Origin of the sequence: Actinosynnema sp. NPDC002837, assembly GCF_040295345.1 — a bacterium.
Lineage (GTDB): Bacteria > Actinomycetota > Actinomycetes > Mycobacteriales > Pseudonocardiaceae > Actinosynnema.
Window position 1 is genome coordinate 57,672 of sequence record NZ_JBEOVG010000014.1, and the last position, 54,125, is coordinate 111,796.

Below are 54,125 nucleotides of genomic sequence, written 5' to 3' on the forward strand. Positions count from 1 at the left end.
TCCAGCGTGATCAGCACCCGTCGGCCGCGCAGCCGGGCCCGGTAGCCGGCGACCAGCTCCTCCTCGTCCACCGGGATGTGGTCGGCCCGCACGCCCATCGCCCGCAGGAACCGGGCCAGCACCGCGGACGTCGACAGCGGCGGCGACGTGGAGTGCCCGCGCAGGTTCACGTACAGCTGGCCGTCGGGGTACCGGTCGCGCACCGCGTGCCCCACCGAGATGGCGAACGCCGTCTTGCCGACGCCCGGCGGCCCGCACACCACCACGGTCGCCGAGCCGCGCGTCAGCAGACCGGTCACCCGGGCCAGCTCGGCGGCGCGGCCGACGAAGTTGCCCACCGGCGCGGGCAGCTGCGACACCGGCGCCCACGTGCTCGCGACCGGCTGGTGCAGCGCCGGGTCGCCGGTGAGGATCGCGTGGTGCACGGCGCGCAGCGAGTCGCTCGGGTCCACGCCCAGCTCCCGCGCCAACGTGGTGGACGCCTGCCGGTAGGCGTCCAGCGCGTCGGCCTGCCGGTCCACCCGGTACAGCGCCACCATCAGCTGCGACCAGAACCGCTCGCGCAACGGGTGCTGCGCGGTCAGCCGGCGCAGGTCCGCGACCACCTCGTCGGAGCGGCCCAGCCGCAGCTTCACGTCCACCAGCTCGGAGATCACCCGCAGCCGGTGCTCGGCGAGGGTCGGCGCCTCGGTCTCGTGCAGCGACTCCGACGGCACGTCGGCCAGCGGCGGCCCGTGCCAGCACGCCAGCGCCCGCTCGTAGGCGTCGGCGGCGGCGGTGAAGTCCTCGGCGGCGGCCAGCTTCGCGCCCTGCTCGGCCGCCGCCTCGAACCGGTGCAGGTCCAGCGCGTCGGGCGGCAGGTCGATCCGGTAGCCGGTCGGCGTGGTGCGGATCAGCGGCGGGTCGCCGAGCGCGCGCCGCAACCGCATCACGTACACCGGCAACGTCTGCGCGGCGCGGTCCGGCGGCGTCTCGCCCCACACCCGGCGGATGAGGTCGCTCGCGGGCACCGAGCGGTTCGCGTCCAGCAGCAGGGTCGCCAGGACGATGCGGTGCTTGGCGGCGGTGACGGCGACCGAGCGGCCGTTCCGGCGGACCACGAGAGACCCCAGCACGCCGAACTCGTCCTGCGACAGGGTCAACCGCCTCCGTTCTCTCCCGACGTTGACATGCTCGTACCCCGGTCCGCACCGCAGTACCACCGGATGGACTCCACGCGGGCTAGAGCCTGCCGACTTCGGTGATCCGCAGGGCCGCCGTGCCGGTTTCGTCGGACCCGGCCAGGTCGACCTCGGCGGTGAATCCCCAGTCGTGGTCCTTGGCCGGGTCGTCCAGGACCTGCCGCACCCGCCACAGCCCCGGCTCCTCGGTGATCAGCAGCAGCGCCGGGCCGCGGGCGTCCGGGCCCATGCCGATCTCGTCGTGCTCCTCGAAGTACGGCTCGAGGGCGTCCTGCCAGTCCTCGGCGGTCCAGCCCGCGTCGCCGTCCAGCCGGCCCAGCTCGTAGTAGTTGCGCCGCGCGGCCAGCTCCACGCGCCGGAACAGCGCGTTGCGCACCAGCACCCGGAACGCCCGCACGTTCCCGGTCACGGCGGGAGGCGTGTCGCTCAGCGACGTCTCGGCGGCTTCCTCGCCGGGGTTGCGCAGCTTCTCCCACTCGTCGAGCAGGCTGGAGTCGACCTGGCGGACCAGCTCGCCCAGCCACTCCTGCAGGTCGCTGAGCTCCTCGGTCTTGGCGTCCTCGGGCACGGTCTGGCGCAACGCCTTGTACGCGTCGGCCAGGTACCGCAGCACGAGGCCCTCCGAGCGCGCCAGCTGGTACTGGGAGACGTACTCGGCGAACGTCATCGCCCGCTCGAACATGTCCCGCACCACCGACTTCGGCGACAGGTGGTGGTCGGCGACCCACGGGTGCCCGCGCCGGTAGGTGGTGAACGCGGCCTCCAGCAGCTCGGCGAGCGGTTTCGGGTACGTCACCTCGTCCAGCAGCTCCATCCGCTGGTCGTACTCGATGCCCTCGGACTTCATCGCGCCGATGGCCTCGCCGCGCGCCTTGTGCTCCTGCGCGGACAGCACCTGGCGCGGGTCGTCCAGCGTGGACTCGATCACCGACAGCACGTCCAGCGCGTACGACGGCGACTCGCGGTCCAGCAGCTCGATCGCGGCCAGCGCGAACGGCGACAGCGGCTGGTTGAGCGCGAAGTTCACCTGGAGGTCCACGGTGAGCCGGATCTCGCCGCCCTGCCGCTCCACCACGCCCGCGGCCAGCAGGCCCCGGTACATCTGGATGGCGCGCAGGATGTGCCTGCGCTGCGCGGGCCGGTCCTCGTGGTTGTCCTCCAGCAGGTGCCGCATCGCGGCGAACGCGTCGCCCGGCCTGCCGATCACGTTGAGCAGCATCGCGTGGCTGACCTGGAAGCTCGACGTGAGCGGTTCCGGGTCGGCCTTCGTGAGCCGCTCGAAGGTCTGGTCGCTCCACGACACGAAGCCCTCGGGCGCCTTCTTGCGCACGACCTTGCGCCGCTTCTTCGGGTCGTCGCCCGCCTTGGCCAGGGCCTTCTCGTTCTCCACCACGTGGTCCGGCGCCTGGACGACGACCGTGCCGACGGTGTCGTAGCCCGCGCGGCCCGCCCGGCCCGCGATCTGGTGGAACTCGCGCGCCTTGAGGTGGCGGGTGCGCTGGCCGTCGTACTTCGACAGGGCGGTGAAGACCACCGTGCGGATGGGCACGTTGATGCCCACGCCGAGGGTGTCCGTGCCGCAGATGACCTTCAGCAGGCCGGCCTGCGCCAACTGCTCCACCAGCCGCCGGTACTTGGGCAGCATGCCCGCGTGGTGCACGCCGATGCCGTGCCGGACCAGGCGGGACAGCGTCTTGCCGAACCCCGAGGTGAACCGGAACCGGCCGATCATGGCCGCGATGGCGTCCTTCTCGGCGCGCGTGGCGACGTTCACGCTCATCAGGGACTGCGCGCGTTCCAGCGCCGAGGCCTGGGTGAAGTGCACCACGTAGACCGGCGACTCGCGGCCGTGCAGGAGCTCTTCGATCGTCTCGTGCAGCGGGGTGGTGACGTACTGGAAGTTCAGCGGCACCGGGCGTTCGGCGGAGCGGACCACGCTCGTCGTGCGGCCGGTGCGGCGGGTCAGGTCCTTCTCGAAGAACGTGACGTCGCCCAGGGTGGCCGACATGAGCAGGAACTGGGCCTGCGGCAGCTCGATCAGCGGCACCTGCCACGCCCAGCCCCGGTCGGGCTCGGAGTAGAAGTGGAACTCGTCCATGACGACCTGGCCGACGTCGGCGCCCGTGCCGTCGCGCAGGGCGATGTTGGCCAGGATCTCGGCGGTGCAGCAGATGATCGGCGCGGTCTCGTTGACGCTGGCGTCGCCGGTCACCATGCCGACGTTCTCCGCGCCGAACGTCTCGATCAGCGCGAAGAACTTCTCCGACACCAGCGCCTTGATGGGCGCGGTGTAGTAGGTCCTGCGGCCCTCGGCCATCGCGGCGAAGTGCGCGCCGATGGCCACCAGCGACTTGCCCGAGCCGGTCGGCGTGCTGAGGATGACGTTCGAGCCGGAGACTATCTCGATCAGCGCCTCCTGCTGCGCCGGGTACAAGGACAGCCCCCGCTCCTGCGCCCAGTCGGCGAAGGTGTCGTAGAGGACGTCGGGGTCGGGGGTGGCCGGCAGGCGGTCGGTGAGAGTCATCGCAGGCAGAGCATAGTGGCAACCGCGACCCCGACGACCGCCGCCGAGATCACCCGGCCGTCGACGGGCGTTCCCGCGATACCGCCCGGCGGGGCGGCGCATTTCCCCGATGCGCCGCTTTCCACCCTCCCGGTCGACGGAGTCGAACGCGCCGGGTGACGGCGGCGACAACCCGCGCTCGCACCCGGTGGGAAAAGCGGTGGCGAAAACTCCGCAACCTGGAAGATGTGCACGGAGAGTGACCAGTCGTACGCTTGCCGCACGAAAAGATCGCCGGTAGGCGGCTACCACCCCGCGCATTCAGCGGCGCTATCGCCACACCCCGGTGGCCGCATACCGGAAGGTGCTCGGCCACCAATTCTCCAGGGGTAATCAATGACGAAGCCGCAAGTGCTCCAGCGATCCGCGCTCGTGGACCGTGCCGCGGAGCTCGTGCCCCTCCTCCGGTCGCACGCGCTCTGGACGGAGGAGAACAGGCGCCTGCACGAGGAGTCGATCGGGGCGTTGGCCGACGCGGGGATCCTGCGGATGCGGGTGCCCACCCGGTACGGCGGTCACGAGAGCGACGCGCGGACGGTGGTCGACGTGCTGACCCAGGTCGGCCAGGGCGACGGCTCGACCGCGTGGAACGTGTCGGTCTGGTCGATGGCCGCGTGGCTGGCGTGCATGTTCCCCGACCACGTCCAGGACGAGGTGTTCGCCGACCCGGACTCGCTGGTGTGCGCCGTGCTGAGCCCGACCGCGCTGGCCGTCCCGGCCGACGGCGGCCTGGTCGTGAACGGCCAGTGGCACTTCATGAGCGGCGCGCTGCACAGCCGGTGGCAGGTGGTGATCGCCATGGCGCCCACCCCGGACGGCGCGGGCCAGTGGCCGATCATGGCGCTGGTGCCCCTGTCCGACCTGATGATCGTCGACGACTGGCGCACGTCGGGGCTCAGGGGCACCGGCAGCGTGACGACCGTCGCGGAGAACGTCTTCGTCCCCGGCGACCGGGTGCTCCCGATGCCCGCGGTGCTCCAGGAGCAGTACGCCTCCGAGCTGAACGCCGCCTCGCCCGTCTACCGGTCGCCCCTGATGCCGACCGGCTGCACGACGTTCACCGGCACGGCGGTCGGGATGGCGAAGGCCGCGTTCGACGGGTTCCTCCAGCGGCTGCCCGACCGGAAGATCACCTACACCGACTACGGCAGCCAGAGCACCGCGCCGATCACCCACTTCCAGGTCGCCGAGGCGTCGTTGCTGATCGACGAGGCCGAGTCGCACGCCTACCGGCTGGCCGACCTGGTGGACTCGAAGGCCGTCGACGGCGACCAGTGGACCGTGCGGGAGCGGGTCTACGCCCGTGCCGCCCTCGGCCGGGTCTTCCAGCTCTCCAAGCAGGCCGTGGACGTGCTGCAGACCGGCAGCGGCGGGTCGTCGGTCTACGAGACGGTCCCGATCCAGCGGATCGCGCGCGACCTGCAGACGCTCAACCTGCACGCGCTCATGCACCCGAACACGAACTTCGAGCTCTACGGCCGCGTCCTGTGCGACGTGGAACCGAACACGATGTACATCTAGCGGGCCAGGCGGCAGGAGGATTCGGGATGGACACCCTGTTGACCGATCGCGTGGTCGTCGTCACCGGAGCGGGTTCCGGTATCGGACTGGCCACCGCGCGCAAGTTCGCCGAGGAAGGCGCCCGCGTCGTCGGGGCCGACCTCGACCCCCGACCGTTGAAGGACGTCCCCGGAGCGGTCCTCCCCGTCACGGTCGACATGGGCGAGGAGTCCGCCGGGGACCGGGTGGTCGAAGCGGCCGTCGCCGAGTTCGGCGCGGTGGACGTCCTGGTCAACAACGTCGGCGTCTACCCGTACCGGGAGAACGGCTTCCTCTCGGTCGACGACGCCGAGTGGAACCGGGTACTCAACCTGAACTTCCTGTCCGCGGTGCGGATGACCAGGGCCGTGCTGCCGCACATGATCGCGGCGGGCCGCGGTGCCCTGGTGCACATCGCCAGCGAGGGCAGCCGCCAGCCGGTCCCGTTCTTCGTGGACTACTGCGTGAGCAAGGCGGCGGTCCTCAACCTCTCCAAGGCGCTGGCCAACGAGTTCGGCCCGCAGGGCGTCCGCAGCAACGTCGTCTCGCCCGGCGCGACCCGCACCCCCGCGTGGGACGCGCCGGGCGGGCTGGCCGACAGCCTGGCCGCCGAGTTCGAGATGGAGAAGGAGGCGGCGCTGACGCACTTCGTCCGCGAGGTGCGCAAGCTGCCCACCGGCCGGCTGGGCACCCCGGACGAGGTGGCCTCGGTGATCGTGTTCCTGGGGTCGGACCTGTCGGCCCAGGTGACCGGGGCCGAGTACACCATCAACGGCGGGAGCTACGCCGCCGCTTGACGGGGAGCCCGCGACGGGCGCCGCGGCTGCCGCCGGGGCGTCCGTCGCAACCACAGGGCGACCAGCGCGACGTTGATGATCCAGCCCAGCCAGAACGCCCCGATCTGGCCGATCAGCACCAGGTCCTCGAACTCGAGGCCGGGCACCAGCAGGACCGGGTAGAACAGCGCCCGCCCGGTGATCGGGGTCATGGCGAAGGCGAAGCTGTAGAGCATCCACCGGCGGTGGTCGGCGTACCGGCGCCTGCGGGCCATCAGGAAGCCCGTGATCGTGGTGACCAGGCCCAGGCCCGCCCAGGCCACCGCGCCCGCCTTGCCGATGAGCGTGAGCGAGGTGACCGGGGTGATCGCCAGCGCCAGCACGGCGGAGGGCCCCATCCCGGCGAAGACGTAGAGCCGTCCGCTCGTGCGGTGCACCGCGGGGTGGCGCTGCCGCAGCCACGGCCACAGCTGCAGGCACACGGTCACGATCGCCACCGTGCCGAACGCGATGTGCAGTTCCAGCATCGGGTAGTGCGGCGGGAACGCCGCGTCCAGCCGCGACCGCGACTGGGCCGGGTCGAGCGTCAGGTACGGCGGCAGCGCGTAGACGAGGAACGCCACGACGAGCACCGTGAGCGGGACGACCCAGGGACGACGCCACCACGATCGGGTGTCAGTGGCCATGGTCGGTCTCCGATCGGTCGGCGCCCGCTCAGGTCCGGAACGGGCGGAAGAAGTCCCGGACGTCCTCGACGAACAGGTCCGGCTGCTCCAGCGCGGCGAAGTGGCTGCCGCGGTCGAACTCGGTCCAGTGGGTGATCGTCGGGTAGGCGCGCTCGGCGATGCTCCGCACCGGGGGCGTGACGTCGGCCCCGAACACGGCCACCCCCATCGGTTTCCCGACCGGGGGCGGCGGGGCGCCGGTGAACAGCGCGCCCAGGTCGGCCGCCGCCTCGTAGTGCAGCTCGGCGGACGACCCGGCGGTCGCGGTCAACCAGTAGATCGTCACGTTGGTCAGCAGCACGTCGCGGTCGACCGCGTCCTCCGGCGAGTCCTTGGAGTCGGTCCACTCGAAGAACTTCTCGACGATCCAGGCGAGCTGTCCCACGGGCGAGTCGGTGAGGCCGTAGGACAGCGTCTGCGGGCGGGTGGACTGCAACCGCATGTAGCCGGACAGCTCGGCGTCGTAGCGGGCGAGCTTGCCCAGGCGGGCCTGGTCGGCCTCCGTCAGCGCGGCCAGTTCCGCCGGGTCGCCGGACGGCACCGTGAGCAGCAGGTTGACGTGCACCGCGACGACGTGCTCCGGGTCGACCCGGGCCAGCTCCAGCGAGACGAACGAGCCCCAGTCACCGCCCTGCGCGCCGTAGGAGCCGTAGCCCAGCCGGCTCATCAGCTCGGCCCACGCCCTGGCGATCCGGTCGAGGCCCCACCCGGTCTCGCCGGTGGGACCGGAGAACCCGAAGCCGGGCAGGCTGGGGATCACGAGGTGGAACGCGTCGGCCGGGTCGCCGCCGTGCGCGGCCGGGTCGGTGAGCGGCCCGATGACGTCGAGGAACTCGACGATCGACCCGGGCCAGCCGTGGGTGAGCAGCAGCGGCGTGGCGTCCGATTCCGGCGAGCGGACGTGCAGGAAGTGGACGTGCGCGCCGTCGATCTCGGTGGTGAAGTTCGGGTGCTGGTTCAGCCGCGCCTCGGCGGCCCGCCAGTCGTAGTCGGTCCGCCAGTACTCCACGAGCTCCCGGAGGTAGCCGAGCGGGACGCCGCGCGACCAGCCGACGTCGGGTAACTCCCGCGGCCAGCGGACGTTCGACAGCCGGCGGCGCAGGTCGTCGAGCTCGGCTTCGGGGACCCGCACGCGGAACGGCTTCATCGTCGACGCCCTTCAGACCGTGTCTCACCCGATCGTGGCGCAGTCGGGCGGCTGAGTTGTCGAGATCCTCACGCACAGTGTCCGGCATGTGGCCGGTCGAGGTCTTCTCCGTTCGTGCGGAGTAGGCGCGCTCTGTCGCCCCGAACCGCTCGCCCACCGGGTCCGCTCGCCGTGATCGAGTGGGGAAGGCCTCGGTTGTTGCACAGTGCTGGCCATTGCTCTCTTCTTGCAACTAGCGTGTGGTGCGTGTCCGAACCGGTAGCAATGCACATGAGCGACGGCCTGCTCAACGCGCCGACCTCACTGCTGTTCGTGGCGGTCGCGGTGGCGGGCGTCGGCGTGGCGCTGGCCAAGGCGCGCGGCGACCTCGACGACCGGACCGCGCCGCTGGCCGGTCTGGTGGCGGCGTTCGTGTTCGCCACCCAGATGCTGAACTTCCCGGTGCTGCCCGGCGTCAGCGGGCACCTGCTCGGCGGCGCGCTCGCCGCCATCCTGGTCGGACCGTGGGTCGGCGCGCTGTGCGTGACGATCGTGCTGGTGGTCCAGTCCCTCTTCTTCGCCGACGGCGGCGTCACCGCGCTCGGCGCGAACGTCACCAACATGGCCCTGATCGGCACGGCGGTCGGCTACCTGACCGCGGTGGCGCTGCGCCGGCTCGCCACCCGCGGCAAGGGTGGCCTGGCCGCGGTCGCGTTCGTGTCCGCCCTGGTCAACACGGTGCTGGCGTCGTTCGGCTTCGTGCTGGAGTACGCCATCGGCGGCCAGGGCGGTGTCGCGTTCGGCACGGTCGCCGCCGCGGTGCTCGGCGTGCACGTGCTGATCGGCATCGGCGAGGGCGTGATCACCGCGGTCACCGCGACCGCGGTCGCGGCCGCCCGGCCCGACCTGGTGTACCTGCTGCGCGGCGTGCCGCAGAAGCTGGAGTTGAGGGCGTGAAGCGCTTCTTCCTGGGGTTCGCCGTGGTCAGCCTGCTGCTGGCGGGCGTGGTGTCCTACTTCGCCGACTCCGACCCGGACGGGCTCGACCACGTGACCGAGCAGCACGGCATCGCCGAGCACGCGCAGGACCACCCGCTGGCCGGGTGGCCGCTGGCCGACTACGCGCTGGGCGGCGACGACCGGTTCACCGGCCTCGCGGGCGTCCTCGGCGTGGTGGTCACGCTGGCTCTCGCCGGTGGGCTGTTCTGGGTGCTGCGCAAGCGTTCCGGCGTCGACACCGACACGAAGTCAGGGTGAGCGCGGGCCACGGTTTCCTGCACCGGCCGGGCGACTCGCCGGTGCACCGCCTCGCGCCGCAGGTGAAGATCGCCGCCGCGGTGGTGGCGGTGCTGTGCGTGGTGGCCACGCCGCGTGAGGCGTTCTGGGCGTTCGGCGCCTACCTGCTCGCGCTCGCGGCGGTCTGGGCGGTGGCCGGCGTGCCGGTGCGGTGGTTCGCCGCGCGGTCGGTGATCGAGGTGCCGTTCGTGCTGCTGGCCGTGCTGCTGCCGTTCACCGGCGGTGGCGAGCGGGTGGACGTGCTGGGCCTGTCCGTGTCGGCGGAGGGCGCGTTGGCCGGGTGGAACATCCTGGCCAAGGGCACGCTCGGGCTGCTGACGTCGTTGACGCTCGCCGCCACGACCGCGCCGCAGGACCTGCTGCTCGGCCTGCAACGGCTGCGGATGCCGTCGGTGCTGATCACCATCGCGACGCTGATGCTGCGGTACGCCGAGGTGATCGTGGGCGAGGCCAAGCGGATGCGGGTGGCCCGGATCTCCCGCGGCGACGACCCGAGGTTCCTCTGGCAGCTCGGCGCGACCGCGCGCGGCATCGGCAGCCTGTTCATCCGGTCCTACGAACGCGGCGAGAGGGTGCACCTGGCGATGGTGTCGCGCGGCTGGACGGGCCGGATGCCCGATGGGGGCGGCGGAGAGGTGGTGGCGGCCGTCGAGCCGCGGCGGTCCGCGCCCGCGCTCGTGGTGGAGAAGCTGGCGTACGCCTACCCGGACGGCCACCAGGCGCTCTTCGGGGTGAACCTGCGGGTCGAACGCGGTGAGCGGGTGGCCGTGCTCGGCCCGAACGGCGCGGGCAAGACGACGTTCGTCCTGCACCTCAACGGCGTGCTGGGCGGTGGGTCCGGCCGGGTCGAGGTGGCCGGGCTGCCGGTGGAGAAGGCGAACCTCAAGGAGATCCGCCGCCGGGTCGGCGTGGTCTTCCAGGACCCCGACGACCAGCTGTTCCTGCCGACCGCGCGCCAGGACGTGGCGTTCGGCCCGGCGAACTTCGGGCTGCGCGGCGCGGAACTCGACGAACGGGTGGAGCGCGCGCTGGCCGCCGTCGGCATGGAGTCGTTCGCCGACCGGTCGCCGCTGCACCTGTCCGGTGGGCAGCGCCGCCGCGTCGCGCTGGCCACCGTGCTGGCCTGCGACCCCGAGCTCCTGGTGCTCGACGAGCCCTCGGCGAACCTGGAACCGGTGGCCCGCCGAGAGCTGGCCGAGGTGTTGCTGGGGTTGGACCGCACGATGCTCATGGTCACCCACGACCTGCCCTACGCCTTGCAGCTGTGCCCGCGCAGCGTGTTGATCGACGGCGGCGTCGTGGTGGCCGACGGACCGACGCGGGAGCTCCTGGCCGACACCGGGCTGCTCGCCCGGCACCGGCTGGAGCTCCCGTTCGGGTTCCGCCTGGAATGACCCCTGGTTCAGCCCGACCGGGGGATCAGGGGCTGGTGCAGGTCACCGTGGGCAGCGAGTTGGAACCGGAGTAGTTGGCGGTGAAGCCGAACTTCACCGACGCCTCCGGCGCCACCGTGCCGTTCCACGCCGCGTTCTTGACGATCACCTGCGAGCCGGAGCCGGACTTGACGCCGCTCCACAGGCTGTTGATGGCCTGGTTGCCGCCCCACGTCCAGGTGGCGGTCCAGCCGTTGTACGCGCTCTTGCTGTGGTTCATGACCTCGACCTCGGCCTGGAAGCCGCCGGACCACGCGCTGGTGATCTTGTAGATCGCCATGCAGTTCGGGTCGCCCGGGTTGTTCGGCGTCGTGGTGGTGGTCGACGTCGGGGTCGTCGTGGTGGTGCTGGTGCTGGTCGACGTGGTGGTGGTGGTCGTCGTCGTGGTGGTCGTGCCACCGCCGTTGCCGACACCGGTCTCCTGGCCGTTGCCGCCGTCGAACACGACGTCCGAGCAGTTGTAGAACGTCTCGGCGCTGTCCGAGCGGGTCCACACCGAGTAGACGATGTGGCGGCCGGACTTGCCCGAGGGCAGCTTCGCGTTCCAGTAGTACTTGCCGTCGACGGTGCCCACCGCGCCGCTGTCCGGCGGGTTCGTCACGCTGTCGAACGGCGTGCTCTCCAGGTCGCTCCACGCCAGCGGCCGGGTCGGGCTCCAGCTGTCCTTGGTGATGTACAGGTCGAACCTGCCGGGGTGCGCGGCCCACTTGTTGTAGGTGACGTTGAACGTCGCACCGGCGGTGAGGTGGGTCACCGGGTAGTCGTTGCGGGCGATGTCGAACCCGGAGAACGTCGGGTTGCCGCCGCTGCACAGCTTGCCGTCGGGGATGAAGCCGCTCATGCGGCCGGCGCCGTCGGACCGCAGCACGCCGAACCAGTTGTAGAGCGCGTTCGTGCCGCCGGCGGACACCGCCGCCGCGCAGGCCGGGTTCTGCGGCCGGATGTCGCCCTGCGGTGACAGGCCGTCCTTCCAGCACATGAAGGTCCGGCTGCCGGGCGTCATCATGGCGCCGTGCGCGGACGCCGCGGTCGGGCCGACCACGTTCACGAGCGTCGCGATCAGCAGGCCTGCCACACCGGCCGAGGCCAGAGCGATCCATCGTCGGGCCGTCACGTCGTTCACCTCCTCGTTGAGGTTCTGGGAGCGCTCCCAGGAACAGGACATGACTGTAACCGTGCGTACCTCATCTGTGAATGGGCGATCACGCAGTGCATCTCAGCGGCGCAGCGCGTGCCGCCCTACGGTCGTGTCGGGCTACACCCGGACGCCCGCACGCCGCCTCGGACGTTTCGCCGGGCGCACTGGGCCGTGCGGGTGACCCGGGTGGCCCGCGGGCGGCGCGGGGTGGTGCGGCCTGCGCAGCACGCGGTGCGCCAGCGCGGTCCGGCGGTGCGGCGGCGCGGCCAGCACGGAGGCCGCGAACACCGTGGCCATCAGGGTCAGCACGCCCGCGAGCACCAGGGTCTCCGGCGCGCCGATCCGTTCACACAACCAGCCGAGCAGCGGCGCGCCCACCGCGCCGGCCGCGGCGCCCACGGCCGAGTTGACCGCCAGCAGCCTGCCGCGCATCCCGTCCGCCGTGTCCAGCTGGATGCGGGTGCTCATGGTCGTGTCGATGACGACCGCGCCCGCCGCGATGGGCAGCAGCACGATCGCGAAGCCGAGCGTGCCCGGCACCAGCCCGCTGGTCACCTGGAGCAGGCTCGTCGCGCAGGCGACCACCAGCAGCAGCCGCACGGTCAGCGTCCGGCGCGCCGCCGCGGCCAGCCCGCCCACCACGGTGCCGATCGCGAACACCGTCGACAGCAGCCCGTAGACGGTCGCGTCCGTGCTCATCGCGGCCATCGTGACCTGGTAGTTGCGGCCGAGGCTGGACAGCGTGAACCCGAGCGCGAACAGCAGGAGCAGCCGGCCGCTGGCCGCGACGTACCGCAGGCCGGCGGCCACGCCGACGCCGTCGGGCGCACTGGCCGCCAGGGGGTGCAGCTCGGCGCGGCGGATGGTCAGCACCGCGCCCATGACGGCCAGGAAGCTCACCGAGTTGATCAGGAACAGGGCGGGCGAGCCGAGCGCGGCGGCCAGCACCGCGGCGCTGCTCATGCCCAGGATCCGGCCGGTGGAGCTGAGCACCGAGCCGAGCGCGACCGCGTTGCCCAGGTCTTCCCGGGGCACCACCTGCGCGCCGAACCGGCCGAGCGCGGGCAGGTCGAACACCGACACCAGGCCCGCGGCGAACGTCAGCGCGAAGACCACCGTGATCGGGGCGCCCTCCCACACCACGAGCGCGAGCACGGCGGCCAGCACGGCGTGCAGGGCCTGGCAGGCGAGGATGATCCGGCGCACCGGCAGCCGGTCCGCCAGGGAGCCGGCCCACGGGCCGAGCAGCACCGACGGCAGGGTGCCCAGCAGCACCGAGAGGCCGACCGAGGTGGCCGAGCCCGTGCGGTCGAGCACGACCCAGTTCAGACCGATCAACTGCATCCACGAGCCGGTCACCGAGATCAGGTCGGCGAACGCCCAACGACGGTAGTTGCGGCTCCGCAAAGCGCGGAACATCGAAGCTCCCTTGACTGTGATCCGGGGCCTCGACGTGCGGACGTGCCCAGGTGAACGGCGTTCACACTAGGTGTCGCTTTTCCGCGTTCAAACACGATGATCAGTGAAAACAGTCACGTAACGCTCTGTGTGGCAAGCGCTGCGAGCCGGCTCAGCGCCTGGACGAGGTGCTCGTCGGTGATCTCGTGGGCCTCGCCGCCGAGCGCCGCCTGGTGCTCGCCGCCGACGTCCAGGTGCAGCACCACGCGGCTGCGGCCCGGGCCCTCGTCGTCCACCTGGAGCCACCCCGAGTAGCCGCCGCCCTCCAGGTCGCCCCACTCCAGCCGGCGCTGCTCGGCGTCCGCGGCCAGGTAGCCCTCGGCCTCGTCGATCTCGTCGCCCATCGACACGTGCCCGGTGACCCGCTCCGGGCCGCTCGGCTCCACCTGCAGCCCGTCGGGCAGCCACGCCTCCATCGCGGACACGTCCCGGGCCAGGTCGAACACCACCCGCGCGTCGACCGGGATCGTCTGCTCGTGCTCGTACTCAGCCATGCCGGCAGCAGTACCCCCGACGCGCCGGGGCTACACCGACGCGGGCGCCATGCCCCCGATCGTGGCGAGCCGCACGTGGTGCGGGCGGACCGGGCGCATGCCCGCGTCCACGCAGCGGCGCACCACGGCGGGGTGCTCGCGCAGCAGGCGCAGGCCGCGGCGGGCCAGCAGCGGCACCGGCTTGCGCGCCTCGGCCACGTCGCGGGCGAACCGGCGGGCGAACGTCACCACGGCGTTCGGCGCGAGCACGATGGCGTCGGCCAGCACGCCGGCCTCGCGGCAGCCCGCCACCAGCCGGTCGGCGAACAGGCCCTCGGCGAGGAACAGGCCGGGTGCGGTCACCGTGCGGCAGCCGACGCGCCGGTCCTCGCCGAGCGCGTAGACGGGCGCCTCGACCGTGCCGGTGGTGGCGAGTTCGACGACGGCGGCCAGGGCGTCGGCGGTGTTCCAGGAGCCCTCGGCGTCCCAGTCCGCGCGGCCGGCCTCGTCCCGGGGCAGCAGCGGGTCGTCGCCCTCGCGGTAGTAGTCGTCGAGCCGCAGCACGGGGAGGCCGAGGTGGTCGGCGAGGGTGGACTTGCCCGAACCGGAGGGGCCGGCGAGCAACACGGCGCGCGCGTGAACGGCAGGTGACGGCACGGGGGACGATTTTCGCACACCCGAACCCGAATCCCGCACCGCCGGCGGAGTCGGATCGCACCGCCGCCGTGCCGGCTCGCGCACGGCGGCCGGAGATCGGCTCGGAGGTCGCCTTGCCCGACTGCGCAGGGCCGACTGTGCAGGCCCGACTGTGCGGGGTTGAGCGGTGATCGGCCGGCGAGGTCGCACTGTCGGATCGTGGAAGGCCTCTCCGTGACCGGTTCGCGGGGCGGCTTTGCCCGACCACGCGCGGTCGCGCGGTGACCGGTTCGCGGGCCGGCAGGCCGCCGCCGGCGGGCCCGGCTGACGTGGCGGGCTTGTCCGATCGTGCACCGCCGCTGCTCCCGCTGTGCACCCGCTCTGGTCACCCGCGCGCGGGCACACCACGATGTTGGCCATGGTGGTCAGGGTGCGCGGCGTCGAGGACGCCAGGCGGATGCGCGAAGAGCTGCGCGACGAGCAGCGCGGGTCGGGCGCGGTCGCGGTGCCGGTGGTGGCCGGGCCGAACGGCGCGGGCGCGGCGGGCGTGGTGGCCGAGGGCGGCGACGTCATCGAGCTGGACCTGGCCTCCTTCACCACGGCGGTGTCCGACCTGGAACGGCTGCACGGCGTGCTCACCGAGCTGCTGGCCCGCGCGGACCGCGAGATGGACCAGCCGCTCGGCGACGGCAAGGGCCCGGTCGCGCTGAACATGCGCCGGGCGTTCGGCCTGCGCGGCGGCGACGTCGGCGGCGGCGTGCGCACGGCGCTGCGGTCGTACGTGCGGGAGCTGACGCTGCTGCGCGAGGCGCTGGAACAGGTCGGCCAGACCCAGCGGGCGCAGGACGACCAGGTGCGGCAGGACTTGGAGCGGCTGCGGTGAACGAGCGCGAGCGCAAGGGCGGGTACTGGTCGGACTTCCACGACCACTCGGCGGCCACGCGCCGGCGGAACGGGAAGCGGGTGCGGCAGCGCCAGGCCAACCGGCAGCCGGAGAACTTCGGCAAGATCAACTGGCGGGCGTACACGCACCGGCAGCTCTGGGACATGGTGAAGTCGGCCGACGCCGCGCAGATGGCCACGCGCACCTACGAGTGGCAGCGGCTGGCGGCCGACATCGACCAGGCGACCGCGGACGTGCAGAAGATCGTGCAGGGCCTCGCGCTGTCGTGGCGCGGGCCCTCCGCGGTGGCGGCGGCGTCGTCGGTGTCGGAACTGACGAAGTGGGCCGCGCGGTCCTCGGAACGCGCGGCCCTGGTCGGCGAGGGTCTCGACGGCTACACCTCGGCGGTGCAGGAGGCGGCCCGCGCGATCCCCGAGCCGGTGCACCCCGACGCCGAGAAGTGGTTCCGCGCCGGGTACGACGTGACCACGCTCGACGGGCCGCAGGGCGCGTACATGCTCAAGCAGCTGCTGGACGACCACCTGCCGGACAAGCGCGAGCAGCAGGAGGCCATGGACCGGGCGGTCCGGGTGATGGAGCAGTACGAGGAGGCCAGCCACGGCATCGGGCGCGAGCTGCCGGTGTTCGACGAGGCGCCGGTGGTGACCCAGCCGACCGGGACGCAGCCGAGCCCGCCCCAGCCGCTGCCGGAGCACCGGCCGGCGCCGTCGCCGCCGCCGTGGATCGCGCCGCCCCCGGTCCAGGAGAGGCCCGCCGAGGACGCACCGCTACGGCCCGGCGAGGGCACGACGTCCGTCGCCGCCGCGGGTGCGCCGAGCGCGGCCACTGGTTACGGCGGCCCCGGTGGCTTCGGCTCGCAGTCCGGCTTCGGCCCGGGCGGCTCGTTCGGCACGGGCCACGGCCTCGGTCCCGGCGGCGGCGCGGGCGTCGCCGGCGGTCAGGGCGGCTTCGGTCAGGGCGGCGCGTCCGGCGTGCTCGGCGCGGTGCCGGGCGGTGCGGCGGCACGTGGCGGCGTCGGACCGGTCGTCGGCGCGGGCGGGCCGCAGGGCTTCGGCATGTACCCGCCGATGGCGCCGGGCAACCGCGAGGAGGACGGCGAGCACCGCAACCGCTACGACACCGGCCTCGACCTGCTCGACGACCTGCCGCCCGCGTTCCCGCCGGTGCTCGGCGAATGAGCGGCGGCTACCAGGTCGAGCCGGACGCGTTGGCCGCGTTCGCGGGCCGGTTGGACGAGGTGGCCGACGAGGTGCGGGCCGCCGCCGCCGCGCTGGAGCAGCCGTCGGGCGACCTCGGGCCGGAAGGCGTCACGGAGGCCGTCGACCGGCTGGCGGCCGAGTGGGCGGGCGTGCTGCGCGGCGTGGAGCTGGACGTCGTGGCGGACGCGTTGCGCGCGGCGGGTGAGACCTATCGGCAGGCCGACGAGCTGCGCCATGACTGACTACCGGGGTCTGGGTTTCGATCCCGCGCCGGGCCACGCGGGCGCGGTGGCGGCGGCGAGCGAGCGGTTGTCGGTTGCCCTTACAGTCCCCGGCGCGCCACCGGAACCGTGGACGGGCGCGGCGGCGGACGGGTTCAGGACGCGGTTGGAGGCGGTGGTGTCGGAGCTGACGGCGGTGCGGCGCGCGATGCGGGCGGCGGCCGAGGTGCTCGACGGCTGGGCCACCACGCTGCTGGGCAACCAGCGGCGGGCCGAGGAGCTGGACCGGCGCGCGCTCGGGTTGCGGCGCGCGCTCGCCGAGGCGTCCGACCAGCTCGACCGGACCGGCGCGATGGCGTCCTTCACCGCCGCCGACGGGCAGGCGCACGACCGGGCCGTGGCGCGGCACGACGAGCTGCGCCGTCAGCTGGACGACGTGCTGGAGGAGGCCCGGCTGCTGGAGCGCGACCACCGCGCGGAGGCCAGGCGGGTCGCCGAACGGCTGCGCGCCGAGGAGCCCTCGACGGTCATCTCGGACACGTTGACGAGCTTCTCGTCCCTGACCGCCGAGCTGGCGTCCGTGCTGCTCGGTCCACCTCGACCCGCGTCCACCAGGGGCGCGGCGGCGGCGTTCCGGGCGGGCCTGGGGTGAGACTCGCTCCCGTGCCGGGGGTGACCCCGGTGGCACTCGGCACCCCCGAACGCACCGCGGCGGAGCTGTTAGCCGTGCTGCGCAGGCTCAAAGGCAGTCGTGACCCCGGGCTGGAGGTGTCCGCCACGCAGGCCGCGGAGCTGGCGCACCAGCACGGCGCCGGCCTGCTGGCCGTGGTCGAGCACCGCGACGCGGACCCCGCGCTGCTGATGGCGGGCGTGGTGCCGGTCGACCGGCCGACCGATGCAGGCGGGCTCGGCTTCCACCTCGACGGCCCGTCGATCCGCGAGGTCACCCGCGGCGAGACGGCGACCGGCTACCCGGTGGTGATCGTCGAGCGCATCCCGGTGGCCGGGCCGGGCGCGCAGCTGCAGGTCGTCGTGAGCGACCCGGACCACCCGCGGATCGCGGTGTTCACGCTGCACTCGCCGACCGGGCGCGGCTGGCTGGAGGTCGCGGGCATCGCGGGCCGGTTCGTCTCGGGCGTGGAGTTCAGCGGTTACGGAACTCGCTCGGCGTCCGGCCGACCACCTGGCGGAACGTCCGGGAGAAGTGCGCGGCGCTGACGAACCCGCAGTCCTTGGCGATCTCGCCGATGCCGCGCGCCGCCTTCGCCGGATCGGCGAGCAACGCCTTGGCCCGGTCGATCCGCAGGCCGCGGATGCGCTCGGAGACGCCCTGCCCGTCGTCGAAGAGCTGGTAGAGGCGGCGGCGAGAGATGAACAGCGCCTCGGCCACCCGGTCCGCGCTCAGGGCCGGGTCCGACAGGTGTTCGCGCATGTACTCCAACGCTTCGCGCCGCCGTGCGACCAGGGAGTCCACGCGCTCCAGCTCGGCCCGAAGCGCGCTGCGCAGCACGAGTTCGGCCAGGCCGAGCAGGTGGTGGGACAGGCCGTGCGGGTCGAGGGCGTGGGCGGCGGCGAGCACCTGGGCCACCGCGCCGGAGAACACCGCGTGCAGCGCGGCGTCGACCGGGACCGGCTGGAACATCAGCGGTTTGAGCTCGCCGAAGCCGACGGTGAGCCGCGCCTCGGCCACGGTCAGCATCACCACGTCCGGCAGGACGTGCAACGCGCAATCGGGAAACCGAAGTGCGGCCCCGTTGCCGGGCACGCCCGCCGAGACCGTGCAGCCGACCAGCAGCTGGATGTGCTCCGGGGTGGCCGCACCCCCGCTGAGCGCGGCTTTGGCCGCCGCCGCGCCGGAAGCCCGCACAGTCAGGAACCCGCCGGCGACGTCCACGTCGAGCAGCGTAGCCACCGGTGTTGCCCAACCGGCCGCGAAAGCCGCCGCCGACCGCTACCTTCTGGCCCCATGGCGCGACGTTCGGCGACCGCGGTCGTCCTGTCCCACCTGGAGTTCGACCTCCTGTGGGAGGACCTGGGCACGGGTGAGCCGCCCTACCCGCTCGAGGTGCCGTCGCACGGCGAGACGATGGACGACCGGGACGCCCTCGGCGCCGAGGTCCTCCGCACGTTGACCGAGGCGGGGCTGGCCGACGGCGCGGACGTCTCACCGGAGCTGGAGGACCTGTTCACCCTGCTCGCGCACGGCGAGGTCTCGGTGGACGCGCTGGTGTTCCGCCCGTACCCGTGGCGGGTGCTGGCCACGGCCCGCGGCAGGCGCGGCGTGCTGGCCGTGCTGAACGACCGCGAGGTGGCGCTGGAGCCGATCACCGACCTGGCGTCCGCGATCACGCGCGTCATCGGCGACGCGCCGGCGGGACCCGGCGAGCAGCTGCGGATGCCGAGGTCCGTGTTCGCCGCCGCGATGGACGCCTACGCCAAGGCGGGCCACACCGCGCTGGAACGCACCCTGGCCCAGGCGGACATCACCGGCCGCGCCACCCGGTCGATCACCACGCTGGTCGACTCGCCGCGCAAGTCGACCGGTCAACTGGCCGCCACCGGCCCGCGCGGCCGTTCCCGCGTCCTGAGCTGGACCGACACCGCCGCCGGCCGCTACGCCCTGACCACCGAGGAGTCCCACCAGACCGAGTGGGTCCACCTCTCGCCCGCCGACACGCCGTGGCTGACCCGCCACCTGACCGCCCTGCTGGCCGCCACCTGAGCGTTCGCCACCCGCGCGTGTCGAACGCTCAGGTGCCCCGGAGTTCGACGCTCAGGACGTCAGCAGGTCCGGCGGCACGACGTCGGCGACGATCGCCATGCCCTCGGCGACGGCCGCCGCGGCGGCTTCGTCGGCCAGTCGACGGATCAAGCCGGCCAACTCGGCGGGGCGCAGGGCCAACGCCTCCCGTGCGAACGACAGGTCCACCGGCTTCCCGTGCAGGTCGACCACCACCGTCACGCCCGACGCCGAAGCCTCCCGCCGCACGGCGTCCAACCGCTCACCGAGCCCCATCACACCCGCCACGTCTCGGGAGTCGTGTCCTCGACCGACTCCACCAGCCTCGCCCGCACGTCCAGGCCCAACACCGACACCTCGTCGCCGACCACGTGCCGGGCCCGCGCGTTCGCCCGCGCCGTCGCCGTGTCGACCAGCGCCAGGATCGCCCGCGCCAACCCCGACTGCCCCAGCCGCAACGACCGCGGGTCCAGCGCCAGGTCGAGCAACCCGCCGCCGGGACCGACCTCCACCGCGATGCCCGTGTCCGGGTCGTGCGCGTTGCCCGTGATCACGGGTGCACCCCTCCGTAGAACGTCGCCGAGCTCAGCCGGTGGGTGTTGCGCCGCACGCTGTCGCCCGAGTTGCCCTCGATCAGCGTCACCGTCCCGCCCGAGACCTTCTCCACGATCCCGATGTGCTTGCTGGTCGCCGGGCTGCTCGGGCCCGTCCCGAACAGCAGCACGTCACCCGGCTTCACCGCGCTCAACGACGTGTACGCCTTGCCGTGCCGCTGACCCCACCGGAACACGTCGCCGGTGAACGGCAGGATCGGGATGTCCACCCCGGCCTTGCGCCACATCGCCGTGGTGAACGACGCGCACCACGGCGCCGTCGGCCCGTACGGGTTGCGGTTGCTGCCGGGCGGGTTCTCCCGCGTGCCCAGCTCACGCCGTGCGGCCGAGATGATCGTCCGCGAACGGCCGCGGGCACGGGCGCCGGACGGCTTCGTCGAGCCGCGGGTGCGCTCGGCCCGACCGTCCGCGACGCCGTCGTGCTCGACCTCCTTCTCCAACGCGCGCAGCTTGCGAGCGGCGTCCTCCAACTCGCCCCGCACGTGCCGGACGGTCCCGGCGGTCTCCTTGGTGTACTTCGGTTCCAGGTCCGCCGCCTGCGCCACGGCCTTGAGCAGCGCGGCCTGCGTGCCGACGGCCTTGCCCGCGTCCAGCAGCCGGACCGCCTGGTCGAGGTACTCGTCCACGGCCCGCCGCGCCCGCGCGTGCCCGGTCGTCAACGCGCTCGTGACCCCGGCGACGATCTTCTCCGCGTCACGGGCGGCGTCGGCGGTGACCCGCAGCTGCCTGCCCAGCCGGTTCGAGCGCTTCTCGAAGCCCTCGGAGTTGTCGCCCTTCCAGTGCTCCAGCACCGTCTTCGAGGCCTTGCGCTGGTCCTCGTGCCGCTCGGTGAGGCCGGACGCGGTCTGGTGCAGCGCGTACTGGACCTTCACCGCGTCCTCGGCCTTGCCCGCCAACGAGTTCCGGTGGCCGATCATGCTCTCGGCGAAGTGCCGGGCCATCTCCCGGGTGTCCACTACCCTTCCCCTCCACCGCTGACGACCTTGCCGCGCAGCGAACCGGCGATGTCGTCCTCCTGGTCCTGGTACGCGCGGGCGGCACGACCGGCGGACGTGGCCAGCGCGTCGGTGTTGTGCGCGACCGCCTTGACCTGCTTGCGCAGCGCCGCGCCGAAGTTGTCCAGCGCGTCGGCGAACCCGGACTGCTTGCCGATGCGCCCGAAGCTGTCCTCGGCGATCTCCCGAACCTCGCGCACGTGCCGCCGGCCGAGCGCGGTGAGGTCGTCGGCCGAGTCCCGCGTCCGCCGCGCGTAGTCGCGCAGCACGCCCAGGTCGACCGAGAACCCGCCGCCACCGCGTGAGCCGCCTCGGGACCCGCCGCCACCACCGCCGCCGGACCCACCGCGCTTCATGGCCTCGACACCCCGCCGCGCCTCGTCCAGGTGACGCTTGTACGCGCCGCTGGTGTACGTGGTCCACGGCGTCCACGACCGACCGTCCCCGGAGATCTTGTTCGCCGCACGGGCGTTCTCCGCCGGGTCGAACAGCTCCCGGTTGGACTCCAGCCCGAACTCGCGCCGCCGCGCCGGCCCCAGGGCGCCCAGCATGTTGATCTGCCACAGCCCGTAGGAGTTGTCGGGCGGCGTGGAGTTGTGCGCCCGCGGGTCGCCGCCGGACTCGGCCAGCGCGACCGCCACCGCGATCGTCAGGTCCTGCCCGCGGAACCCCGCGTCGTGCGCGTGCCGGGCGATCCGCTCCGGACTCAGCGTGCTCATGCGGTCACCCTGCACGGCCCGCGACCTGCGGCGGAACCTCCGTTGCACGCTCGGACAGCGGCTGTGCACGGGGAAGCTACAGTCGAACACGTGAACGAGGGGCTGTTCGACGACGGGCTGTTCGGCGTGGACCCGGAGGAGAAGGCCGCGCGCATCGCGGCCAACGCGCCGCTGGCCGTGCGGATGCGCCCGCGCACCCTGGACGAGGTGGTCGGGCAGGACCACCTGCTCGGGCCGGGCGCGCCGCTGCGCAGGCTGGTGGAGGGCTCGTCGCCCGCCTCGATCATGCTCTACGGCCCGCCGGGCACGGGCAAGACCACGCTGGCCACGCTCGTCTCCCAGGCCACCGGCCGGCGGTTCGCCGCGCTGTCGGCGCTGTCGGCGGGCGTGAAGGAGGTGCGCGCGGTCATCGAGGAGGCACGCCGCCGCCTGGTCCGCGCGGGCGAGTCGACCGTGCTGTTCATCGACGAGGTGCACCGGTTCTCCAAGACCCAGCAGGACGCGCTGCTCGGCGCGGTCGAGGACCGGATCGTGCTGCTGGTCGCGGCGACCACGGAGAACCCGTTCTTCTCCGTCGTGTCGCCCCTGCTGTCCCGCTCGCTGGTGCTGCAGCTGCGGCCGTTGACCGACGACGCGGTGCGCGTGCTGGTCCGGCGCGCGGTCGAGGACGAACGCGGCCTCGGCGGCACGGTCACCGTCGAGCAGGACGCCGAGGACCACCTGGTCCGGCTGGCCGGCGGTGACGCCCGGCGCGCGCTCACGGCGCTCGAAGCCGCCGCCGACTCGGTCGGTCCGGGCGGCGTGCTCGACCTGGCGACGTTGGAGGCGACGGTCGACAAGGCGGCCGTGCGCTACGACCGGCAGGGCGACCAGCACTACGACGTGACCAGCGCGTTCATCAAGTCGATCCGCGGTTCGGACGTCGACGCGGCGCTGCACTACCTGGCCCGGATGATCGAGGCGGGCGAGGACCCGAGGTTCATCGCGCGGCGGCTGGTCATCCACGCCAGCGAGGACGTGGGCATGGCCGACCCGACCGCGTTGCAGACGTGCGTGGCGGCGGCGCAGGCCGTGCAGCTGATCGGGCTGCCCGAGTGCGCGCTGAACCTCGCCCAGGCCACCATCCACCTGGCGACCGCGCCCAAGTCGAACGCCGTCACGACCGCGATCGGCGAGGCCATGTCCGACGTGCGCAAGGGCGCGATCGGGTCGGTGCCCGCGCACCTGCGCGACGGCCACTACGCGGGCGCGGCGAAGCTCGGCAACGCCCAGGGCTACCGGTACCCGCACGACGTGCCGGAGGGCGTGCTGACCCAGCAGTACGCGCCGGACGACCTGGTCGGGCGCGACTACTACCAGCCGACCGGCCGGGGAGCGGAGCGCGTGCTCGCCGAACGCCTGCCGAAGCTGCGCAAGGTCGTCCGCGGCCAGGAGTAGGGCTGCCAGGGGTGTCCGGTTCGCCCGGATACCCCGCTGTGATCAATCCGGCAACCACGCCGAACGCCCGACACGCACCGTCGCCACCTCACTACCTTCGGCCATGACCCTGGGGGAAGGGACGAGCGGGGGCGACATGACCGATCCAGAGCACTTACTCAGGCAGTACGAGGGCAAGCTCGCCGAGGCGCAGCGCAAGGGCGAGGCCATCCGGGAGACCATGGCCGGCCTGCGCGTGACCGAGCGGAGCGACGACGGTCAGATCACGGTGACCGTCAACGACGCGGGCAACCTGGTCGACCTGCACCTCGGCGAGGCGTTGCGGCGCAAGGACGGCCCAGCCGTCGCGCGGGAGGTGCTGCGCGTCGTGCAGGCCGCGCAGAGCCGCGTGGCGACGACCGTGCAGGAGGCGATGACCCCGCTGCTCGGGGGCGACTCGCAGGCGATGGGCTTCATGGTGGACCGGCTGCGCAGCGCCCAGCCACCACCTCCACCCCCGGCCGGCGGCTACGGCGCGGAACTGCGGTTCGGCCCGGTCGAGGACGACGCTCCACCGCCACCTCCGCCACCGCCACCCGCGCCTTTGCCGCCGCGCCAACCGCGCCCGCGGCACCAGCGGCCGGACGACGACGACTTCAGCCAGGGCGGGTTCCTGCGATGACCTACGACATCGACCTCGCCGAGATGGCGTCCCACGCCGCCAAGCTGCGCGACGTGGCCGAACGGGTCGGGATCGCCGCGGACGCGGGCAAGACCACCTCGCACCCGGAGGCGTTCGGCCTGCTCGGCACCCCTCTCGCGGCCATCTGCGCGACGGCTCAGGACAGCGCCATGACGACCCTGCGCCAAGCCGTCGACGCCGCTGCGGACCACGTGACCCGGTTCGACGGCTGGCGCGAGCACGTGCGCGCCAACGACCAGACCCAGTCCGAGATCTTCGACAGGACGTACCGCGGATGAACGCGCCGAACCCACTCGTCCGCAAGGGCGACGAGACCGCGGCCACCGAAGGCGCGGGACTGTTCCACGACGCCGCCGAGGCGTACGCGAAGATCAAGGACGACCAGTGGGCCGAGGGCCTGGCCAACGCCGCCGGAGCGCTGGGCGGCGTGGCCCAGTTCCTCGTGGACCCGATGGCCGGCCTGCTCAGCGCCGGGTTCGGCTGGCTGATCGAGCACGTGGACTTCCTGCGCGAGCCGCTGGACTGGCTGGTCGGCGACCAGCAGACGCTCGACGGCATGGCGCTGACCTGGGCGTCCGTCGCCGACCACCTCGCCGAGACCGCGACGCAGCTCGGTGACGCGGTGAAGAACGACTCCGCCGGGTGGCAGGGCGAGGACTCCGACCGCTACCGCGAGTTCGGAGCCGATCGGGCGGCGGTCTACGCGGCGGTCGGCGAGTCGGCCCGGGGCATGTCGCTGCTGGTCACGACGTGCAAGGTCGTGCTCAAGGTGGTGCGCGACATCGTGCGCGACCTGATCAGCGAGGCGATCGGCAAGCTGATCAGCATCTGCCTGCGGTGGGTGCCCGCCGTGGCGGCCTTCGGGGCCGGTGTCGCGGGAGCGATCGCCGAGTGCGTGCCGGTGGCGGTCAAGTGGGCCACCAAGGCGATCGAGATGTGTCAGAAGCTCACGCGGGTGCTCAACAAGGCCGGCGGCCTGTTCAACTGGTTGGCGCGCCTCCTGGAGAAGGCGCAGCAAGCGCTGGCGCGTCGTGGCGACGCCTTCGTCGACACCCTCAAGGCGAGCCAGGCGGCGGACCTGAAGCGCATCGACGACTTCGTCAACCGGGGAACGACCGGCATTCCGGTCGGGACGATCGCGCGCGACGCGTTCGACGGGGCGAAGCGGGCCGTCGTGGACGGGCTGACCGGGCTGCCCCGGGACTTCCCGCGCAAGCTCGGCTTCGAGGTCGTCAAGGAAGCGACCAAGATCGCGGACAACGGCCTGGAGTGGTTCACCTGGAAGGACTTGGCGAAGGAGGAGAAGGAGGGCGACGCGGAGAAGGCGGTGGACGCCAGGCGGGATGAAGCGCAGCGCCGTGCGGCCGCGAAGCGGGAAGAGGAGCGTGGCCGGTGAAGGAGGCCCTCAAGGAGGCACTGCCGGTCTTCTTCACGTTGATCGTCATGCCGGTGCTGGGCTTCCTGCTCTGCGCGACGTTCGCCTACCAGTTCGCCGGCCAGTACGGTCCCGACCACCGGGTGGGTGGCAACTACGTGGTGGCCACGGAGTGCAAGCGGCACGGGCCGGTCAGCACCCACGGGTTCGGGTTCTGGTACCGGTGCTTGGCGGAGTTCCACTACTACGACCACTCCGACCCCGGCTCGACCTCGCCCGACACCGTCAAGCCGGTGAACTTCCTGACCCTTGCCGACCTCGGCCGCCCGGTGCCGATCAAGCTGACGAATCCCAGGAGGGGGCCGGGCGAGTGGGTGCGGGGCGCCGACCAGCCGATGCGGAACTGGGGCTGGCTCGTCGTGCCGTTCGGCCTGCTGTGGCTGGTGCTGACCGGTTTCCTGTCGTGGAAAGCGCTGCGCAACGTCAAGCCGACACCCGACGACGACAGCGGTGAGGTCCTCGTCTGGGGCAAGCGCAAGCAGTGGGTGGGCTGGAGGTTCCGGGCCACGGTGCTGCTCATCGCGATCGTGGTGGCCGTCAGGAGCACCGAATGGGCATTCCAGGGCCACAGCTCCCAGACCACCATGGCGTTGGTGTCGTATGGCCTGATCCTGCTGATCGTCGGCAACGCGTCGCGCCGGGGGATCTTCGCGCCTTCGGTCACCGTCACGCCGCACGGGCTGAAGTTCGGCAAGGACAGGACCCTCGCGTGGCACGAGATCCGGCACGTGGGGTTGTCGAAGCGTGGCGTGCTGGAGATTCACCCGCAGGTGGGAGAGGCGGTGCGGATCGGCCGGTTCGGTGACGAGCAGGTCGAGAGCATCGACGCCGCGCTGCGCGGGGTCGGGCGCGGCAAAATCAGTTACGCCCGCGAAGGCGGAGGGGCGATCATGGCCGGATGAACGCCCCGCTCAACGGCCACGCCCTGCTCGACTTCAACACCCCGCTGTCGGACGCGAAGGCGTACGACCTGATCACCACCTTGCAGCCGCTGTCCGGAGCGACGGTGGTGGACTACGGCTGCGGCTGGGCGGAACTGCTGCTCAGGGCGGTGGAGCAGGAGCCGACCGCCCGCGGGTTCGGCGTGGACAGCGACGACTACGCCATCACCCGCGGCCGGGCGAACGTCGACGCCCGCGGGCTGGCCCCCCGCGTCCGGCTGGAGCTGGCGGACGTCACCACGTGGGAGGCGGAGCCCGCGGACGTGGCGATCTCGATCGGCGCGTCGCACGCGTGGGGCGGCACCAAGCAGACCCTGGAGGCCATGCGCGACCGCCTCCGCCCCGGCGGCCGGTTGCTGCTGGGCGACGGCTTCTGGGAGAGCGCGCCCGGCCCGAAGGCGCTGGAGATCTTCGGCGAGGACGAGTTCGGCACCCTGGCCGAGCTGGTCGACCTGGCGATGGCCTGCGGTTACCGGCTGCTGTCGGTCACCACGGCCAGCCTGGACGAGTGGGACAGCTTCGAGTCCCGCTGGTGCGCCGCGCGGGAGCGCTGGCTGCTGGAGAACCCGGACGACCCGCAGGCGGCCGAGGTCCGCGCGATCGTCGACGACCACCGCGACGGCTGGCTCAAGGGCTACCGGGGCCAGTTCGGCCTGGCCTACCTGACCCTGGCCCGCCTCTAGTACCCCGGCCGCCTCGCCCGGCCGGGGATACCGGACGAGGCGGCCGAACCTTCACCAGCCGTCCGCTCGACGGGGCCCGGACCGTTCTGCGCCCCCAAGCCGGCCAACCTCAAGAACACGGGCACGTGGTGGAGGGCGACCCGCCGTTCTTCGAGGTTCAACCCGCGAAGCAGGGCCAGCGCCTCGGTCAGCAGTTGGTCGTGCGTGTCGATGCCGTTGTCCGGTGAGTCCCAGGCGCTGCCGCTCCCTTCGACACCCGGGTTGTCGGTCATCGGAGGGAGCGTGCCATCCGCTTCCGCAGCGCGTCGTGCCTCCAGGTAGTGCTGGAGGAGCGACTGGTGTGTCGCTTTCATGCCCAAGCGCACGTCGAGCAGCCGGTACCGGAAACCTCGGCCGGGATCGGGTTGTTGGGTGGGCATCAACCGTTGTCGGATCAAGTCGGCGATGTGCCCGATGTCCGTGGGAACGCACCGACGCGTGATCGACGCCGATATCCGCCACACACCGACCCGCACCGTGACCGCTGGGGGAACCTCCGGTCGCAGGGAGGGCGGGACACCAGGCACGTGCTCCGTCACGTTGTCGAGAGGCGGTTGTGACCAGGCGACTTTGAGCCGCGCTTTCAGGTGCACACCCGACACCGCTGTCGGAAGGGCGCAGGTCCAACTCACGATCCGCTCGCCTTGCGACCGTCGTCTCCGGTCGCGCAGGTCCCCCCATTTCATGCGTCGGCGTGCGTCGGCGTATCCCCGTCCTGGGACGGTGAGGAAACCCGGCCCTTGGCGTAGGTCCACGCCCGGTCGAGGATCTCCTCGAACAGCGGGTGCGCCTCATCCGGGATGCCCATGCTGATCCTGCTCAGCGCGTTGACCGGACCACCTTCGCCGAGGACCTTGTGCGCCGCCTCGTGCAACAACGACAAGGCCGCCTGCCGGTCGATCCGGTCCTCGGTCACCGCCGTCAACCAAGACCGGAACGCTCGTGCGCCCTCTTCGCGGTTGGTGTCGAGCAGGGCGCGCTGCCAGCTGACCACGAGCAGGCTGCGGAGGTCGGCGCGTTCCCCCGCCGCATCCCGGCATAGCTCGTCGATCAGGTGCTGCGTCTCCGCCGTCACGGTGACCAGTTCCACGAACGCGGTGACACCGGCTCCTGCGGTGCGGTCGCCGCCGGGCTTCCGAACCCACGTGCTGATGGCGTCGAGCAAGTCCGCGCGGAGGTGGGGATAGTCGGTCACGATCTTCCGCAGGGCCTGCCCTGCCATTGCCACGCTGTTCGGGTTCGGCGAGGAGAAGAGGTGCTTGAGGCGGACCAGCGCGCGCTCGGTGAACTCGGTCACGAACGGTCCCGAGCACACCTCTGCCACCACAGGGTGCAGGGGTGAGTCGTCCTTCTTCGCCCAGGCCAGCAGTCGAGCCCTCGCACCCGGGCCGATCAAGCGGTCTCCGGCTGCCTCGCGGATGAACCCGGTGAGCAGCGGATGCCTGCCTGGTGACGTGGCCCAGGACTCCACGACCGTCAGCACCTTGCCCTTGTCGACCGGCCCGCCCGCGCCATCGCCGACCCGCGCCATGGCCAGCAGGTGGCCGGCGATCCGGTCGCGGCACGCGCGTGAGACGGCGGGCAGTTCGGACACCTCGCCCAACCACTCCAGGAAAACCTCCTGGAGGTCCGGGTACTCGACCCAGACGCGCATCAGCACGGCGTGATCGAAATTCGGTCGGGTGGCGGAGATGCTGACACTGTGTTCTTCGGTCGTCGCCCCGATGCCGTCCAACTGCGATGACAGATCCGGGGCGACGAGCAGGTCCGCGGGCGTCATCACGACGCCGAGTCGCCTCAGCAGCATGTGGGCGATGTGGATCACCACCGCCTTGGGCTCGCCATCGCCTACCGCGACGGCCCACAGCATCGCCCTTCCCCAGTGCGTGGTCTGCTTGGAGAACACGTTGCCGAGTTCTCCAGGCCAACTGCGCAGTTGTTCGACGGCTTCGGTGCGTTCAGTCCGCCCCTTGTCGTCCCGACCGTCGTGCTGGACCAGGAGCTTGGCGAACGCGGCGGCGTACCGGGGTTCGCTCCGCGGTTGGATGTGCCGTAGCCGCCGCTCTTCCTCCAGCAGTTCGAGGAGATCCGGGCGGTTGTGGGAATGGGTCAGGTGCTTGTGGGCCACCTCGATCGCGTCCGGAGCGGTGAGGTCGACGCTCACGTCGTGCCAGGCGGCCATCCGCCGGCACGAGGCCCACTGGCGTGGTGTCACGGTGACGACCACGTGCGAGTTCCGGGCGTGCAGCGACTCGACGCGCTGGAGCAGCGAAGCGCCGAACGCGATGGACAGCTCCTCCTCGTCTTCCTGCGAGAGGTCCAGCAGGTAACCTTGGTCGTCCTGGATCGGAATCCGGTCTGCCGCCGGGTGCTCCCAGTCCACCTGGACCACCGTCGGGGTGCACGTTCTGCCCGCCTTGGCGCGTTCCAGTTCCAAGCGGTGGAGCAGGTGCAGCGCCGCGGTGCGCTTTCCGGTGCCCGCCACCCCCACCAGGACCACGACACCGCGTTCGTCCAGCAGGCGGAATGCGCCGCCGAACTGTTCACCGGGTGGGGTGAACGCCAGGTCCGGGACCTCGGTGAGTTCCAGCCTGGAGATCACGACGGTCTCCAGCTGTGATCGGCCGTAGTTGTGGTTCTTGACCACGTCACGTCCTGCGACGTACTGGTCGCGGCCGAGGTTGACCGTCATCTGAGCGATTGTGGTCGGATCAGGCGTGCTCGGGATTGGCGCGAGCGGGCCGTCGGTGTGCGCTCGTGTTTCGGGTGTGGTGCTCACGAATCTTCCGTAGAGTTCTCGATCTATTTCCTGCCGACGTGCAGGTCGCCGCCGGATTGGTAAATCCTGCTGTTGTCGAAGGCGAATCCGACCTGGCTCACCTGATGGCCTTTGGGTCGGGCTTCTCCGTTCAGGCCGAGGAGCGCCACGAGTTCGGCCGCGGCCTTCGGGTCTGAGGCGAAGCGCCTGGTCAGCACCGGTGCCCATCGACGCGCGGCAGTTCGGGCCAATGCTTGTTTGTCCTCAGGCTCGGCCTCTTCGACCATGAGTGCGGGCTGCTCGAACACCGGCAGCAGTTCCGGCGACGCTGCGGACAGCCACATCGACATCGGATCGCGCAACGAGCGCCACCCGCCGGTCCGAACGGCTTCGGCGAGGGCGGTTGCCACTTGTTCACCGGTTGCGGCGGGATTCGCGGTGATGTCCACGCGCACAGTAGAGCACAGGTCGCCGGACAACTCACGCTTGGTCACCACTGCGGCGCAATTCGGCGGTGAATACGATTATTGCGGACACTGGTCGGCGAAATTGTGCTCAGCGGTTCACCAGCCGTCCGCCGGCGGGATCGGCACGGCGGCGTGCAGCGGGTTCGGCAGGGTGCCCGTCCGCGGGACCGGGGGACGCGCGGTCAGGTCCTGGTAGCCCAGGGTGATCCGGTAGCCGTTGAGGGGGTAGCGGAGGAACTCCGGGGTGGTCAGGGAGCCGTCGTCCATCCGGCCGGCCAGGGTGGGGAAGCGGTCGCGGTAGGCGTCGACCTCGCCGCGGACCAGGCCCCAGAAGCGGTCCTCGGGCAGGGGGAACAGGGCGGACAGCGGGCGGAAGACGCCGACCAGCAGGGCGTCCACGATGTACTGGCGCAGGACCGGCCACGGCTTGCGCGGCAGCACGGGGTCGTGCGCGTCCGGTTCCAGGCCACGCGCCGGCACCCGGTCGACGGACACGTTCACGTCGTCCACCAGGTCGAGCAGCGCGACCCGCACCGGCACGTGGTCGCCGTCCGTGATCACCACGACGTTCTCGCCGTGCGGGTTGAACGTGACGCCGTAGGTGTAGAGCACGTGCAGCAGCGGCCGGAGCAGGGCGCGGAGCAGCGCGGCGAACCACACCGCCGGGTCGGTGCCGCCGACGTACTCCAGCACCAGCGGCCGACCGGCGCGGTCCACGTGCAGCAGTGCCGCCAACGACCACGACCGCTCACCGGGCCGCAACGCCACCGGCGCCCGCCAGATGCACCCCATCGTCTCCAGCCACTGGTACGGCACGGCGCCCGCGTTCGACAGCCGCGGGTGCCGCACGGTCACCGAAGCGACCTCGCCCAACAGCTCCGTGCCCCACTCGCCGATGAGCTTGTCGGCCGCCCACAGCCCCGACAGCCACTGCGTGACGACCGGCGCGGCGAGCGTGCAGTGCGGCGGGATGCCCCGGTACACCGACGTGTTCAGCACCCGCAGCGGCAGCTTGACCTGGTACCGCGCCGGCGAGTCCACGTTGGACATGGTGCGGATCGCCTGGGTCGGCAGGTACCAGTCCGGCGACTCGCCGAGCTCCACGATCCGGCCGGTGGCCAGCTCCGGCGCCCACAGCGTCCGCACGACGTGGTCGAGCTGCCACGGGTGCACGGGCAACCACACGTAGGCCGCCGGGTCGACCCCCGCCTCCTGCAACGACTCGGTGAACCGCTCCACCGTCATCGGGTCGAGCTCCCGCGCCCGCACCGCCTCCTCCGACAGCGACGACGTGCCGCGGAACTCCGCCAGCCCCCGGTGCACGGCCAGCCACGGCAGCCGCACGGGCGTGCGCGCCTCCGGGCTGTGCCGCGCCAGGTCCTCCGCCGAGAACCCGACCCGCCCCTTGTTCGCGATCAGCCACGGGTGCCCGGTCAGGTGCCCGTCCAGCTCCGCCTGCGGCAGCGGCACCAGCTCCGCCACGGGCCACGCGGTCGACGCCAGCGCCACGTCGGCGGCCAGGGTCGCGGTCACCTCGGCGAGGAAACCGGCGGTCGTCGCCGGGTCGACCCCCAGGTGCCGGAACGCGTCCACCACGAACAGCTGCACGTCGTCGCACGGCTCGACCACGTCGTCGCCGAGGATCCCGGACGCCGCGCGGCGCACCGACCCCGGCCGCACCACCCACCCGCCGAACGCCGACCGCGTCGCCGAGAACGCGTAGACCGCGTCGTCGAACCGCAGCTCGTAGCCGTCCGGGTCGCCGGCCGCGGTCGGCGCCAGCAGCCCTTCGAAGCACAGCTCGCCGATCGCCTTCGCCAGCAGCGCCGCCGAGCACTCGTGCCACAGATCAGTCAACGTCGTCTCCCGGTTGCCCCGCGTCGCTCGGGGCGCTGAAGCTGGTGTAGGCGGTGCGCTTCGGCAGCGGGTAGACCTCGCGGCCGGTCACCGCGTTGACGATGGTCGCGTTGCGCACCGCCCCGATGCCGAGGTCGGGCGCGGCCACGCCGTGGCTGTGCAGGTCGGCGTTCGCCACGAACACCCGGCCGGTGACGGGCGGGTCCAGCGCGATCGAGTGGTCCAGCGCCACGACGTACCGGCCGTGCGCGTCCCGCCGCACGAACGGCTCCAAGGGCTCCAGGAACGGCGTCGGGGCCTGCGCGTACCCGGTGGCGGCCACGACGAGGTCGGTGCGGTGCCGGAACGTGCGCCCGGTGTCCCGGTGCGCGCACTCCAGCACCACCTCGGAACCGGCCACCGAGGACGACACCACCGTCACGCCCGGCCGCAGCTCGACCGGCGCGAGCCCGTGCTCCCACTCCCGCCGGTACAGCAGGTCGTGCAGCTCCTCCAACGTCTCCGCCGAGATCGCCCGGTAGTGCCGCCAGTGCTCGGCGCGCAACGCGTCCCGCCGGTCCTGCGGCAACGAGTGGAAGTGCCGCACGTAGGACGGCGTGGTCATCTCCAGCACCAGCTTGGTGTAGTCCAGCGGCGCGAACACCGGCGTGCGGGTCAGCCACGTCACCGCCGGACCGCCGTCCAGGTTGCGCCGCAACAGGTCGAGCACGATCTCCGCGCCCGACTGCCCGGACCCCACCACGGTCACCCGCTCGGCGGACGGCGGCCGGTGCAGGTAGTCCGAGCTGTGCACCAGCCGATCGCCGAGCCCGGCCAACGCGGGCGGCACCGACGGCGTGGTGCCCACCCCGAGCACCAGGTGCCGCGCGTCCACCGAGAACCCCGGCCCCGACACCGCGAACCGGCCGTCCTCCCACCGCACGGACGTCACGGCGTGCGAGAACCGCACCGGCAGCCGGGACGCCGCCCACCTCAGGTAGTCCTCGTACTCGCGCCGGGTCGGGTGGAACCTCTCCCGCACGTAGAACGGGTACAGCCGGTCCGCGTCACGCAGGTAGGCCAGGAACGACAGGGGGTGCGTCGGGTCGACCAACGTCACCAGGTCGGCCAGGAAGCTCACCTGCAGCACCGCGTCGCCGAACATCACCCCGCTGTGCCAGCGCAGCTCCGGCCGCGCCTCCAGCACCACCACGTCCAGGTCGTCCACAGTGGACGCCAGGGCGGCCAGCCCCAGGTTGAACGGGCCGCACCCGATCGCCACCACGTCGGCCTTCATCGCGTGCGCACCATCAGCAGCGCCACCTTGTCCGGCAGCAGCACCTCGCCCACCGGCGCGAACCCGCCCGCGGTGAACGACGCGATCGCCCGCCGGTTGCGCACGTCCGGCTCCAGCAGCACCCTGGTGCAGCGCGGGTCGGCGTCGAACAGGGCCGCGGTCACCTCCGGCAGCAGCTTGCGCACCAGCCCCTGGTCGGTCATCGCCAGCTCGCCCACGGCGAGGTGCAGCCCGAGGTCGTGCGGCCGGGCCTGGTACACCTGCGCGACCACGTCCCGCGCCGCCCGGTACACCTCCAGGTAGATCACCGGGTCCTCGCCCCGGCTCACCAGCACCGGCAACGAGTGCCGCCCGGACAGCTGCCGCCGCAGCTCCTCCTCCCACCGCTCGCGCGGCCACGCCTGGTGCCAGAACGCCACCACGTGCGGCGCCTGCATCCAGCGGTGCACCAGGTCGAGGTCGCGGGTGTCCGGGTCGACCGCGCGGGCCCGCCAGCCACCCGCGAGCACCGGCAGCGGGGGACCGGGCACGGCCGACAGGTCGTCGGTCTGCCGGTAGGCGTCGAGGTGGGTCACCGGGCGCACCTGCCCTCCCGCAACGGGTTGGGCGCGTCGAAGTACACCGACTGCGCGTCCAGCGGCGCGAGCACCTCGTCGATGCCCTCCAGCCTGGTCAGCAGGTTCGCCTTGCACGGCAGCGCGTCCGCCTCCAGCCACCGCCGGGCCAGCCGGTCGCCGTCCGGGCCCGCCTCGGCCAGCGCGGGCAGCGCCGCCTCCAGCCGTGCCGCCATCACGCCGAGCAGGTCGCGTTCGTCGGCCAGCCCCTCCACCCCGATGCAGCCGATCACCGCCAACGCCTGGTTGCGCAGCAGGTAGTAGGTGAGCCGGTCGTCCACGACCGCGTCGTCCACCACGGCCAGCGTCGACTCCTCGACGCCCAGCCGCTCCAGCACCCGCGGCAGGTGCGAGGACGCCAGGTAGTAGCCCTGGTTGTCGCGGTACCGCCCGCCGACCACCCGGCCCGCCGGGTCCAGCCGCACCAGCGTGTTCTGCTGGTGCGCCTCCAGCCCGATGCCGGTCTCCGCGTACAGCCGCAGCATCGGCACCAGCACGCGGTCGGTGTAGTCGGCGACCCACTCGGCCGCGTTCAGCCGCAGCACGAGCTCGCCCAGCAGGGAACGCCCGATGCCCGGCCGCGGCGCGACCATGCCGGCCAGGCACCGCGAGTCGCCGAGGTCGTGCGGCACGTCGCGCACGGCCACGTCCAGCCCGGTGACCTCGCCGCCCTCGTCCACCGCGAGCCACGACGGGTCGCGCACCACGCTGAACTCCGGGTGCGCCTTCTCCGTGCCGGCCGCGTAGCCGGACTCCAGCAGCAGGTGCACCTCCGAGCCGCGGCGCAGCTCGGTGGAGGTGGACTCGCGCCGCGAGTTCGTGATCCGCAGGCCGAGCGACAGCTTCAGCATCACCGGCGCGCCGGTCCGGTACACCGTGCGCAGGCTGGAGGTCGGCGACCACGCGGGCCCGAACTCGCCCAGCGGCTCCAGCAGCCCGCGCGAGACCAACGACGCGATCCGCGGCCTGCCCAGCAGGTCGTGCGCCTGCCACGGGTGCGCGGGCACCAGCACCCGGCCGGGCCCGGGGTTGCGCCCGGCCAGCGTCGACATCAGCGTCACCGCGTCCGGGCCCGCCACGGAGCCGTGCGACACGACCTCCCGCGCCGCCGAGAACCAGAACAGCGGGAACGACCCGCGCAGCTCCGGCGCGTACCGGGCGTTGTCGGCGTCGGACAGGCCGTCGCGGCTCTTGGGCGCGGGGTGGTGCAGGTGCCCGAGCATCAACCGCTGCTCGCTGTCCAGGAACCGGTCCGCCGGCCCGACCGGCTCGCGACGCCGGTGCGCGACGAACTCCGCGACCCGGCGCACCGACTCGGCCGTGCGCTCCACCAGGTCGGCGGTGTGGCGGCCGGCCGCGCCGGTGGCTCCGTCGGCGGTGGTCCGACTTCCGGCTCCGCCGGCGGCGAGCTCGGCGCCCACCAGCGCCACGGCCACCACCGGGTCGGCCGGCCTGCCCGCCAACGTCACCGGCCCGAACCGGTGCCGCCCGGTCGGCGACGCGTACCGCACGTCCGCCTCCAACGGCAGCCCGAGCACGTCGATCCGCACCCGGTCGGTCACCGGCACGTTCCGCTCCCGCACCCAACAGCGCAATAACGCCTCCAAGTGCGCGTGCTCCGCGGTCGACCTGGGGTCGCCCTCCAGCGGATCGGGTGTCATGCCGCTCCTTCCAGGAGTCGTTCGGCGGCGGAACCGGCTTCGCGGACCAGGGTCAGCAGGGCGACCAGGTCCGCCTCCCGGGCGTTCGGGTTGAGCAGGGTCAACTTCAGGCACGTCACCTTGTCCACCTCGGTGCGGCCGATCAGCGCCGCGCCGGCCCGCAGCAACGCCCGCCGCAGCCGCGCGTTCACCTCGTCGGCCAGCGCCTCGTCGGCCGGCCGGTACCGGAACACCACCGTGGTCAACGTCGCGCCGCCGACCAGCTCGAACGACGGGTCGGCGGCGATCAGCGCGGCGGCGTGCCCGGCCAGCTCGTGGCACCGGTCCACCAGCGCGCCCAGCCCCGCGCGGCCCAGCGCGAGCAGCGTCGCGGCCACCTTCACCGCGTCCGGCCGGCGCGTGGTCTGCAACGACCGGCCCAGCGCGCCGTCGTAGCCCTCGACCCGGTCGTCCTCCGGGTTCAGGTAGGCCACCGAGCGCTCCAACGGCCCGAACAACGACGCCGAGCGCACCAGCAGCACGCTCGCCGCGGCGGGCTGCCAGCCGATCTTGTGCAGGTCCGCGGTCACCGAGTCGGCGAGCGCCAGCCCGTCCACCAGCCCGGCCAGCTTCGCCGAGAACAGCGCGCCGAAGCCGTAGGCGGCGTCCACGTGCAGCCACGCGCCGTGCTCGCGGGCGATCGCCGCCAGCTCCGGCAACGGGTCCACCGAGCCGAAGTCCGTGGTGCCCGCGGTCGCCACGACGGCCACCGGCGTGCCGCCCGCGCGCAGCGCCGCCGCCAGCGCGTCCGGCCGCATCCGCCGGCGCGAGTCCACCGGCACCGTGCGCACCGCGTCCTCGCCGAGGCCCAGCGCCGCGCACGCCCGCGCCACCGAGAAGTGCGCGAGCTCCGAGCAGAACACCACCGGGTCGGGCAGCCCGGCCACCCCGTCGGCCCGCACGTCCAGGCCGAGCCGGGCCGCCGCCGCGTCCCGGGCCAGCAGCAGCGCGGTCAGGTTCGACAGCGTGCCGCCGGGGGTGAACACGCCGTCCGCGTCGGCGTCGAACCCGGCCAGCCGGGCGAGTGCCGCCACGACCCAGCGCTCCACGGCGAGGGCGGCGGGGCCGGAGTCGTAGGTGTCCAGGGAGGCGTTGCCCGCGCCGGCCAGCGCGTCCGCCGTGACGGCGACGGCCAGCGGCGGCGGTTGGAGGTGGGCGGCGGCGAACGGGCTGGTCAGGTCGATGCCGCCCTCGGTGAGCACGGTCGTGACGCGGGCCAGCGCGGCGTCCGCGCCGATGCCGTGCTCGGGCACCTCGCCGAGCACCCGGCGGGCCCTGGCCAGCACGTCGGCGGGCCGGCCCGGCGGGATCGGTCGTCCGGAGGGACTGACGGCGAACACGGCACCTCCGACGATCGACTAAGGTTAGGCTTACCTCATCTACTCGGGTGGTGTGTGTCAAGCCCCGCGGTGACCATCCGTGGTGTGACGATCACTCGCGCCACCACGCTAGCCGCCGCGACCACGATCGAATCGACGCCAAATGGGGGGTCTTGGCGACCGCGTCCCACCACGTGGCACAGCCGTGCCCTGATCTCGTTCAGAGGCCCCGACGCGGTCGCGGTAACCTTGGCCACCACCTTGAGCCGTGCAATCCACCAGGAGGATCCGTGTCGCCAGGGCAGATCGCCGCGCTGGTCGCCGCCGGCGCGTTCGTGCTGCTTGTGCTCCTGCTGGCGATCCCGTTGATCAAGCTCGGCCGGACGCTGGACGAGGCCACGATCGCCATCCGCAAGGCGCACCAGAACAGCGACCCGATCTTCACCGGCGCGAACACGACGATCACGCACGTGAACACGCAGTTGGAGCGGGTGGACGGGATCACCGCCAACGCCCGCGCGGTCACCGGCAACGTCTCCGCGCTCACCTCGCTGTTCACCGCCACGCTGGGCGGGCCGCTGGTCAAGGCCGCCGCGCTGTCCTACGGCGTGAGCAAGGCCATCCGCGCCCGCCGCGCGGCCAAGGAGGCTCCCAGCAAGCACACTCGACGCAGGGGCAGGCGATGAGGCGGCTGTTCTGGTTCGGGCTCGGCATCGCCGCCGGCGTCTTCGCCGCCCGCAAGGCGGGTCAGGCCGCGCACGCCGCCACGCCCGCGGGCATCGGCGAGAACGTCGGCCAGGGCCTGCGCGAGCTGGCGGGCGCCCTCGGCTCGTTCGGCGCCGAGGTGCGCGCCGGAATGTCCGAGCGCGAACAGGAGTTGCAAGACAGCGTGGAACGTCAGACGGGCTTCACGCCGGGTCGGCGAGCGCGTGGGGCGAACGACGCCAAGTAGGTCGTTCGTTCGCCTCGCCGCGCCCTGACTTTCCACACTTCCGAAGGACTTCACCCGTGCAGACCCACGAGATCATCAAGCGCTTCCGCGAGCACTTCGAGAACGCCGGCCACAAGTACGTGCCCAGCGCCTCGCTCCTGCTCGACGACCCGAACCTGCTGTTCGTCAACGCCGGCATGGTGCCGTTCAAGCCGTACTTCCTCGGCGAGGCCCCGCCGCCCGCCCCGCGGATGACGAGCATCCAGAAGTGCGTGCGCACGCCGGACATCGACGAGGTCGGCAAGACCACCCGGCACAACACGTTCTTCCAGATGGCCGGCAACTTCTCCTTCGGCGACTACTTCAAGGAAGACGCCATCCGGCTGGCCTGGGACCTGGTCACCAAGCCCCGGTCCGACGGCGGCTACGGCCTGGACCCCGAGCGCATCTGGGTGACGGTCTACCTGGACGACGACGAGGCCGCCGACCTGTGGCAGAAGGTCGCCGGGCTGCCGCCCGAGCGCATCCAGCGCCGCGACATCGAGGACAACTACTGGTCGATGGGCGTGCCCGGCCCGTGCGGCCCGTGCTCGGAGATCTACTACGACCGCGGCCCCGCCTTCGGCGAGGAGGGCGGCCCGGTCGTCGACGAGGACCGGTACCTGGAGATCTGGAACCTGGTCTTCATGCAGAACGTCCGCGGCGAGGGCGGCGCCAAGAAGGACTACCCGATCCTGGGCGAGCTGCCGGACAAGAACATCGACACCGGCATGGGCGTCGAGCGCGTCGCCATGCTGCTCCAGGACGTCGAGAACGTCTACGAGACCGACCTCGTCCGCACCGTCATCACCAAGGCCGAGCAGCTCTCCGGTCGCAAGTACGGCGCCGACGAGACCGACGACGTGCGGTTCCGCGTCATCGCCGACCACGCCCGCAGCGGCGTGCTGCTGGTCGGCGACGGCGTCACGCCCGGCAACGAGGCCCGCGGCTACGTGCTGCGCCGCCTGCTGCGCCGCATCGTCCGCTCCGCCCGCCTGCTGGGCGTCACCGAGCCGGTGCTGACCCAGTTCGCCGCCGTCGTGCGCGACGCCATGGGCCCGTCCTACCCCGAGCTGGTGTCGGGCTTCGCCCGGATCGAGCAGGTGCTCAAGGCCGAGGAGGACACGTTCCTGCGCACGCTGGACGCCGGGTCGCGGATCTTCGAGAACGCCGCCGCCGAGGTCAAGTCCGACGGCCGCGCCACGCTGCCCGGTGACAAGGCCTTCCAGCTGCACGACACCTACGGCTTCCCGCTCGACCTCACCCTGGAGATGGCCGCCGAGGCCGGCCTGACCGTGGACGAGGACGGGTTCCGCAAGCTGATGGCCGAGCAGCGCGCCCGCGCCAAGGCCGACGCCGCCGGCAAGAAGACCGGCCACGGCGACCAGACCGTGTACCGGGAGCTGCTCGAGCTCGGCGCCACCGAGTTCACCGGCTACACCGAGCTGGCCAGCGAGGCCACCCTGCGCGGCATCGTCAGCGGCGGCAAGCGCGTCCGCTCCGCCAAGGAAGGCGACATCGTCGAGGTCGTGCTCGACCGCACGCCGCTCTACGCCGAGTCCGGCGGCCAGGAGAGCGACGCCGGCACGATCGTCACGGCCAACGCCGAGCTGGAGGTCGTGGACGTCCAGAAGGTCGCCCGCAAGCTGTGGGTGCACCAGGTGCGCGTGGTCAGCGGCGAGGTCGCCGAGGGCGAGCACGTCGAGGCCAGGGTGGACCCGGAGTGGCGCGTGGGCGCCCGCCAGGGCCACTCGGGCACGCACGTCGTGCACGCCGCCCTGCGGCAGGTGCTCGGCCCGTCGGCCCTGCAGAGCGGCTCGTACAACAAGCCGGGCTACCTGCGGCTGGACTTCGCCTGGACCGGCGGCCTGTCCGAGGAGGCCCGCAGCGAGATCGAAGAGGTCTCCAACCTGGCCGTCCGCAAGGACCTCCCGGTGAAGGTCGTCTACACCGACATGGGTGGCGCCCAGGAGATGGGCGCCGTGGCCCTGTTCGGCGAGACCTACGACGAGACCGTGCGCGTGGTCGAGATCGGCGGGCCGTGGTCGCGCGAGCTGTGCGGTGGCACGCACGTGGAGCACTCGTCCCAGATCGGGCCCATCACGGTGATCGGCGAGTCGTCCGTCGGCTCCGGCGTGCGCCGCCTGGAGGCCTACGTCGGCATCGAGGCCTTCAAGTACCTGGCCCAGGAGCGGGCTCTGGTGCAGAACGTCGCCGCCATGCTGAAGGTGCCCGACGCCGAGGTGCCCGCCCGGGTCGAGGCCCTGGTGGAGCGGCTGCGGGTGGCCGAGAAGGAGCTGGAGAAGGTCAAGGCCGCCCAGCTCGTGGCCAACGCCGGGTCCCTGGCCGAGCAGGCCCTGGACGTGCGCGGGGTGTCCCTGGTGGCTCTTCAGCTGCCGGAGGGCACGTCGGGCGCCGACGTGCGGACCATCGCCGGCGAGGTGCGCAACCGGCTCGGCGACAAGCCGGGCGTGGTCGGCCTGTTCGCCCCGGACGGCGACAAGGTCAGCTTCGTGGTCGCCACCACGTCCGCCGCCCGTGACCTGGGGCTGGCCGCCGGCAAGCTGGTGCCGGCCTTCGCTCCGGCCGTGGGCGGACGAGGCGGCGGCAAGCCGGACCTCGCCCAGGGCGGCGGCACGAACCCGGGCGGTGTCGGCGACGCCATCACCGCCCTGCGCACCGAGGTGGACCGCGCCGTTGAGCAGCGCTGACCGCCCCGGCGTCGACGATCCCGGCCCCGGTCGGAGGCTGGGCGTCGACGTCGGCGCGGTGCGCGTCGGGGTGGCGTTGAGCGACCCGAGCGCCTTCCTCGCGACGCCGCTGGTCACCCTGTCGCGTGACGTGAAGGCCGGCCAGGACCTGCGTGACCTGGCCGGCCTGGTCACCGAGCACGAGGTGGTGGAGGTCGTGGTCGGCCTGCCGCGCACGCTGGCCGGCAGGCACGGGCCGGCGGCGGAGGCCGCGGCGGCGTACGCTGCGGCGTTGGCCGAGCGCGTCGCACCGGTTCCGGTGCGGCTCACCGATGAGCGGCTGACCACCGTCACGGCGAGCCGGGTGCTCGCCGAACGCGGGGTGCGAGGCAAGAAGCAACGCGCCGTCGTCGACCAGGCTGCCGCGGTCGAGATCCTGCAGTCCTGGCTGGACGCACGGGCGCGACAAGTGGCTCGATCCGATGCGGAGCGGGCCCCCGGAGCTAAGGACGGCTCGTGAACGACGACCTCGGGTTGTTCACCGATCCAGAGACCCGCCACGACGAGCGGGCCGCACGCGGCAGGAGCGACGCCGCGGCCCGCCGCGCCAAGCGCAGGCGCAAGCGGACGATCCTGTGGGTCGTCGTGGCGCTGGTGCTGACCGGCGGGGGTGTCGGCGCGTACTACGGGTACCGCACGTTGAGCGGGATCGGCTCGTACGACGACTTCGCGGGCGCGGGCGAGGCGGACGTGGTGGTCGAGGTCAAGGACGGCGACCTCGTCACCACCATCGCCACCACGCTCAAGGAGCAGGGCGTGGTGGCCAGCGCGCGCGCGTTCACCGAGGCGGGCGCGGACGACTCGCGGGTCACCGCGATCCAGCCCGGGTTCTACCTGATGAAGACCAAGATGTCCGGCGAGGCCGCGGTGGCGCGGATGGTGGACGAGGCGTCCAAGATCGTGCCGCTGGAGGTCAGGGGCGGCAACGTGATGCACGACCTCACCGCGCAGGACGGCAGCGTCACCAAGGGCATCCTCTCCAGGCTGTCCGACGCCTCCTGCGTGGAGCTGGACGGCGTCAAGCAGTGCGTGCCGGTCGACCAGCTGCGCGACGCGGCGGAGAACGCCGACCCGGCCGCCCTCGGCATCCCCGAGTGGGCGCTGCCCGACGTCACCGCCGCGCCGAAGGAGAACCGGCTCGAAGGCCTCGTCGCGCCGGGCCTGTACCACGTCAAGCCGGGCGCGAGCGCGGCCGAGCTGCTCAAGGGCGTGATCGGCACGTCCCTGGGCCGGCTTCAGGGCTACGGCATCCCCAGCGGCTCGGGCAAGACGGGTTTCCGCCCGTACGAGGTGCTGGTCATCGCCTCCCTGATCGAGAAGGAAGGCGTGACCAAGGACTTCGGCAAGATCTCGCGGGTCGTCTACAGCCGGCTCGCGCTGCCGCAGAAGCTGGAGCTGGACTCCACGGTCAACTACAAGCTGGACCGGCCGCACATCACCACCAGCGACGAGGACCGCGAGAAGGCCGGTCCGTACAACACCTACAAGGTGCACGGGTTGCCGCCGACGCCGATCGGCTCGCCGGGCCGTGAGGCGATCACCGCCGCGATCACCCCCGAAGACGGGCCGTGGATGTACTTCGTGAAGTGCCAGAAGGACGGCACTTCGTGCTTCAACGTCACGTTCGACGAGCACGACGCCGCGTCGAAGAAGGCCCAGAGGGAAGGCGTCTTCTGACCGTGGTCCGCCGTGCGGCGGTCATCGGCTCGCCGGTGGCCCACTCGTTGTCACCGGTGCTGCACAACGCCGCGTTCGCGGCACTGGGTCTGGCCGACTGGGAGTACACGCGCGTCGAGTGCGTGGCCGAGGAGGTGTCGTCCCTGGTCACGGGCCTGGACTCGGCGTGGGTGGGCTTGTCGGTGACCATGCCGGACAAGCGTGCCGCGCTGGCCGTGGCCACGTCCGCGACGCCCCGGGCCACCCAGGTCGGCGCCGCGAACACCCTGGTGCCGGTCGACGGCGGGTGGCGTGCGGACAACACCGACGTGGACGGCGTCCTCGGCGCGCTGCGCGCCTCGTGCGGCTTCACGTCCGGCTCGCGCGCGGTGCTGCTGGGTGCGGGCGGCACGGCCACCGCGGCCCTGGTGGCGCTGGCGTCCGTCGGCGTCCGCGCGGTCACGCTGGTGGTCCGTTCGGCGAGCCGGGCGGCGGAGGCGGAGTCGTGCGCGTCCCGCCTCGGCCTGGCCCTGGACGTCGTGACCTGGGACGCCGCCGACTTCGCCGCCCTGGCGTCGGCCTCGGACGTCCTGATCAGCACCGTGCCGCCGGAGGCCACCGAGCCGATCGCGGGGGCGCTGGCCGAGGCGCCGTGCGTCCTGGACGTCATCTACCACCCCTGGCCCACCCCGCTGGCCCACGCCGTGGAGAAGCGGGGCCGCACCCTCGCCACCGGCCTCGACATGCTCCTGCACCAGGCCTTCGGCCAGTCGGAGCAGTTCACCGGCCACCCCGCCCCGCGGGAGGCGATGCGCGCCGCCCTCCGCGCCGCCACCGACAACCTCCTCCCGCTGCCGATCTAGCCGACGCGTCCCTCCTCCAAGCGGCCCGAACCGCCCGCGTGACGAACCTTCAGGACCCGCGTGTCCAACGCTTAGGTCCGGCGTGTCTGACCTTCAGGACCCCCGGGTTCCACGCTCGGAACGCCGCCGGGCCCTGCTCGCGCGAGGGTGCGAGCAGGGCCCAGCCGGTCGTGCCGAGGGGATCAGCCCTCGTCGAGGTCGGTGGCGATGATCTCCGCGATCGCCTCCAGCGCGGCGTCCGCGCCTTCGCCGTCCGCGGTCAGGACGACCTCGTCGCCGTGCATCGCGCCGAGCGTCATCAGGCCCAGCACGCTCGCCGCCTCGACCGGTTGGCCGTCGTCCTTGCGGATGGTGACCGTCACCGGTTGCCCGGCCGCCGCCTTCGCCAGCAGTGCGGCAGGGCGCGCGTGCAGTCCGACCTTGCTCGCCACGGTGACCCGTCGCTCAGGCATGACCCGTCCTCTCGTTACTCCGACTCGCCGTCAGGACGCGGTCGCGTCCGACCGGCCTTCCTTGTCACCCTTGGCGGTGGTGGCGGTCTTGTCGCCGTCGACCACGCTCGCGTCGGCCTCGGGGTCCTCGTCCGCGCTGCGGCCCGGAGTCCTCAGGTTCCACTTGGTGATGACGAAGCGGAACAGGAAGTAGTAGATGGCCGCGTAGATCACGCCCAGCACCAGGATCAGCAAGGGCTTGGTCGAGATGTTGAAGTTCAGGGCGTAGTCGATGGCGCCCGCGGAGAACCCGAACCCGCTGTGGATGTCCAGCGCGTTGCTGATCGCCAACGACGTGCCGGTGAGCACCGCGTGGATCACGTACAGCGGCCACGCCACGAACATGAACGCGAACTCGAGCGGTTCGGTCACACCCGTGATGAACGAGGTCAGCGCAGCCGAGCCCATGATGCCCGCGATGACCTTCTTCTGCGCCGGCCGGGCGGTGTGCACGATGGCCAGCGCCGCCGCCGGCAGCGCGAACATGAAGATCGGGAAGAAGCCGGTCATGAACGTGCCCGCGGACGGGTCGCCCGCGAAGAACCGCTGGATGTCGCCGGTCTTGCCCTCGTACTCGCCGAAGACCTGCCACATGAACGTGTTCGGGATGTGGTGCAGGCCCAGCGGGAGCAGCAGGCGGTTGATCGTGCCGTAGACGCCCGCGCCGATGATCGTGCTGCCGGAGATCGCCTCGCCGACCGAGGTCAGGCCCGCGTCGAACCACGGGTAGACCAGTCCCATGACCACCGCGACGGGGATCATCACGCCCGCGACCAGGATCGGCACGAACCGCCGGCCGCCGAAGAAGGCCAGGTAGGCGGGCAGCTTGATGCGGTGGTACTTCTGCCACAGCACCGCGCTGATCAAGCCGACCACGATGCCGGTCAGCACCGAGTAGTTGATCAGCTCCTGCTTGGCGTCGGCCGCCGCGTCCTCCGGCAGCGGCAGCACGAGCGGCGACATCGCCTTGAACACGGCCTCGGTCACCACGAAGCCGACCACGGCGGCCAACGCGGTGGAACCGTCACCGCGCCGGGCGAAGCCGATGGCCACACCGACGGCGAACAGCAGCGGCAGGTTGGCGAACAGGGCGTTGCCCGCCCCGCCGATGACGCCGGCCACCGCGTTCCAGCCCAGCCAGTCCTTGCCGAGGATGTCGTCCTGGCCGAGTCGTAGCAGGAGCGCGGCTACGGGCAGTGCGGCGATCGGCAGCATGAGGCTGCGGCCGAATCGCTGAAGCCCGGCCAGACCCTTGATCTCACGACCGCCGGTCGCCTGTGGGGCGCTGGCGCTCATGGGGTACCTCCCTTGGCGGAGTGGTGTGGGCCGGATTCCGGGACGGTCCGGTCCAATTGCATGGTCACCTGGTAGAGATCGCCCCGGTACCAGGACGTCATGTCCTCGACGGGCCTGCCTCGTGAGCTCGAGACCCGGCGGAAGACGAGCAGCGGGCTGCCCGGCCGGACAGCCAGGAGCTTCGCGGTCTCGGGGTCGGCGCCCTCGGCCCACACGGTCTGGCCCGCGTGGTCGAGCTGGACCCCGTACGTGTCGGCGATGAGGGTGTAGAGCGAGGCCGTGAGGTCGTGCTGGTCGAGGTCCGGCACGACCCGCGGGTTGTACCAGCCCCGTTCGACGGCCAGCGGCACGCCGTCCGCCCGGCGCAGGCGGACGAGCCGGCACGCCGGTTCGTGTGGCAGCAGGCCGAGCGCGGCGGTCGCCTCGGGCGGCGGCGCCTCCTCGGCGCAGGCCAGGACCTCGGTCGCGGGGGTCAGGCCGCGCCGGCGCATGTCGTCGGTGAACGACTCCAGGTACAGCTGGACGTCCATGCGCCGCCGTGCGGTGAACGTGCCGCGGCCCTTCGCCCTGGTGAGCAGGCCCTCGGCGACGAGCTGGCCGACGGCCGCGCGTACTGTGATGCGGGACACACCGTACTGCTCGGCGAGGTCGCGCTCGGACGGGATCGGCGAGCCCGGCGAGAGCTCCTGCTCGGCCATGCGCCGCAGGATGTCGCGCAGCTGGGCGTGCTTGGGCTTGGGCCCGTCGACGATCTCGTTGCGGCTCATGACACCTCCCCGGCGCTCGCGCGTCCATACGGGCATTGGTACTTTCCGGTCTAGACCAGTTGGTGCGGGGAGGATGCTCCGCGCGCCAACCGGGTGTCAACCGCCGTTACGGGACCGTGCCCGAGCGGTGGCACCCTCAGGGCAGGTGTCGAGAGAGGACTTCGAAGTGGCGGACGACAAAGCGGCCGGGATTCTCGCCGCGCTCGGCGGCGCGGACAACATCGTGGAGATCGAGCCGTGCATCACGCGCCTGCGCTGTGAGCTGGAAGACGGTTCCCTGGTGGACGAGAAGGCCTTGAAGGGCTTGGGTGCGCACGGCGTGATGCGTGCGGGCAACGTCGTGCAGGTGGTGGTGGGTCCCGAGGCCGACACGATCGCCAGCGACATCGAGGACCTGCTGTGACGCTGCGCGTGACGAGCCCCGTCGGCGGGCGCGTGGTGCCGTTGGCCGAGGTGCCGGACCCGGTGTTCGCGCAGGCCATGGTCGGTCCGGGGGTGGCGGTCGAGCCGGAGCGGGTGCGTGCGGACGTGGTGTCCCCGGTGGACGGGACCGTGGTGACGCTGCACCCGCACGCGTTCGTCGTGGCCACTTCGGAGGGTGCGGCGGTGTTGGTGCACCTCGGGATCGACACGGTGAAGCGCAAGGGCGAGGGCTTCACGGTGCACGTGGTCAAGGGCGAGGCGGTGCGCGCGGGGCAGCCCGTGGTGACGTGGGACCCGGCGGAGGTGGAGGCGGCGGGTTTCGCGCCGATCTGCCCGGTGATCGCGCTGGACGCGGCCCCCGAGGTGCTGCTGGACCAGGCCGGTGGCGCGGTGGCGGCGGGTGACGCGTTGTTCTCCTGGCAGCGCTGAGTTTCGGCCGGGCGGACGAGTGCGGGTGAATGGACCATTCATGCACCCGCGCTTCCGTGCGCGTTCCGCGCGAACATGAACGTTCGCTGACGTGCACGTCCGTTCGCTAACCCGCGTGTGTGCGCCGCTCAGACCGCGCCGGGTTGCGCACGTAAGTGGAGGGTAAACGCCGGGTGATCTTTACCTCTTCACAGGTTCCAACAGAGAGAAGGTGCAAAACAGCGTCTCCAGCGTCTCCAGCGTCTCCGTCCCTCCGTTTGTGCAGGTCGCACGCATGAGGCGTGGGAGACGCTAGCGTCTCCGCAGCGTCTCCCTCCGACCATAGAACCGGTCGAACCGGACATAACGGGCAGACTTTCGTCGATACGGAGCAAAAGTCAGGCCCCCGACGCCAGGTGCGTCGGGGGCCTCTCGTGCTGTCCACAGCTAGTCGTCACCAGGCGGTTCGACCGCAGCCTGGACGATCCGGCGGACCTGCTGACGGGTGTAGCCGGTCGCCTCGCAGATGTCCTTCTGGGACACGCCGTCCTTCGCAGCCTCGCGGATCGCTACAGCGAGTTCCAGCCGCAGGATCTCGGCTCTCGCCTCAGCTTCCCGGAACCGGCCCGCCATGTGCCCCAGTGATCGCTTGTCCACGGTGCATAGTGTTCCATCGGTACCCATGTGACCTGATGTTACGTACTGCGGCCTTGTTTGCCCAGTATCTAGCCGCTTGACAGGGAACATCATGTTCCCTACGCTGGGTTCCGGCACCAAACGAAAGCGGCCCCCGGCGGTGTTGGAGCACCGACCGAGGGCCTTGATCCCCAACCTGCTGACACAGGAGTGGACCATGCGGAAGCGTACTGCCACCATCAACGTCATCCCCCGGTGCATCGAGGGCTGCGACGGCGCCCACCTGGCGACCCCTGAGAAGGGCCCGGGGAACTGCGAAGCCGTCCGCGTGGTCGGCTGGACCTCGCACGACACCTGCCAAGACCGCGACGCCATGGCGGTGTCCTACCGGCGCGCGGCGGACCCCGCAGACGACGAGGGCGTGCTGTCCTACGTGAACGTCAGCCTGGACACCACCGACGGCACGAACGCCTCCTTCACCGCGGCCGAGGCCCGCAAGCTCGGCGAGATGCTGCTCAAGGCGGCGGACTGGCTGGACTACTACGCCGTCCGTGACGCCGAGGTCGTCTCCTCCTGGTTCGTGGCCTGACCGTGCCGGTTGCCCACCGGCACGCGGTCGGTGGGCTTCACGGGGCGTTTCAGCCCGCAAGCCCGTGCCGCGCCCGTTGACCCCGACCGCGGGCGCGACACGGCCCAACCGACTTGAGGAGATCCCCGTGACGACCAGGAACGCGTTGCGGCGGCTCACGCTGCCCGCCGCGGTCGCCTACGTGCTGGTGACCGTGTTGACCCTGCTGGCCCGGATCGTGGTGTTCGCCGCGGCGCTGGTCGCCGACGTCGCCGAGCGCCTGGCCGACGCCGGGGACACCGCCCGACTCGCGGTGCACACCGCGCCGACCGCGCCGGCCACGACGTACGGCGGTGCCCGGTGAGCGGCCAGCGTGCCCCGTTGCCGGGGGAGAAGTGCTCGTGCGGCGGTGACCCGGTCGTCGTCTACATCGCCGAGGACGGGCACCCGGTGCCCTACTGCGGTGTGCCCGGCGGTACCGGCCCGAACGGTGGTGTCCGGTGACGACCTCGGAACTGGTGTCGCCGGCGCTGCTGCAGCAGTGGGCGCGGGAGGCGTACCGCAAGAGCATCACCCAGGGGCAGCCGCTGAACCGGGCGCAGCTGGCCGAGCAGTTCGACCGGTCCGAGTCGTGGGCCCGTGACCGCATCGCCGAGGTCCGTCGCGAGGACGGGCTGACCGAGGACAGCGGCCCGGACAGCGCCGGTGACACCCCGACTGACAGGGCGACTGACACCCCGCCTGCGGTCGTCGCCGAGCCGGCCCCGGCGCCGGTGGCCGAGGCCGTCGAGGCACCCCCCGTCGACAGGGCTGTCACCCCTGGCATGTCACCCCCGGTCGTTGACACCGCAACCACTGACACCCCCGCCGCCGGGCACCGGGGCGCGCAGTTCGTGGCATGGTTCGGGTTCGCGTTCGGCTCGGTGGTCTCGATCGCCGCGAACTGGTTGGCAGCGTGGCTGCCCGCGGGTGACATGCCGGACAACTGGGCCCCCAGCGTCGCCTCACAGGTCGGCGCGGCGGTGTGGCCGGTTGCGCTGCTGGTGTCCGTCGAGGTCATCTCCCGCACCGCGTGGCGCGACGGCCGGGCATGGATGGCGGTCCGGTTCGGCGGTGTCGCGGTGGTGGCCCTCGGGTCGGGCGTCATCTCCTACGGCCACATCCGGGCGGTACTCGTGAGCTGGGGTTACGACCCGCTCGGGGCCGGTGTCGGCCCGCTGGTGATCGACGGCCTGATGGTCGTGTCCGGATTCGCCCTGCTCGCCATGAGCAGCACCCACAAGCCCTGAAGCCCCAGGTGGGCGGCTACCGGCGTAGGAACCTGGCCGCCCACCTGGTCCCACCTCCCGAAGGAGTGGAGCCGAGATCATGGCACAACCCATGCCCCGCGACGACCGGCCGAGCAACCTGGTTCACCTGCCCGGAGCAGCCGCCGAACCGGTGCGCCAGGTGCTGCACGGCGAGTTGGTGACCGAGGACGAGTACCAGCGGTCACGCGCGCGCCGGGCGGTCGAGGTCGCCCGCGCGAAACTGCCCGCCAAGTGGCAGGACAACGCCGCCGTGGCCGACATGACACGGACTGTCGCCGTCATGCCACTGCGCTACCCCGGTGCCGTTCTGCGCGGTTCGGTGGTCGCGTGCAGGGCGTGGTGGCAGTGGGTCCGGGTGGCCGACTTCTACCAGGCCGCGAAGTCGACTGACACCCTGGCCGCGCGGTGGCAGGACATCGCCGCGGTCCGCAGGCGCCGGGCGTGGCTGAGCCTCACCGGCATGGTCGTGACCGGCCTCGGTGGCACCGTGTGGTGGCTGGTGTCAGGAGGGGTGGCAGTCGTCGCTGTCACCGGTGTCACCACGCTGGCGCTCGCCGCTGTCGGACGCCGCAAGGACGGTTCACCGGGCCGTCAGGCCACGCTCGGCGGCGCCCGGTCGCTGGCCATGCTGATGGACGGCAACAACCTCGTGGAGGCGTTCCGGGCGGCCGGCGCGATCGGCAAGACCGAGGGCCTGCTGATGGTCGAGCGTCCCCGCAACGACGCGACCGGGTGGGCGATGGTGATCGACCTGCCGCCGTCGCGGAAGGCGTCGGACGTGATCGCGAAGCGGGAGGCGTTGGCGTCGGCGCTGGCCGTCGACGAGATGCGGCTCATTCTCGAGCGCGTCCGCGGGGACCAGGGCCACGCCGGGCGGTTGTCGGTGTGGATCGGGCACAGCGACCCCTACGCCCGTCCGCCGGTGGTGTCGGCGCTGGCCGAGGCGTCCGAGTGGGACCTGTGGCGGCCGGTGCCGTTCGGCCGCACCGCCCGCGGCGAGCGGGTCGACTTGCCGGTGGTGTGGACGTCGCTGCTGGTCGGCGCGATTCCGCGGCAGGGCAAGACGTTCGCTGCGCGCATCCCCGTCACCGCGGCGGCACTCGACCCGTACGTGCGCCTCATCGTGGCCGACGGGAAGGGCGGCAAGGACTTCCGGCCGTTCGAGCTGGTCGCGCACCGGTTCATCCCCGACGCCCGGACCGAGTCCGCGCTTCGGTTCGTCGCCGTGTTGGAGGAGACGGCGGCAGCGATGCAGGAGGCCTACACGCGGTTGCGTTCCACTGCGCTCGACGAGGTGGCGCCCGAGGGCAAGGTGACGCCCGAGTTGACCCGCGACCCCAAGCACCGGATGCCGCTGACCGTGATCGCGGTCGACGAGATCCAGAACTATCTGGAGAACGACACCCCGATCGACCCCGACCAGCCCAAGGGGAAGAAGATCGGTCAGCGCATCCTGGACCTGCTGACGTTCATCGCCAAGACCGGGCCGGCCGCCGGCTACTCGCTGGTCCTGGCCACGCAAAAGCCGGACGCGAAGGTACTGCCGGACAAGCTGCGCGGTGTGATCGGTACCCGCTTCGCGTTGAAGGTCATGACCTATCAGGCGTCGGAGACCATCCTGGGCGCGGGCACCTACAAGGCTGGCATGGACGCGTCCAAGCTGCTGACCAGTCACAAGGGCGTTGGCTTGCTGCTCGGCGCGGACGGTGAGACCGCGCTATCCGCCGGTGAGGCCGTGACCCTCGCAACCGACTTCCTGACATTCGCGCAGGTCAAAGCCGCTTGTGAGCGCGGACGTGCGCTGCGGGAGATGGCGGGCACCTTGACCGGCGACGCTGCGGGAGACACCGCGGTCGGTGACCTGCCCGAGGACGTTGCCGAGCTGATCGACCAGGCCGTCGGCAGCGACCAGGCGGGCGAAGCGGTCGACGCCGTGCTGGTGGACGACGTCGAGATGCCCGAGGTCTTGAACTACCTCGTCGACGTCATCGAGCCACACGAGACCGGCCTGGTCGCGGTCGCCGAACTCGCCGACCGCATCGGTTGGGAGCCCAAGCGGTTCGGCGAAGCCCTGCGTGCCGCGCGCGTGGAGCGGCCGACCCCGCCGCGGCAGCGGCTCAACGGCTCGGCGCAACCCGTCGCCGTGGTCGCGTTCGACGCCATCCGGGCTGCTGTGGCCCGCTACTAACCGGAGGTACCGACATGCCCGACAACGACGACATCGTGCACATGGGCAAGCGCAGCTGGTGGGACGGCAGCGCGAAAACCCTGTGCGGCCTGAAGATCGAGAAACCGAACCGGATCCTGTTCCCGCGTGTCTTCGGCCGCAAGGTCTGCCCGGCCTGCGAGGCAGTGAGCAAGGCGCGGTAGCCGCACGGCGCTACTCCATGCGAGCGATTCGCGGAGATAGTTGCAACCGTAAATCACTGCAAGTTCCTTGCGATAAGCGCTTGTGTGCGCATCATGATGTTCGCTCAAAGTACGCACATAAGCGGCGAACCAACAGGCTTGATCGCCGATTCCCGATTCGTGTCCCATGTGGACAGTTGTAAATTTCGCACGGTACGGAAACCATGTGTTTTACCTGGTCACCGCCGCACACGCGACCGAGGAGAAACCGCAATGACCGCCACCACCGCACCAGTTCGCCGCTACCGCGCGAAGGACATCGCCGCTCTCGGATTCCCGCAGAGCACCGTCTACCACTGGATCAACATGGGCGAACTGCAAGCCGTTCGCATCGGCGGCAGCCTGTTCATCCCCAAGGACGAATACGACCGACTCGCCGCCCTGTCGGCCCGCATCACGACCGCAGCCTGACGAACTCCTGCCCGCCGCCGAAAAGCAGGAAGCCGGCCCGCACCACCGGACCGGCTCCCCAAAGCGAAAGGCCACCCTCATGACCCCTCATCACCAGGCCACCAAGTCTAGCCTCAACACGCGGCTCCGCGAACAAGTCTGCGACACCTGCACCACCCGGCCACCGGTCGAGTTGTTCGACTGCCGCCCGTTCGCGCGGATGGTCCTCGGCTCGAACGTCATCGTCCGCTACCTCGACGGATGGGCACTCTGCAGCGCGTGCGCCGGACTGGTCCGGTCCCGCTCTTGGCAGGCCCTCATCACCCGCGTGGTCAACCGGACGCGGCACACGCTCGGCGTCCCCAACGCGGCGATCCGCGCCGAGCTGACCGACCTGTTCAACCACCTCGACCAGCACCTCACCGGCCAGTCCACGCCGCTGGACGGTGCCCAGTGACCGATATCCACCCCGACCTCATCCGACAGTGGGCACAACCCCTGTTCGACCAGGCCGGCGGACAGGCTCCGTGGCCCGGCACGCAGGAGTGGGCCGACTTGCCCGACAACCACCCCGACAAGCACGCGGCCGTCGTCTACGCGGCCCTGATGTGGGCGGTCACCCAGGCTCAACGCGCCGAAGTCCTCGAACACCTCGAGCAGGCCACGGTGAAGCAGACCGCCGAAGTCATGTCCGCGATGTGGCGGGCGCGGCACGCGCTCACCGTGCCCTACGCCGAGCTGCGCCGACGCCGCGCCGTCGTTCCCACCACCCGAACCATCGACCCCGACGCGGTCCGCCGATGGGTCGCCACCGGCCACAGCGAACCACCAGCACAGGAGAACGCCGCATGAGCAAGGCCGCCGACAACGGCGAACGTGGCCCCTCCCAGGCAACCCTCCTGGTCGCCCTCGCACGCAGCCAGTTCGAGTTCTTCATGTCCGAGGACGGCCGCCCGTACGGCGTGAAGCTCGACGGCCCCAACATCGCACTCCCGCTACGCGGCAAGGCCGGCCTGCGCTCCCAGCTCGCCCGCATGTACTCCGACGACAAGGGCTCCGTGCCGTCCCAGTCGGCGCTCGCCGACGCCATGACGGTCCTGGAAGGCATCGCCGCCGCCGCAGAACCACGCGTGCCGCATCTGAGGGTCGCGCAGCACGGTGACGCCGTGGTCATCGACCTCGGCACCTCCGACGGCCGGTGCGTCATCATCGGCCCCGACGGATGGCACCGCGCGTCACGCTCACCGGTGCTGTTCCGCCGATCCGGCGCTATGAAGCCGCTTCCCGACCCGATCCGCGACGGTGACGGTCTCGCCCTGTTGCGCGACCTGCTCAACGTCGGTGAGGACGGGTTCCGGCTCCTGGTCGCCTGGCTGATCGCCGCGTTCATCCCCGACCTGCCCCACCCGATCCTCGCGTTCCGCGGCGAACAGGGCACAGGCAAGTCCAAGGCCGCGCAGATCGTCATCGGCATCATCGACCCATCCGGGGCGCCGAAACGCACCGCACCCCGCGACATCAAGTCCTGGGCAACACAGGCCTTCAACTCATGGGCGCTGTGCCTCGACAACGTGTCCACCGTCCCCGACTGGCTGTCCGACGCCCTGTGCCGCGCAGTCACCGGCGACGGCATCGTGGACCGGGCGCTCTATACCGACGACGACGTGGTGGTCCTGGAGTTCCAACGGGTCCTCGCCATGACCACCATCGACGCCGGCGCACTGGCCGGCGACCTCGCCGAGCGACTGCTGACCATCGAGCTCAACCTCATCCCCGACAGCAAGCGCCGCGAGGAAGCAGAACTTGACGCCGCCTACGCCTACGCGCACGGCGCCATCCTCGCGTCGCTGTTCGACCTCCTCGCCCGCGTGCTGCAGGCCCGTCCCACGGTGACGCTCACCGGACGCCCCCGCATGGCCGACTTCGCCCGCGTGCTGGCCGCCGTCGACGCCGTACAGGGCTGGAACACCGTCGAGTCCTACAAGGCCACTGCCCGCGACGCCGTCGCCGACGTCCTCGACGGTGAGCCATTCGCACAGGCCGTGGTCGAGCTGGTCGACGCCGCCGGACCCGACGGGCTGCGGCTCACTGCTACCGAGCTGCTGGCCAAGATCGGCGAACCGGAGCGGCGCCCGAAGCGCTGGCCAGCCGATGCCACGCGCGCCGGCGGACAGCTCAAGCGCTTGGCCCCAGTGCTGCGAGCCATCGGCATCGAGGTCGACGACTCCGAGCGCGGACACGGCAG

60 protein-coding genes and 1 pseudogene (2 of these 61 cut by a window edge) are annotated in these 54,125 nt (G+C 71.9%); 36 read left to right on the forward strand and 25 right to left on the reverse strand.

From position 1 onward, the window contains the following. Positions 1 to 1,142: the start of an AfsR/SARP family transcriptional regulator gene (locus ABTZ99_RS13175; protein ID WP_498777117.1), read on the reverse strand. Its footprint begins 1,807 nt before the window's first position; only the first 1,142 of its 2,949 coding nucleotides appear in the window; the start codon lies at positions 1,140 to 1,142; its stop codon lies off the left edge, out of view. A 79-nt stretch (positions 1,143 to 1,221) separates the two neighbouring features. Continuing rightward, positions 1,222 to 3,705: a DEAD/DEAH box helicase gene (locus ABTZ99_RS13180; RefSeq protein ID WP_499611128.1), complete on the reverse strand. Its 2,484-nt coding sequence runs from the start codon at positions 3,703 to 3,705 to the stop codon at positions 1,222 to 1,224. Positions 3,706 to 4,080: 375 nt separating this feature from the next. Here ABTZ99_RS13180 and ABTZ99_RS13185 point away from each other — a divergent pair, with 375 nt between their 5' ends. Both ABTZ99_RS13185 and ABTZ99_RS13190 read left to right on the forward strand, forming a co-directional pair. Next, complete coding sequence (locus tag ABTZ99_RS13185) at positions 4,081 to 5,265, forward strand: acyl-CoA dehydrogenase family protein (RefSeq protein WP_498777121.1); 1,185 nt, start codon at positions 4,081 to 4,083, stop codon at positions 5,263 to 5,265. Positions 5,266 to 5,291: 26 nt separating this feature from the next. Beyond that, positions 5,292 to 6,080 (forward strand): SDR family NAD(P)-dependent oxidoreductase, encoded by a 789-nt coding sequence (locus ABTZ99_RS13190; protein ID WP_498777123.1) that lies wholly within the window; start codon positions 5,292 to 5,294, stop codon positions 6,078 to 6,080. Here the strand turns inward: ABTZ99_RS13190 and ABTZ99_RS13195 are convergent. After that, positions 6,065 to 6,745 (reverse strand): DUF2306 domain-containing protein, encoded by a 681-nt coding sequence (locus ABTZ99_RS13195; RefSeq protein ID WP_499611132.1) that lies wholly within the window; start codon positions 6,743 to 6,745, stop codon positions 6,065 to 6,067. The two genes, ABTZ99_RS13190 and ABTZ99_RS13195, sit on opposite strands and share 16 nt — an antisense overlap. Before the next feature lie 28 nt (positions 6,746 to 6,773). Continuing rightward, positions 6,774 to 7,931 (reverse strand): epoxide hydrolase family protein, encoded by a 1,158-nt coding sequence (locus tag ABTZ99_RS13200; protein WP_499611134.1) that lies wholly within the window; start codon positions 7,929 to 7,931, stop codon positions 6,774 to 6,776. 246 nt (positions 7,932 to 8,177) lie between these two features. On the opposite strand from ABTZ99_RS13200, the gene ABTZ99_RS13205 reads away from it, so the two are divergent. From ABTZ99_RS13205 to ABTZ99_RS13220, 4 genes and pseudogenes are all read left to right on the forward strand, one after another. After that, the gene (locus tag ABTZ99_RS13205) at positions 8,178 to 8,867 is read left to right on the forward strand and encodes an energy-coupling factor ABC transporter permease (RefSeq protein WP_499611136.1); all 690 of its coding nucleotides are present in this window, start codon (positions 8,178 to 8,180) and stop codon (positions 8,865 to 8,867) included. Then, positions 8,864 to 9,166 (forward strand): PDGLE domain-containing protein, encoded by a 303-nt coding sequence (locus ABTZ99_RS13210; protein ID WP_498777131.1) that lies wholly within the window; start codon positions 8,864 to 8,866, stop codon positions 9,164 to 9,166. Before ABTZ99_RS13205 ends, ABTZ99_RS13210 begins: the two co-directional genes overlap by 4 nt. An 89-nt stretch (positions 9,167 to 9,255) precedes the next feature. Continuing rightward, positions 9,256 to 9,753, forward strand: a pseudogene (locus tag ABTZ99_RS13215) (energy-coupling factor transporter transmembrane component T family protein); the annotation flags it as partial. A gap of 63 nt (positions 9,754 to 9,816) precedes the next feature. Then, positions 9,817 to 10,599, forward strand: coding sequence for an energy-coupling factor ABC transporter ATP-binding protein (locus ABTZ99_RS13220; RefSeq protein ID WP_499611295.1), 783 nt, complete (start codon positions 9,817 to 9,819; stop codon positions 10,597 to 10,599). A 25-nt stretch (positions 10,600 to 10,624) separates the two neighbouring features. Here the strand turns inward: ABTZ99_RS13220 and ABTZ99_RS13225 are convergent, their stop codons facing one another. From ABTZ99_RS13225 to ABTZ99_RS13240, 4 genes are all read right to left on the reverse strand, one after another. Further along, on the reverse strand, positions 10,625 to 11,803 hold the full coding sequence (locus ABTZ99_RS13225; protein ID WP_498777133.1) for a lytic polysaccharide monooxygenase auxiliary activity family 9 protein: 1,179 nt from the start codon (positions 11,801 to 11,803) through the stop codon (positions 10,625 to 10,627). Between the two features lie 90 nt (positions 11,804 to 11,893). Next, on the reverse strand, positions 11,894 to 13,195 hold the full coding sequence (locus ABTZ99_RS13230; protein ID WP_499611139.1) for an MFS transporter: 1,302 nt from the start codon (positions 13,193 to 13,195) through the stop codon (positions 11,894 to 11,896). A gap of 113 nt (positions 13,196 to 13,308) precedes the next feature. Next, positions 13,309 to 13,728, reverse strand: a complete 420-nt coding sequence (locus ABTZ99_RS13235; RefSeq protein ID WP_498777137.1) for an SRPBCC family protein — start codon at positions 13,726 to 13,728, stop codon at positions 13,309 to 13,311. 30 nt (positions 13,729 to 13,758) lie between these two features. Continuing rightward, positions 13,759 to 14,334: a uridine kinase family protein gene (locus ABTZ99_RS13240; protein ID WP_498777139.1), complete on the reverse strand. Its 576-nt coding sequence runs from the start codon at positions 14,332 to 14,334 to the stop codon at positions 13,759 to 13,761. A 427-nt stretch (positions 14,335 to 14,761) separates the two neighbouring features. On the opposite strand from ABTZ99_RS13240, the gene ABTZ99_RS13245 reads away from it, so the two are divergent. Genes ABTZ99_RS13245 through ABTZ99_RS13265 form a run of 5 tightly spaced genes read left to right on the forward strand, consistent with a single transcriptional unit; the run spans position 14,762 to position 17,885 of the window. Further along, positions 14,762 to 15,226 carry a hypothetical protein gene (locus ABTZ99_RS13245; RefSeq protein WP_498777141.1) on the forward strand — a complete coding sequence of 155 codons (465 nt, stop codon included), beginning with the start codon at positions 14,762 to 14,764 and terminating at the stop codon, positions 15,224 to 15,226. Further along, positions 15,223 to 16,425 (forward strand): PPE domain-containing protein, encoded by a 1,203-nt coding sequence (locus tag ABTZ99_RS13250; protein WP_498777143.1) that lies wholly within the window; start codon positions 15,223 to 15,225, stop codon positions 16,423 to 16,425. Before ABTZ99_RS13245 ends, ABTZ99_RS13250 begins: the two co-directional genes overlap by 4 nt. Then, positions 16,422 to 16,688, forward strand: coding sequence for a WXG100 family type VII secretion target (locus ABTZ99_RS13255; RefSeq protein ID WP_498777145.1), 267 nt, complete (start codon positions 16,422 to 16,424; stop codon positions 16,686 to 16,688). The genes ABTZ99_RS13250 and ABTZ99_RS13255 overlap by 4 nt, the downstream gene beginning before the upstream one ends. After that, on the forward strand, positions 16,681 to 17,319 hold the full coding sequence (locus ABTZ99_RS13260; protein ID WP_499611142.1) for a hypothetical protein: 639 nt from the start codon (positions 16,681 to 16,683) through the stop codon (positions 17,317 to 17,319). The genes ABTZ99_RS13255 and ABTZ99_RS13260 overlap by 8 nt, the downstream gene beginning before the upstream one ends. Before the next feature lie 29 nt (positions 17,320 to 17,348). Further along, positions 17,349 to 17,885: a hypothetical protein gene (locus tag ABTZ99_RS13265; protein ID WP_498777149.1), complete on the forward strand. Its 537-nt coding sequence runs from the start codon at positions 17,349 to 17,351 to the stop codon at positions 17,883 to 17,885. On the opposite strand, the gene ABTZ99_RS13270 is transcribed toward ABTZ99_RS13265, so the two are convergent. Further along, entirely contained in the window at positions 17,812 to 18,579 is a 768-nt protein-coding gene (locus ABTZ99_RS13270) for a helix-turn-helix transcriptional regulator (protein ID WP_498777151.1), read from the reverse strand. The genes ABTZ99_RS13265 and ABTZ99_RS13270 overlap by 74 nt on opposite strands. A gap of 54 nt (positions 18,580 to 18,633) precedes the next feature. On the opposite strand from ABTZ99_RS13270, the gene ABTZ99_RS13275 reads away from it, so the two are divergent. Then, on the forward strand, positions 18,634 to 19,389 hold the full coding sequence (locus ABTZ99_RS13275; RefSeq protein ID WP_498777153.1) for an ESX secretion-associated protein EspG: 756 nt from the start codon (positions 18,634 to 18,636) through the stop codon (positions 19,387 to 19,389). Between the two features lie 51 nt (positions 19,390 to 19,440). Here the strand turns inward: ABTZ99_RS13275 and ABTZ99_RS13280 are convergent, their stop codons facing one another. The 4 genes from ABTZ99_RS13280 to ABTZ99_RS13295 are packed head-to-tail and all read right to left on the reverse strand — an operon-like array spanning position 19,441 to position 21,735. Beyond that, positions 19,441 to 19,695: a hypothetical protein gene (locus ABTZ99_RS13280; protein ID WP_499611146.1), complete on the reverse strand. Its 255-nt coding sequence runs from the start codon at positions 19,693 to 19,695 to the stop codon at positions 19,441 to 19,443. After that, complete coding sequence (locus tag ABTZ99_RS13285) at positions 19,683 to 19,961, reverse strand: YbaB/EbfC family DNA-binding protein (protein ID WP_499611148.1); 279 nt, start codon at positions 19,959 to 19,961, stop codon at positions 19,683 to 19,685. The genes ABTZ99_RS13280 and ABTZ99_RS13285 overlap by 13 nt, the downstream gene beginning before the upstream one ends. Beyond that, a complete protein-coding gene (locus ABTZ99_RS13290) occupies positions 19,958 to 20,977 on the reverse strand; it encodes a CHAP domain-containing protein (RefSeq protein ID WP_498777159.1) in 1,020 nt (339 codons plus the stop codon). Before ABTZ99_RS13290 ends, ABTZ99_RS13285 begins: the two co-directional genes overlap by 4 nt. Continuing rightward, positions 20,977 to 21,735, reverse strand: a complete 759-nt coding sequence (locus ABTZ99_RS13295; protein ID WP_499611151.1) for a transglycosylase SLT domain-containing protein — start codon at positions 21,733 to 21,735, stop codon at positions 20,977 to 20,979. Before ABTZ99_RS13295 ends, ABTZ99_RS13290 begins: the two co-directional genes overlap by 1 nt. Before the next feature lie 90 nt (positions 21,736 to 21,825). On the opposite strand from ABTZ99_RS13295, the gene ABTZ99_RS13300 reads away from it, so the two are divergent. The 6 genes from ABTZ99_RS13300 (at position 21,826) to ABTZ99_RS13325 (ending at position 26,913) form a co-directional block, all read left to right on the forward strand. Beyond that, the gene (locus ABTZ99_RS13300; protein ID WP_498777163.1) at positions 21,826 to 23,172 is read left to right on the forward strand and encodes a replication-associated recombination protein A; all 1,347 of its coding nucleotides are present in this window, start codon (positions 21,826 to 21,828) and stop codon (positions 23,170 to 23,172) included. 136 nt (positions 23,173 to 23,308) lie between these two features. After that, the gene (locus ABTZ99_RS13305) at positions 23,309 to 23,833 is read left to right on the forward strand and encodes a YbaB/EbfC family nucleoid-associated protein (protein WP_499611154.1); all 525 of its coding nucleotides are present in this window, start codon (positions 23,309 to 23,311) and stop codon (positions 23,831 to 23,833) included. Next, positions 23,830 to 24,132 (forward strand): hypothetical protein, encoded by a 303-nt coding sequence (locus ABTZ99_RS13310; protein ID WP_498777167.1) that lies wholly within the window; start codon positions 23,830 to 23,832, stop codon positions 24,130 to 24,132. The genes ABTZ99_RS13305 and ABTZ99_RS13310 overlap by 4 nt, the downstream gene beginning before the upstream one ends. Next, the gene (locus ABTZ99_RS13315; RefSeq protein ID WP_499611158.1) at positions 24,129 to 25,250 is read left to right on the forward strand and encodes a hypothetical protein; all 1,122 of its coding nucleotides are present in this window, start codon (positions 24,129 to 24,131) and stop codon (positions 25,248 to 25,250) included. Before ABTZ99_RS13310 ends, ABTZ99_RS13315 begins: the two co-directional genes overlap by 4 nt. Next, positions 25,247 to 26,191, forward strand: coding sequence for a DUF6346 domain-containing protein (locus ABTZ99_RS13320; RefSeq protein ID WP_499611160.1), 945 nt, complete (start codon positions 25,247 to 25,249; stop codon positions 26,189 to 26,191). Before ABTZ99_RS13315 ends, ABTZ99_RS13320 begins: the two co-directional genes overlap by 4 nt. Further along, positions 26,188 to 26,913 (forward strand): SAM-dependent methyltransferase, encoded by a 726-nt coding sequence (locus ABTZ99_RS13325; RefSeq protein ID WP_498777173.1) that lies wholly within the window; start codon positions 26,188 to 26,190, stop codon positions 26,911 to 26,913. Before ABTZ99_RS13320 ends, ABTZ99_RS13325 begins: the two co-directional genes overlap by 4 nt. Here the strand turns inward: ABTZ99_RS13325 and ABTZ99_RS13330 are convergent. The 8 genes from ABTZ99_RS13330 to ABTZ99_RS13365 all read right to left on the reverse strand — a co-directional run bounded on the left by ABTZ99_RS13330 (position 26,910) and on the right by ABTZ99_RS13365 (position 36,964). After that, positions 26,910 to 27,185, reverse strand: coding sequence for a hypothetical protein (locus ABTZ99_RS13330; RefSeq protein WP_499611164.1), 276 nt, complete (start codon positions 27,183 to 27,185; stop codon positions 26,910 to 26,912). The genes ABTZ99_RS13325 and ABTZ99_RS13330 overlap by 4 nt on opposite strands. Before the next feature lie 449 nt (positions 27,186 to 27,634). Next, on the reverse strand, positions 27,635 to 29,644 hold the full coding sequence (locus tag ABTZ99_RS13335; protein ID WP_499611167.1) for a hypothetical protein: 2,010 nt from the start codon (positions 29,642 to 29,644) through the stop codon (positions 27,635 to 27,637). 110 nt (positions 29,645 to 29,754) lie between these two features. After that, positions 29,755 to 30,159, reverse strand: coding sequence for a hypothetical protein (locus ABTZ99_RS13340; protein ID WP_499611170.1), 405 nt, complete (start codon positions 30,157 to 30,159; stop codon positions 29,755 to 29,757). A 114-nt stretch (positions 30,160 to 30,273) separates the two neighbouring features. Next, the gene (locus ABTZ99_RS13345) at positions 30,274 to 32,034 is read right to left on the reverse strand and encodes an IucA/IucC family protein (RefSeq protein ID WP_499611173.1); all 1,761 of its coding nucleotides are present in this window, start codon (positions 32,032 to 32,034) and stop codon (positions 30,274 to 30,276) included. Beyond that, positions 32,027 to 33,310, reverse strand: a complete 1,284-nt coding sequence (locus ABTZ99_RS13350; RefSeq protein ID WP_499611175.1) for a lysine N(6)-hydroxylase/L-ornithine N(5)-oxygenase family protein — start codon at positions 33,308 to 33,310, stop codon at positions 32,027 to 32,029. Before ABTZ99_RS13350 ends, ABTZ99_RS13345 begins: the two co-directional genes overlap by 8 nt. Then, positions 33,307 to 33,885, reverse strand: coding sequence for a GNAT family N-acetyltransferase (locus tag ABTZ99_RS13355; RefSeq protein WP_498777179.1), 579 nt, complete (start codon positions 33,883 to 33,885; stop codon positions 33,307 to 33,309). The genes ABTZ99_RS13350 and ABTZ99_RS13355 overlap by 4 nt, the downstream gene beginning before the upstream one ends. Beyond that, the gene (locus ABTZ99_RS13360; protein WP_499611178.1) at positions 33,882 to 35,585 is read right to left on the reverse strand and encodes an IucA/IucC family protein; all 1,704 of its coding nucleotides are present in this window, start codon (positions 35,583 to 35,585) and stop codon (positions 33,882 to 33,884) included. Before ABTZ99_RS13360 ends, ABTZ99_RS13355 begins: the two co-directional genes overlap by 4 nt. After that, positions 35,582 to 36,964, reverse strand: a complete 1,383-nt coding sequence (locus tag ABTZ99_RS13365; RefSeq protein ID WP_499611181.1) for a pyridoxal phosphate-dependent decarboxylase family protein — start codon at positions 36,962 to 36,964, stop codon at positions 35,582 to 35,584. Before ABTZ99_RS13365 ends, ABTZ99_RS13360 begins: the two co-directional genes overlap by 4 nt. 269 nt (positions 36,965 to 37,233) lie before the next feature. Between ABTZ99_RS13365 and ABTZ99_RS13370 the strand changes: the two genes are divergently transcribed. The 6 genes from ABTZ99_RS13370 to ABTZ99_RS13395 are packed head-to-tail and all read left to right on the forward strand — an operon-like array spanning position 37,234 to position 43,182. Next, positions 37,234 to 37,629, forward strand: a complete 396-nt coding sequence (locus ABTZ99_RS13370) for a DUF948 domain-containing protein (protein WP_053721663.1) — start codon at positions 37,234 to 37,236, stop codon at positions 37,627 to 37,629. Further along, positions 37,626 to 37,895, forward strand: a complete 270-nt coding sequence (locus tag ABTZ99_RS13375) for a hypothetical protein (RefSeq protein ID WP_498777186.1) — start codon at positions 37,626 to 37,628, stop codon at positions 37,893 to 37,895. The genes ABTZ99_RS13370 and ABTZ99_RS13375 overlap by 4 nt, the downstream gene beginning before the upstream one ends. A 56-nt stretch (positions 37,896 to 37,951) precedes the next feature. After that, positions 37,952 to 40,624 carry an alanine--tRNA ligase gene (gene alaS, locus ABTZ99_RS13380; protein WP_499611185.1) on the forward strand — a complete coding sequence of 891 codons (2,673 nt, stop codon included), beginning with the start codon at positions 37,952 to 37,954 and terminating at the stop codon, positions 40,622 to 40,624. After that, on the forward strand, positions 40,611 to 41,123 hold the full coding sequence (gene ruvX / locus ABTZ99_RS13385; RefSeq protein ID WP_498777190.1) for a Holliday junction resolvase RuvX: 513 nt from the start codon (positions 40,611 to 40,613) through the stop codon (positions 41,121 to 41,123). The genes alaS and ruvX overlap by 14 nt, the downstream gene beginning before the upstream one ends. Beyond that, positions 41,120 to 42,340, forward strand: coding sequence for an endolytic transglycosylase MltG (mltG, locus tag ABTZ99_RS13390; RefSeq protein ID WP_498777192.1), 1,221 nt, complete (start codon positions 41,120 to 41,122; stop codon positions 42,338 to 42,340). The genes ruvX and mltG overlap by 4 nt, the downstream gene beginning before the upstream one ends. A gap of 2 nt (positions 42,341 to 42,342) precedes the next feature. Further along, complete coding sequence (locus ABTZ99_RS13395) at positions 42,343 to 43,182, forward strand: shikimate dehydrogenase (RefSeq protein WP_498777194.1); 840 nt, start codon at positions 42,343 to 42,345, stop codon at positions 43,180 to 43,182. A gap of 182 nt (positions 43,183 to 43,364) precedes the next feature. Here ABTZ99_RS13395 and ABTZ99_RS13400 read toward each other — a convergent pair whose 3' ends face one another. The 3 genes from ABTZ99_RS13400 to ABTZ99_RS13410 are packed head-to-tail and all read right to left on the reverse strand — an operon-like array spanning position 43,365 to position 45,736. Next, positions 43,365 to 43,634, reverse strand: a complete 270-nt coding sequence (locus ABTZ99_RS13400) for an HPr family phosphocarrier protein (RefSeq protein ID WP_230569215.1) — start codon at positions 43,632 to 43,634, stop codon at positions 43,365 to 43,367. Between the two features lie 30 nt (positions 43,635 to 43,664). Continuing rightward, positions 43,665 to 44,969: a PTS transporter subunit EIIC gene (locus ABTZ99_RS13405; protein ID WP_498779880.1), complete on the reverse strand. Its 1,305-nt coding sequence runs from the start codon at positions 44,967 to 44,969 to the stop codon at positions 43,665 to 43,667. Further along, a complete protein-coding gene (locus ABTZ99_RS13410) occupies positions 44,966 to 45,736 on the reverse strand; it encodes a GntR family transcriptional regulator (protein ID WP_499611189.1) in 771 nt (256 codons plus the stop codon). Before ABTZ99_RS13410 ends, ABTZ99_RS13405 begins: the two co-directional genes overlap by 4 nt. Positions 45,737 to 45,902: 166 nt before the next feature. On the opposite strand from ABTZ99_RS13410, the gene ABTZ99_RS13415 reads away from it, so the two are divergent. Further along, complete coding sequence (locus tag ABTZ99_RS13415; RefSeq protein WP_123746555.1) at positions 45,903 to 46,139, forward strand: PTS sugar transporter subunit IIB; 237 nt, start codon at positions 45,903 to 45,905, stop codon at positions 46,137 to 46,139. Further along, positions 46,136 to 46,588, forward strand: a complete 453-nt coding sequence (locus ABTZ99_RS13420; protein WP_498779876.1) for a PTS sugar transporter subunit IIA — start codon at positions 46,136 to 46,138, stop codon at positions 46,586 to 46,588. Before ABTZ99_RS13415 ends, ABTZ99_RS13420 begins: the two co-directional genes overlap by 4 nt. Positions 46,589 to 47,014: 426 nt before the next feature. On the opposite strand, the gene ABTZ99_RS13425 is transcribed toward ABTZ99_RS13420, so the two are convergent. Further along, positions 47,015 to 47,224 carry a helix-turn-helix domain-containing protein gene (locus ABTZ99_RS13425; RefSeq protein WP_499611193.1) on the reverse strand — a complete coding sequence of 70 codons (210 nt, stop codon included), beginning with the start codon at positions 47,222 to 47,224 and terminating at the stop codon, positions 47,015 to 47,017. A gap of 196 nt (positions 47,225 to 47,420) precedes the next feature. Between ABTZ99_RS13425 and ABTZ99_RS13430 the strand changes: the two genes are divergently transcribed. The 10 genes from ABTZ99_RS13430 to ABTZ99_RS13475 form a co-directional block, all read left to right on the forward strand. Next, complete coding sequence (locus tag ABTZ99_RS13430) at positions 47,421 to 47,792, forward strand: hypothetical protein (protein ID WP_499611196.1); 372 nt, start codon at positions 47,421 to 47,423, stop codon at positions 47,790 to 47,792. A 127-nt stretch (positions 47,793 to 47,919) separates the two neighbouring features. Then, the gene (locus tag ABTZ99_RS13435) at positions 47,920 to 48,135 is read left to right on the forward strand and encodes a hypothetical protein (RefSeq protein ID WP_499611199.1); all 216 of its coding nucleotides are present in this window, start codon (positions 47,920 to 47,922) and stop codon (positions 48,133 to 48,135) included. Further along, positions 48,132 to 48,275 (forward strand): hypothetical protein, encoded by a 144-nt coding sequence (locus ABTZ99_RS13440; RefSeq protein ID WP_499611202.1) that lies wholly within the window; start codon positions 48,132 to 48,134, stop codon positions 48,273 to 48,275. Before ABTZ99_RS13435 ends, ABTZ99_RS13440 begins: the two co-directional genes overlap by 4 nt. Then, positions 48,272 to 49,060 carry a hypothetical protein gene (locus tag ABTZ99_RS13445; RefSeq protein ID WP_499611205.1) on the forward strand — a complete coding sequence of 263 codons (789 nt, stop codon included), beginning with the start codon at positions 48,272 to 48,274 and terminating at the stop codon, positions 49,058 to 49,060. Before ABTZ99_RS13440 ends, ABTZ99_RS13445 begins: the two co-directional genes overlap by 4 nt. A 79-nt stretch (positions 49,061 to 49,139) precedes the next feature. Beyond that, positions 49,140 to 51,269, forward strand: coding sequence for a P-loop NTPase family protein (locus ABTZ99_RS13450; protein WP_499611207.1), 2,130 nt, complete (start codon positions 49,140 to 49,142; stop codon positions 51,267 to 51,269). 14 nt (positions 51,270 to 51,283) lie between these two features. Beyond that, positions 51,284 to 51,451: a hypothetical protein gene (locus ABTZ99_RS13455; RefSeq protein ID WP_499611209.1), complete on the forward strand. Its 168-nt coding sequence runs from the start codon at positions 51,284 to 51,286 to the stop codon at positions 51,449 to 51,451. Positions 51,452 to 51,703: 252 nt separating this feature from the next. After that, entirely contained in the window at positions 51,704 to 51,901 is a 198-nt protein-coding gene (locus ABTZ99_RS13460; RefSeq protein WP_499611212.1) for a helix-turn-helix domain-containing protein, read from the forward strand. Between the two features lie 79 nt (positions 51,902 to 51,980). Continuing rightward, positions 51,981 to 52,337 carry a hypothetical protein gene (locus ABTZ99_RS13465; protein ID WP_499611214.1) on the forward strand — a complete coding sequence of 119 codons (357 nt, stop codon included), beginning with the start codon at positions 51,981 to 51,983 and terminating at the stop codon, positions 52,335 to 52,337. Then, positions 52,334 to 52,732 (forward strand): DUF2742 domain-containing protein, encoded by a 399-nt coding sequence (locus ABTZ99_RS13470; RefSeq protein WP_499611216.1) that lies wholly within the window; start codon positions 52,334 to 52,336, stop codon positions 52,730 to 52,732. The genes ABTZ99_RS13465 and ABTZ99_RS13470 overlap by 4 nt, the downstream gene beginning before the upstream one ends. After that, positions 52,729 to 54,125: the 5' portion of an AICE element replication initiation protein gene (locus ABTZ99_RS13475; protein ID WP_499611219.1), read on the forward strand. It continues 313 nt past the right edge of the window; 1,397 of the gene's 1,710 nt are visible here — the first part of the coding sequence; the start codon lies at positions 52,729 to 52,731; its stop codon lies beyond the right edge, outside the window. Before ABTZ99_RS13470 ends, ABTZ99_RS13475 begins: the two co-directional genes overlap by 4 nt.

Bases quoted from the DNA above. Each gene is read 5' to 3' on its own strand.
- ABTZ99_RS13275 (WP_498777153.1), top strand. From the start codon at position 18,634: ATGGCGCGACGTTCGGCGACCGCGGTCGTCCTGTCCCACCTGGAGTTC.
- ABTZ99_RS13465 (WP_499611214.1), top strand. From the start codon at position 51,981: ATGACCCCTCATCACCAGGCCACCAAGTCTAGCCTCAACACGCGGCTC.
- ABTZ99_RS13455 (WP_499611209.1), top strand. From the start codon at position 51,284: ATGCCCGACAACGACGACATCGTGCACATGGGCAAGCGCAGCTGGTGG.
- ABTZ99_RS13360 (WP_499611178.1), bottom strand. From the start codon at position 35,585: ATGACACCCGATCCGCTGGAGGGCGACCCCAGGTCGACCGCGGAGCAC.
- ABTZ99_RS13295 (WP_499611151.1), bottom strand. From the start codon at position 21,735: ATGAGCACGCTGAGTCCGGAGCGGATCGCCCGGCACGCGCACGACGCG.
- ABTZ99_RS13405 (WP_498779880.1), bottom strand. From the start codon at position 44,969: ATGAGCGCCAGCGCCCCACAGGCGACCGGCGGTCGTGAGATCAAGGGT.
- ABTZ99_RS13310 (WP_498777167.1), top strand. From the start codon at position 23,830: ATGACCTACGACATCGACCTCGCCGAGATGGCGTCCCACGCCGCCAAG.
- ABTZ99_RS13410 (WP_499611189.1), bottom strand. From the start codon at position 45,736: ATGAGCCGCAACGAGATCGTCGACGGGCCCAAGCCCAAGCACGCCCAG.
- ABTZ99_RS13225 (WP_498777133.1), bottom strand. From the start codon at position 11,803: ATGTCCTGTTCCTGGGAGCGCTCCCAGAACCTCAACGAGGAGGTGAAC.
- ABTZ99_RS13220 (WP_499611295.1), top strand. From the start codon at position 9,817: ATGCCCGATGGGGGCGGCGGAGAGGTGGTGGCGGCCGTCGAGCCGCGG.
- ABTZ99_RS13375 (WP_498777186.1), top strand. From the start codon at position 37,626: ATGAGGCGGCTGTTCTGGTTCGGGCTCGGCATCGCCGCCGGCGTCTTC.
- ABTZ99_RS13195 (WP_499611132.1), bottom strand. From the start codon at position 6,745: ATGGCCACTGACACCCGATCGTGGTGGCGTCGTCCCTGGGTCGTCCCG.
- ABTZ99_RS13305 (WP_499611154.1), top strand. From the start codon at position 23,309: ATGACCGATCCAGAGCACTTACTCAGGCAGTACGAGGGCAAGCTCGCC.
- ABTZ99_RS13450 (WP_499611207.1), top strand. From the start codon at position 49,140: ATGGCACAACCCATGCCCCGCGACGACCGGCCGAGCAACCTGGTTCAC.
- ABTZ99_RS13350 (WP_499611175.1), bottom strand. From the start codon at position 33,310: ATGAAGGCCGACGTGGTGGCGATCGGGTGCGGCCCGTTCAACCTGGGG.
- ABTZ99_RS13260 (WP_499611142.1), top strand. From the start codon at position 16,681: ATGACTGACTACCGGGGTCTGGGTTTCGATCCCGCGCCGGGCCACGCG.
- ABTZ99_RS13255 (WP_498777145.1), top strand. From the start codon at position 16,422: ATGAGCGGCGGCTACCAGGTCGAGCCGGACGCGTTGGCCGCGTTCGCG.
- ABTZ99_RS13180 (WP_499611128.1), bottom strand. From the start codon at position 3,705: ATGACTCTCACCGACCGCCTGCCGGCCACCCCCGACCCCGACGTCCTC.
- ABTZ99_RS13335 (WP_499611167.1), bottom strand. From the start codon at position 29,644: ATGACGGTCAACCTCGGCCGCGACCAGTACGTCGCAGGACGTGACGTG.
- ABTZ99_RS13235 (WP_498777137.1), bottom strand. From the start codon at position 13,728: ATGGCTGAGTACGAGCACGAGCAGACGATCCCGGTCGACGCGCGGGTG.
- ABTZ99_RS13325 (WP_498777173.1), top strand. From the start codon at position 26,188: ATGAACGCCCCGCTCAACGGCCACGCCCTGCTCGACTTCAACACCCCG.
- ABTZ99_RS13315 (WP_499611158.1), top strand. From the start codon at position 24,129: ATGAACGCGCCGAACCCACTCGTCCGCAAGGGCGACGAGACCGCGGCC.
- ABTZ99_RS13200 (WP_499611134.1), bottom strand. From the start codon at position 7,931: ATGAAGCCGTTCCGCGTGCGGGTCCCCGAAGCCGAGCTCGACGACCTG.
- ABTZ99_RS13400 (WP_230569215.1), bottom strand. From the start codon at position 43,634: ATGCCTGAGCGACGGGTCACCGTGGCGAGCAAGGTCGGACTGCACGCG.
- ABTZ99_RS13185 (WP_498777121.1), top strand. From the start codon at position 4,081: ATGACGAAGCCGCAAGTGCTCCAGCGATCCGCGCTCGTGGACCGTGCC.
- ABTZ99_RS13190 (WP_498777123.1), top strand. From the start codon at position 5,292: ATGGACACCCTGTTGACCGATCGCGTGGTCGTCGTCACCGGAGCGGGT.
- ABTZ99_RS13460 (WP_499611212.1), top strand. From the start codon at position 51,704: ATGACCGCCACCACCGCACCAGTTCGCCGCTACCGCGCGAAGGACATC.
- ABTZ99_RS13245 (WP_498777141.1), top strand. From the start codon at position 14,762: ATGGTGGTCAGGGTGCGCGGCGTCGAGGACGCCAGGCGGATGCGCGAA.
- ABTZ99_RS13430 (WP_499611196.1), top strand. From the start codon at position 47,421: ATGCGGAAGCGTACTGCCACCATCAACGTCATCCCCCGGTGCATCGAG.
- ABTZ99_RS13230 (WP_499611139.1), bottom strand. From the start codon at position 13,195: ATGTTCCGCGCTTTGCGGAGCCGCAACTACCGTCGTTGGGCGTTCGCC.
- ABTZ99_RS13330 (WP_499611164.1), bottom strand. From the start codon at position 27,185: ATGACCGACAACCCGGGTGTCGAAGGGAGCGGCAGCGCCTGGGACTCA.